The organism is Pseudomonas sp. I2 (genome assembly GCF_040984075.1).
Classification (GTDB): Bacteria; Pseudomonadota; Gammaproteobacteria; order Pseudomonadales; family Pseudomonadaceae; genus Aquipseudomonas; species Aquipseudomonas guariconensis_B.
Window position 1 is genome coordinate 1 of the sequence record NZ_JBCGFQ010000021.1, and the last position, 57,671, is coordinate 57,671.

Annotated in this window: 50 protein-coding genes (1 of these 50 running past the window's edge); 16 read left to right on the plus strand and 34 right to left on the minus strand. The window is 63.6% G+C overall.

Translation table 11 applies throughout. The features are described from left to right. Positions 1-599: 599 nt before the first annotated feature. The 7 genes from fleQ to WCE05_RS12615 all read right to left on the minus strand — a co-directional run bounded on the left by fleQ (position 600) and on the right by WCE05_RS12615 (position 7,030). Entirely contained in the window at positions 600-2,075 is a 1,476-nt protein-coding gene (gene fleQ / locus WCE05_RS12585; RefSeq protein ID WP_225789309.1) for a transcriptional regulator FleQ, read from the minus strand. 165 nt (positions 2,076-2,240) lie between these two features. After that, positions 2,241-2,537 (minus strand): flagellar protein FliT, encoded by a 297-nt coding sequence (locus WCE05_RS12590; RefSeq protein WP_225789310.1) that lies wholly within the window; start codon positions 2,535-2,537, stop codon positions 2,241-2,243. Positions 2,538-2,550: 13 nt separating this feature from the next. Next, positions 2,551-2,946 (minus strand): flagellar export chaperone FliS, encoded by a 396-nt coding sequence (gene fliS, locus WCE05_RS12595; protein WP_225789311.1) that lies wholly within the window; start codon positions 2,944-2,946, stop codon positions 2,551-2,553. Between the two features lie 132 nt (positions 2,947-3,078). Beyond that, positions 3,079-4,494: a flagellar filament capping protein FliD gene (fliD, locus tag WCE05_RS12600; protein WP_368816010.1), complete on the minus strand. Its 1,416-nt coding sequence runs from the start codon at positions 4,492-4,494 to the stop codon at positions 3,079-3,081. A gap of 78 nt (positions 4,495-4,572) precedes the next feature. Next, entirely contained in the window at positions 4,573-4,932 is a 360-nt protein-coding gene (locus WCE05_RS12605; RefSeq protein ID WP_368816011.1) for a flagellar protein FlaG, read from the minus strand. A 72-nt stretch (positions 4,933-5,004) separates the two neighbouring features. Continuing rightward, positions 5,005-5,856 carry a flagellin domain-containing protein gene (locus tag WCE05_RS12610; protein WP_368816012.1) on the minus strand — a complete coding sequence of 284 codons (852 nt, stop codon included), beginning with the start codon at positions 5,854-5,856 and terminating at the stop codon, positions 5,005-5,007. A 241-nt stretch (positions 5,857-6,097) separates the two neighbouring features. Then, positions 6,098-7,030, minus strand: a complete 933-nt coding sequence (locus tag WCE05_RS12615) for a ketoacyl-ACP synthase III (RefSeq protein ID WP_368816013.1) — start codon at positions 7,028-7,030, stop codon at positions 6,098-6,100. Positions 7,031-7,344: 314 nt separating this feature from the next. Between WCE05_RS12615 and WCE05_RS12620 the strand changes: the two genes are divergently transcribed. From WCE05_RS12620 to WCE05_RS12655, 8 genes are read left to right on the plus strand one after another with little or no spacing between them, the layout of a single operon-like run. Beyond that, positions 7,345-8,112 (plus strand): class I SAM-dependent methyltransferase, encoded by a 768-nt coding sequence (locus tag WCE05_RS12620; RefSeq protein ID WP_368816014.1) that lies wholly within the window; start codon positions 7,345-7,347, stop codon positions 8,110-8,112. Then, complete coding sequence (locus WCE05_RS12625) at positions 8,109-8,711, plus strand: HAD-IB family phosphatase (RefSeq protein ID WP_368816015.1); 603 nt, start codon at positions 8,109-8,111, stop codon at positions 8,709-8,711. The genes WCE05_RS12620 and WCE05_RS12625 overlap by 4 nt, the downstream gene beginning before the upstream one ends. Beyond that, on the plus strand, positions 8,687-9,358 hold the full coding sequence (locus tag WCE05_RS12630) for an NTP transferase domain-containing protein (RefSeq protein ID WP_368816016.1): 672 nt from the start codon (positions 8,687-8,689) through the stop codon (positions 9,356-9,358). Before WCE05_RS12625 ends, WCE05_RS12630 begins: the two co-directional genes overlap by 25 nt. Beyond that, on the plus strand, positions 9,351-10,499 hold the full coding sequence (locus WCE05_RS12635) for a CDP-glycerol glycerophosphotransferase family protein (protein WP_368816017.1): 1,149 nt from the start codon (positions 9,351-9,353) through the stop codon (positions 10,497-10,499). The genes WCE05_RS12630 and WCE05_RS12635 overlap by 8 nt, the downstream gene beginning before the upstream one ends. Beyond that, positions 10,496-10,978: an acyltransferase gene (locus WCE05_RS12640; protein WP_368816018.1), complete on the plus strand. Its 483-nt coding sequence runs from the start codon at positions 10,496-10,498 to the stop codon at positions 10,976-10,978. Before WCE05_RS12635 ends, WCE05_RS12640 begins: the two co-directional genes overlap by 4 nt. Further along, a complete protein-coding gene (locus WCE05_RS12645) occupies positions 10,962-12,110 on the plus strand; it encodes a DegT/DnrJ/EryC1/StrS family aminotransferase (RefSeq protein WP_368816019.1) in 1,149 nt (382 codons plus the stop codon). The genes WCE05_RS12640 and WCE05_RS12645 overlap by 17 nt, the downstream gene beginning before the upstream one ends. Continuing rightward, positions 12,101-12,517, plus strand: a complete 417-nt coding sequence (locus WCE05_RS12650) for an FdtA/QdtA family cupin domain-containing protein (RefSeq protein WP_368816020.1) — start codon at positions 12,101-12,103, stop codon at positions 12,515-12,517. The genes WCE05_RS12645 and WCE05_RS12650 overlap by 10 nt, the downstream gene beginning before the upstream one ends. Beyond that, complete coding sequence (locus WCE05_RS12655; RefSeq protein ID WP_368816021.1) at positions 12,514-16,908, plus strand: glycosyltransferase; 4,395 nt, start codon at positions 12,514-12,516, stop codon at positions 16,906-16,908. The genes WCE05_RS12650 and WCE05_RS12655 overlap by 4 nt, the downstream gene beginning before the upstream one ends. Before the next feature lie 104 nt (positions 16,909-17,012). Here the strand turns inward: WCE05_RS12655 and WCE05_RS12660 are convergent, their stop codons facing one another. The 16 genes from WCE05_RS12660 to WCE05_RS12735 all read right to left on the minus strand — a co-directional run bounded on the left by WCE05_RS12660 (position 17,013) and on the right by WCE05_RS12735 (position 37,270). After that, positions 17,013-19,787 (minus strand): glycosyl transferase, encoded by a 2,775-nt coding sequence (locus tag WCE05_RS12660; RefSeq protein ID WP_368816022.1) that lies wholly within the window; start codon positions 19,785-19,787, stop codon positions 17,013-17,015. Between the two features lie 54 nt (positions 19,788-19,841). After that, positions 19,842-23,417: a glycosyltransferase gene (locus tag WCE05_RS12665; protein WP_368816023.1), complete on the minus strand. Its 3,576-nt coding sequence runs from the start codon at positions 23,415-23,417 to the stop codon at positions 19,842-19,844. A 77-nt stretch (positions 23,418-23,494) separates the two neighbouring features. After that, the gene (locus WCE05_RS12670) at positions 23,495-25,063 is read right to left on the minus strand and encodes a flagellar hook-associated protein 3 (RefSeq protein ID WP_368816024.1); all 1,569 of its coding nucleotides are present in this window, start codon (positions 25,061-25,063) and stop codon (positions 23,495-23,497) included. Between the two features lie 13 nt (positions 25,064-25,076). Beyond that, on the minus strand, positions 25,077-27,125 hold the full coding sequence (flgK, locus tag WCE05_RS12675; protein WP_225789317.1) for a flagellar hook-associated protein FlgK: 2,049 nt from the start codon (positions 27,123-27,125) through the stop codon (positions 25,077-25,079). Between the two features lie 12 nt (positions 27,126-27,137). Next, positions 27,138-28,298 (minus strand): flagellar assembly peptidoglycan hydrolase FlgJ, encoded by a 1,161-nt coding sequence (gene flgJ, locus WCE05_RS12680; RefSeq protein ID WP_368816025.1) that lies wholly within the window; start codon positions 28,296-28,298, stop codon positions 27,138-27,140. 11 nt (positions 28,299-28,309) lie between these two features. Further along, complete coding sequence (locus tag WCE05_RS12685; protein WP_225789319.1) at positions 28,310-29,425, minus strand: flagellar basal body P-ring protein FlgI; 1,116 nt, start codon at positions 29,423-29,425, stop codon at positions 28,310-28,312. A gap of 6 nt (positions 29,426-29,431) precedes the next feature. After that, entirely contained in the window at positions 29,432-30,127 is a 696-nt protein-coding gene (gene flgH, locus WCE05_RS12690; RefSeq protein WP_225789320.1) for a flagellar basal body L-ring protein FlgH, read from the minus strand. Positions 30,128-30,161: 34 nt separating this feature from the next. Beyond that, positions 30,162-30,947 (minus strand): flagellar basal-body rod protein FlgG, encoded by a 786-nt coding sequence (flgG, locus tag WCE05_RS12695; protein WP_225789321.1) that lies wholly within the window; start codon positions 30,945-30,947, stop codon positions 30,162-30,164. A 48-nt stretch (positions 30,948-30,995) separates the two neighbouring features. After that, the gene (gene flgF / locus WCE05_RS12700) at positions 30,996-31,736 is read right to left on the minus strand and encodes a flagellar basal-body rod protein FlgF (protein ID WP_225789322.1); all 741 of its coding nucleotides are present in this window, start codon (positions 31,734-31,736) and stop codon (positions 30,996-30,998) included. 308 nt (positions 31,737-32,044) lie between these two features. Then, positions 32,045-32,230 (minus strand): hypothetical protein, encoded by a 186-nt coding sequence (locus WCE05_RS12705; RefSeq protein ID WP_225789323.1) that lies wholly within the window; start codon positions 32,228-32,230, stop codon positions 32,045-32,047. Positions 32,231-32,299: 69 nt separating this feature from the next. Then, the gene (gene flgE / locus WCE05_RS12710) at positions 32,300-33,655 is read right to left on the minus strand and encodes a flagellar hook protein FlgE (protein ID WP_225789324.1); all 1,356 of its coding nucleotides are present in this window, start codon (positions 33,653-33,655) and stop codon (positions 32,300-32,302) included. A 32-nt stretch (positions 33,656-33,687) separates the two neighbouring features. After that, positions 33,688-34,386 (minus strand): flagellar hook assembly protein FlgD, encoded by a 699-nt coding sequence (gene flgD / locus WCE05_RS12715; RefSeq protein WP_225789325.1) that lies wholly within the window; start codon positions 34,384-34,386, stop codon positions 33,688-33,690. 15 nt (positions 34,387-34,401) lie between these two features. Beyond that, a complete protein-coding gene (flgC, locus tag WCE05_RS12720) occupies positions 34,402-34,845 on the minus strand; it encodes a flagellar basal body rod protein FlgC (RefSeq protein WP_043210925.1) in 444 nt (147 codons plus the stop codon). A gap of 2 nt (positions 34,846-34,847) precedes the next feature. Then, positions 34,848-35,255: a flagellar basal body rod protein FlgB gene (gene flgB, locus WCE05_RS12725; protein ID WP_225789326.1), complete on the minus strand. Its 408-nt coding sequence runs from the start codon at positions 35,253-35,255 to the stop codon at positions 34,848-34,850. Positions 35,256-35,463: 208 nt separating this feature from the next. Further along, a complete protein-coding gene (gene cheR, locus WCE05_RS12730) occupies positions 35,464-36,291 on the minus strand; it encodes a protein-glutamate O-methyltransferase CheR (RefSeq protein ID WP_368816026.1) in 828 nt (275 codons plus the stop codon). A gap of 49 nt (positions 36,292-36,340) precedes the next feature. Continuing rightward, positions 36,341-37,270: a chemotaxis protein CheV gene (locus tag WCE05_RS12735; protein ID WP_253081017.1), complete on the minus strand. Its 930-nt coding sequence runs from the start codon at positions 37,268-37,270 to the stop codon at positions 36,341-36,343. Positions 37,271-37,336: 66 nt separating this feature from the next. On the opposite strand from WCE05_RS12735, the gene flgA reads away from it, so the two are divergent. From flgA to WCE05_RS12755, 4 genes are all read left to right on the plus strand, one after another. After that, a complete protein-coding gene (gene flgA, locus WCE05_RS12740; protein ID WP_253081016.1) occupies positions 37,337-38,089 on the plus strand; it encodes a flagellar basal body P-ring formation chaperone FlgA in 753 nt (250 codons plus the stop codon). Positions 38,090-38,300: 211 nt separating this feature from the next. Then, complete coding sequence (flgM, locus tag WCE05_RS12745; RefSeq protein WP_225789330.1) at positions 38,301-38,615, plus strand: flagellar biosynthesis anti-sigma factor FlgM; 315 nt, start codon at positions 38,301-38,303, stop codon at positions 38,613-38,615. 47 nt (positions 38,616-38,662) lie between these two features. Next, positions 38,663-39,130: a flagella synthesis protein FlgN gene (locus WCE05_RS12750; RefSeq protein WP_225789331.1), complete on the plus strand. Its 468-nt coding sequence runs from the start codon at positions 38,663-38,665 to the stop codon at positions 39,128-39,130. Positions 39,131-39,210: 80 nt separating this feature from the next. Further along, entirely contained in the window at positions 39,211-39,954 is a 744-nt protein-coding gene (locus WCE05_RS12755) for a flagellar brake protein (RefSeq protein ID WP_225789332.1), read from the plus strand. A gap of 348 nt (positions 39,955-40,302) precedes the next feature. Here WCE05_RS12755 and WCE05_RS12760 read toward each other — a convergent pair whose 3' ends face one another. From WCE05_RS12760 to bkdR, 3 genes are all read right to left on the minus strand, one after another. After that, positions 40,303-41,637, minus strand: coding sequence for an MFS transporter (locus tag WCE05_RS12760; RefSeq protein WP_225789333.1), 1,335 nt, complete (start codon positions 41,635-41,637; stop codon positions 40,303-40,305). Between the two features lie 149 nt (positions 41,638-41,786). Then, on the minus strand, positions 41,787-43,028 hold the full coding sequence (locus WCE05_RS12765) for a glutamine synthetase family protein (protein ID WP_225789374.1): 1,242 nt from the start codon (positions 43,026-43,028) through the stop codon (positions 41,787-41,789). Positions 43,029-43,295: 267 nt separating this feature from the next. Continuing rightward, entirely contained in the window at positions 43,296-43,781 is a 486-nt protein-coding gene (gene bkdR, locus WCE05_RS12770; RefSeq protein ID WP_054891915.1) for a Bkd operon transcriptional regulator BkdR, read from the minus strand. A 198-nt stretch (positions 43,782-43,979) separates the two neighbouring features. Here bkdR and WCE05_RS12775 point away from each other — a divergent pair, with 198 nt between their 5' ends. The 4 genes from WCE05_RS12775 to lpdA are packed head-to-tail and all read left to right on the plus strand — an operon-like array spanning position 43,980 to position 48,920. After that, on the plus strand, positions 43,980-45,212 hold the full coding sequence (locus WCE05_RS12775; RefSeq protein WP_225789334.1) for a 3-methyl-2-oxobutanoate dehydrogenase (2-methylpropanoyl-transferring) subunit alpha: 1,233 nt from the start codon (positions 43,980-43,982) through the stop codon (positions 45,210-45,212). Between the two features lies 1 nt (position 45,213). Beyond that, complete coding sequence (locus WCE05_RS12780) at positions 45,214-46,272, plus strand: alpha-ketoacid dehydrogenase subunit beta (RefSeq protein ID WP_368816027.1); 1,059 nt, start codon at positions 45,214-45,216, stop codon at positions 46,270-46,272. Next, positions 46,273-47,538: a dihydrolipoamide acetyltransferase family protein gene (locus tag WCE05_RS12785; protein WP_368816028.1), complete on the plus strand. Its 1,266-nt coding sequence runs from the start codon at positions 46,273-46,275 to the stop codon at positions 47,536-47,538. It abuts the gene before it with no gap. A gap of 2 nt (positions 47,539-47,540) precedes the next feature. Continuing rightward, entirely contained in the window at positions 47,541-48,920 is a 1,380-nt protein-coding gene (gene lpdA, locus WCE05_RS12790) for a dihydrolipoyl dehydrogenase (protein ID WP_368816029.1), read from the plus strand. A gap of 86 nt (positions 48,921-49,006) precedes the next feature. On the opposite strand, the gene WCE05_RS12795 is transcribed toward lpdA, so the two are convergent. From WCE05_RS12795 to WCE05_RS12830, 8 genes are all read right to left on the minus strand, one after another. Then, a complete protein-coding gene (locus tag WCE05_RS12795) occupies positions 49,007-50,005 on the minus strand; it encodes a diguanylate cyclase (protein ID WP_225789338.1) in 999 nt (332 codons plus the stop codon). Positions 50,006-50,294: 289 nt separating this feature from the next. Beyond that, positions 50,295-51,608 carry a c-type cytochrome gene (locus tag WCE05_RS12800; RefSeq protein WP_368816030.1) on the minus strand — a complete coding sequence of 438 codons (1,314 nt, stop codon included), beginning with the start codon at positions 51,606-51,608 and terminating at the stop codon, positions 50,295-50,297. 10 nt (positions 51,609-51,618) lie between these two features. Then, positions 51,619-53,406, minus strand: a complete 1,788-nt coding sequence (locus WCE05_RS12805) for a GMC family oxidoreductase (protein WP_225789340.1) — start codon at positions 53,404-53,406, stop codon at positions 51,619-51,621. Positions 53,407-53,409: 3 nt separating this feature from the next. Continuing rightward, complete coding sequence (locus WCE05_RS12810; RefSeq protein WP_368816031.1) at positions 53,410-54,162, minus strand: gluconate 2-dehydrogenase subunit 3 family protein; 753 nt, start codon at positions 54,160-54,162, stop codon at positions 53,410-53,412. A 139-nt stretch (positions 54,163-54,301) separates the two neighbouring features. Next, positions 54,302-55,288: a 2-hydroxyacid dehydrogenase gene (locus tag WCE05_RS12815; protein ID WP_368816032.1), complete on the minus strand. Its 987-nt coding sequence runs from the start codon at positions 55,286-55,288 to the stop codon at positions 54,302-54,304. A gap of 9 nt (positions 55,289-55,297) precedes the next feature. Beyond that, positions 55,298-56,575 carry an MFS transporter gene (locus tag WCE05_RS12820; RefSeq protein WP_225789343.1) on the minus strand — a complete coding sequence of 426 codons (1,278 nt, stop codon included), beginning with the start codon at positions 56,573-56,575 and terminating at the stop codon, positions 55,298-55,300. A gap of 64 nt (positions 56,576-56,639) precedes the next feature. Further along, complete coding sequence (locus tag WCE05_RS12825) at positions 56,640-57,593, minus strand: sugar kinase (protein ID WP_225789344.1); 954 nt, start codon at positions 57,591-57,593, stop codon at positions 56,640-56,642. Then, positions 57,586-57,671 carry the final stretch of a sugar phosphate isomerase/epimerase family protein gene (locus tag WCE05_RS12830; protein WP_368816033.1) on the minus strand. Its footprint extends 685 nt past the window's final position, so 86 of the gene's 771 nt are visible here — the last part of the coding sequence; its start codon lies off the right edge, out of view; its stop codon occupies positions 57,586-57,588. The genes WCE05_RS12825 and WCE05_RS12830 overlap by 8 nt, the downstream gene beginning before the upstream one ends.

Genomic DNA, 57,671 nt, shown 5'->3' on the forward strand with positions numbered 1-57,671 from the left:
TACTTAGATCGCTATCTTGGCGTCCGCTGTCACGGGACAGGTCCAGCAAAAACCGCCTGCTCCATCATACGGCCCCTACGCTGCGCTCCGGGGTTCCCTCGCGCCGGCATTGCTCCCGTGAGGACCGCGCTGACGGGCCGTCCTGGCCCGCAGCGCTTGACGGCCATCCATGGCCGTCACCTCACTACGCAATGCCTCTGCTCGGCCTCCTGAAGTCGCGATTGGCGGCGCCTGAGCTGGCGTGCGACAAGATCAAGAGCCGGGCAGGTCGCTGCGCGCCTGCTGGGGCAAGGCGGGGCAAGGCAATGGCCTTTTGGTTGGCTGTTCCGGCCTATTCGCGGGCAAGCCCGCTCCCACAAGGGGTCGAGTCGATCACAGATGATGGGGCTTGCAGAGCCCCCTGTGGGAGCCGGTTTACCGGCGATGGGCTGCAAGGCAGCCCCAGGCCTCGAAGGCTCTCACTGCTTCTCGGGACAATACCGAACCTGTGCAGACATTGCTCTAATGTCAGTCAAGCCTTCGATAGCCGTCTTTGGGGCCGCTTCGCAGCCCTTGCAAACCCGATGGTGCAGTCAGGCGGTGTAACGCAGCGATCTGCGTCAACCTTCCGCCTGCTCTTCCCCATCCCGCCGGCTCATGCCGTACTTGCGCATCTTCTCCACCAAGGTGGTGCGGCGAATGCGCAAACGCTCCGCGGCTCGCGCGACGATGCCATTGGCGTCGTCCAGGGCCTGCTGGATCAGCCCTTGCTCCAGGCTGCCCAGGTAGTCCTTCAGGTCCAGTCCTTCAGGCGGCAACATGGCGTGGCCTGCAAAGTTCGGGGTATTGCCGTTGATCGCCACGCGCTCTTCCAGGTCGCTGCGCAGGCTGTCGACCAATTGCTCGTCTTCATCGTCGATGTAGCGGAATTTCTTCGGCAGCTCGGAAACGCCGATCACCCCGTACGGATGCATGATCGCCATGCGCTCGACCAGGTTGGCCAACTCACGCACGTTACCCGGCCAGCCATGGCGGCACAGCGACATGATCGCGGCCGAATTGAAGCGGATCGAGCCCCGCTTCTCGTGCTCCATGCGCGAGATCAGCTCGTTCATCAACAGCGGGATATCCTCGACCCTCTCGCGCAATGGCGCCATCTCGATGGGGAAGACGTTCAGGCGGTAGTACAGGTCCTCGCGGAAAGCCCCCTCCTCGATCATCGTCTCGAGGTTCTTGTGGGTCGCGGCGATGATGCGTACGTCGATGCTCTGGGTCTTGTTGCTGCCGACCCGCTCGAAGGTACGCTCCTGCAGCACGCGCAGCAGCTTGACCTGCATCGGCAACGGCATGTCGCCGATCTCGTCGAGGAACAGGGTGCCGCCATTGGCCAACTCGAAACGCCCGGCCCGGCTGGTGATCGCCCCGGTGAAGGCACCCTTCTCGTGGCCGAACAGCTCGCTCTCGAGCAACTCGGCCGGGATCGCCCCGCAGTTGACCGGCACGAACGGCGCCTCGCGGCGTTTGGAATGGTAGTGCAGGTTGCGCGCCACCACTTCCTTGCCGGTCCCGGACTCACCCAGGATCAGCACGCTGGCGTCGGTGTCGGCCACCTGCTGCATCATCTGCCGCACATGCTGGATCGCCCGGCTGGTACCGACCAGGCTGCGGAACAGGTTCGTCTCGCGCTGGCGGCCGCGCTCGCGAGCCTGGTCGTACATCTCGCGATAGACCTGGGCACGGTGCAGGGAGTCGAGCAACTGGCTGTAGCTCGGCGGCATCTCGAGGTTCGACAGCACCCGGCGTCGCAGGTCCTCGGGGAACTCCGCAGAAGAAATTTCACCTAAAAGCAGAACCGGAAGGAACTCATCCCACCCAGCCACTGTCTTAAGCAGCCCCAGGAGACTTGCCGGAGCATTCACAGTCCCGATCAGTACGCACAGCACTTCACGACTGGAAGACAACGACTCGACCACCTGCTGCCAATCCAGGCTGGAGCAGGAGAGGTTTTCCTCGCCGAGGAAATTCAGGACCACCGCCAGATCGCGGCGGCGTTCGCTGTCGTCATCGATCAAGAGGATCTTGGTTTCACGCCACATGCGTTAGGAACTTCCCTAGTCATTTCGACGCCCGAGGGCGTGCTCGACATCATTCCGACTGGATGATCAGTGCTCGGACGTCTGAATTTGCGAAAACAGTCACTAGTTAAGTTAAAAAAACGCACACTGTCAAATTAATGGCGCGTTTTTCTATACCGTCCAGCGTCAGCTGAACAAATGGTATACCTTTGCGGCATTTTTCGCCTGACGAATCTGCGTCATCTCGTCGACTATCGATTGACGTTCACCACTTGCAATTTCAATGAGTTGCCGATAAACGCCGAGCAGCTGCTCTAGACTGCCCCTTACCGCTTCCTCATTGAGCGAGGCTTCGACCAGCACCTCATCGACACACAGCCGGCACTCGAGATCGAGCTCGCCAATCGTATCCCAATCCCGACTATCCAGTGCCGCCAGCAGCGCCTCACGGGTCTGCTCTATACGCTCGATCACCTCGCTCATGGCAATCTCCCAATCAGATGGATGGCGACGGGTCGCCAATCGCGTCCCAGCCTTCCTTGACCGTGATCAGCAGGCGCGCCACTTCATCGATGATCGCCGGATCGTTTTGCACGTTGGCCTCGACCAGGCGCCGGCTCATGTAGGTATATAGGCTGTCCAGGTCGGCCAGGCTGTCGGCATGGTTTTCCAGATCCAACCCTTCGCGCAGGCCGCCGATGATGTCGATGGCCTTGCCGATCAGGATGCCGCGCTGGGCGATATCGTTGCGCGCCATGGCGCCCTTGGCCTGGGCCAGGCGATCGAGGCCGCCTTGCATGAGCATCTGCACCAGACGGTGCGGGCTGGCCTCGGAGGTCTGCGCCACACCATTGACTTTCTGGTACTGCCGAAGGGCCAACATCGGGTTCATGGATCTACCTCGTTGCAGCGAAAAGGTTGCGTATACCTGTGTATCGTCGGTACGTCAAAAAACTTTAGCGGGGAAGCAAAAAGCCCGGCGCGTCGAACGTGACGCTGCCGGGCTTTTGGCACCAGGTGTCGATCAGGACTTCTTGGCTTGGGCGTTGATCGCTTCGAAGATCGAGGTGATCTGGTCGGCCTGGGCTTTCATCTTGCCCAGGGCGGTGTCCAGGGCGACGTACTTCTTGGTCAGGGACTCGGTCAACGATTCGGTACGGCGGTCCAGGGCAGCCTGTTGATCGGACAGGTTCTTGGCGGCCTTGTCCAGGTTGGACTTGCGCGTCGCCAGGCTGCCATCGGTCTTGTTGTACGGATCGATGGCCTTGTTCATCCGCTCGAAGACACCGTTGCTGCCAGTGAACAACTCCTGGATCTCGGGGCCGAGCTTCTTGTCGTTCAGCGCCGCCGTGAACTTGGTACTGTTGAACTCAAGAGTTCCGTCCTTCTGGGTATTGATGCCCAGCTGGCTCAGGGAAGTGAGTTTATCGCCAGAGCCGACTTCGCTCAGCACCTTGCGAATGTCACCTACCAGGGAACGAGTGGTCGGATCGTTGCTCAGCGGACCGAGCACCAGGTTGTCGTTTTCGTCGCGACTGCTGGTGGTCAGCGAGGTGATCGCCTTCTGCAGCGTGTTGTAGGCATCGACGAAACTCTGCACCGACTTCTTCAGGCCTTCGTTGTCCGCGGCGATGGTAAGCGCCGTCGGCGAACGGCTACCGTCAGCGGCCTTGGCACTGACGCCCGTGACCTCGAGCGTCATGCCGCTGATGGCGTCGCTGATGGTATTGCTCGCGCTCTTGACCTTCAGGCCATCGATGGTCAGCTCGGCATCCTGGGCCAGGGCGGTGATATAGCCCGCCCCCGTACCGGACATCTGTGCAGTGCCGTCGATTTCCAGCCCAGCAATGCCGCTTACGGAAATATCGGTGCCGGCGCCGGTAGTGGTGGAGCTGAGCACGAGCCGTGCGCCACCTTCCTCGTTGACGATGTTGGCGGAGATGCCGCTGGCACCCAGCTCCTTGTTGATCTGGTCACGCACGCTCTGCAGCGTGGCGCCGCTGGCCACATCGACCTTGTAGGTCTTGCCACCCTGACTGATGGTCATCTCGCCCGCGGTGATCGCGGAAGTGGCTCCCCCGGCGAACTGCTGGCTGGCGACCTTGGAACCCGTGGCCACCTGGCTGACGGCGATGTCGTACTTGCCCGCTACCGCACTATTGCTCGACTTGACCTTGATGACCGACTCATTGGCGGAAGTCGCCACATAGGCATTGAAGGCAGGCGCACTCTTGTCGTTGAGCTTCTTCATGGCGTCCTGGAACGCCGTGAGGGCACTGCGCAGCGCACCGATACCCGAGATCATCGCACTGTTGTTGCTGCTCTGGCGCTTGATCTGCGCCTGTTTCGCCGCAGTGTCGGACTCGACCAAGGCCTTGACGATCCCCGAGATATCGAGACCGGAACCCAGGCCAGTGGAGGAAGTAATCGGGCTTGCCATGCTGTTGTCCCTCTCGTTAACGCGTCAGCCTCGCTCCTGCAAGACTGACATGAATCACGTCATTTCGCTCGCCGCCGGTCAGACCTTGGCGTCGAACAGAACACTCTTGACATCGCTCAGGCTGTGGGCGATCCGCAGTGCCTCTTCCGAGGGAATCTGGCGAATCAGCTCACCCGTGTCGCTGGCGATGACCTTGACCACGATCTTGCCGGAATCCTCATCGGTGGAGAACTCCAAGTTACGCCGGGTCTCTTTCAGGAATTTTTCGATCTCCGAGACAGCATCCTTGACCTTGTCGGCAGCGTGCACGGCGACAGGGCCTTTCTTTTCGCCATCGCCGGAAGCATCAGCGGCCAGCCGGGCAACCGGGTTCTCGGCAACCTGCTCGGCTGAACGCGCAGCCGGGTAAGACAGGTTCAGCTTGACGCTCATGTCCATGTCCAGCACCTCACAATGAAAAGGCGGGGAAGCGCCGCGCGTGCACTTCCCCGCCGACAACTGTCAGGCAAATTAGCCCAGCAGCTTCAGGACTGCCGACGGCAGCTGGTTGGCCTGGGCCAGAACCGAGGTCGAAGCTTGCTGCAGGGTCTGCTGCTTGGTCAGCTGGGCAGTTTCAGCAGCGAAGTCAGTGTCCTGTACGCGACCACGAGCGGCTTCGGCGTTCTCGTTGATGTTTTGCAGGTTGTTGATGGTGCTGGTCAGACGGTTCTGGGCGGCACCCAGGTCGGCACGGGTGGTGTTGATCTTCTGCAGAGCGTCGTCGATCGCAGCGACGGCAGCGGAGAAGTTGGTTTCCGCATCGGCGCTGTCGGTACCCAGGATGTTGATGGTGCCCGAACCAACGCCCAGGGCATCGGCATCCATGCTGTCGGTCAGGGTGATGGTGATCTGGTTCTCGGAACCACCGTTGGAACCGACCTGGAAGGTCATCGCGCTGGCAGTACCGTCGAGCAGGTTCTTGCCGTTGAGCTGGGTGCTATTGGCAATACGGCTCAGCTCGTCAGACATCTGGGCGAATTCTTTGTTCAGAGCTTCGCGGTCTTGGGCGCTGTTGGAGTCGTTACGGGACTGGACGGCCAGCTCACGCATACGCTGCAGGATGTTGGTCTGCTCTTGCATCGCACCTTCAGCGGTCTGGGCGATGGAGATACCGTCGTTAGCGTTTTTGATCGCCATGGTCTGACCACGGATCTGCGAGGTCATGCGAGTAGCGATCTGCAGGCCAGCGGCATCGTCCTTGGCGCTGTTGATCTTCAGGCCGGAAGACAGGCGAGTCATAGAAACGGCCAGAGCGTCGGAAGCGCGGTTCAGGTTCTTCTGAACGCCCAGCGAAGTGGTGTTGGTGTTTACAGTCAAAGCCATGACGAATTCCTCGTTGGTGGGTACTACGGCTTCCGGCCTTGGCAATTCGCCGGGTGCGGCCTAGAGAACCTTCGTAATTGTTATCGTCGTCAGGGCGGGTTGCTTTAGTGCTTTTTCGAAAAAAATTACTGGCATCCTGCCAGCCCAGTGAAATCAAGGACTTGACGCCAAGATACCGACAGGGACACAAACAAAAACGCCGCCCGAAAAACGGCGGCGCCCATGCCAGTATGCAACGGGGTCAGTCGCCACGCTCAATGATCGCCGACCCCCAGGACAGGCCTACGCCGAAACCACTGAGGGCGACGCGCCTGTGCTGCGACCCGAGCACATGCTTTTCCAACAGCAAGGGAATACTGGACGAAACGGTATTGCCGGTCTCGACCATGTCCTTAATGAATTTCTCCGGCCTACCTTCCTCGAAACGCCGCGCCACCGCATCGACGATCGCAGCACTCCCTTGGTGGATACAGAACAGATCGATGTCATCGGCCTGTAGCCCACTGGCCTCGAGCAATTGATGCAGATGCGCCGGGACCTTGAGCAGAGCGAAATTGAACACCTGCCGACCATTCATGAAGAACTTGCCATCATTGGTCTTGAGAAACTCCGCACCGCCGCCATCGGTGCCAAACATCGATTTACCCAATTGCCACGGAGCCCCGTCAGCCATCCAGGTGGCGGTTGCCGCATCTCCGAACAGCATGGTGGTGTTGCGGTCCTCAGGATCGACGATCTTCGAATAGGGGTCGGCCGTGATCAGCAGGCCATTCTTCAGGCCAGCCGCCTCCATGAAGCCTTTCATGGCATAGATGCCATAGACATAGCCAGAGCACCCCAGGGAGATATCGAAGGCTGCGACATGGGTCGCCAGCCCGAGCTTGTCCTGGACGATCGCGGCAGTATGGGGCAAGCCTTCTGCATCGCCGTTCTGCGTAACGACGATAACGGCATCGATGGACGCCGGATCCAAAGCCGGATTGGCAGCGAACAATGCTCTGGCAGCCTCGACGCAGAGGTCGGAGGTTTCCTGGGTGTCTTCCTTGCGTGGCAGAAAGGTGGAGCCGATCTTGCCAAAGATGAAATCCTGATCCTTACCGAATTTCGCACCCTGGACATAGTTGTCCACGCCGTCCACAGGCACGTAACTCGCGATGCTTTTGATGCCAATCATTGTGGCTTTCCCAATCAATATGGCGAATTTTCTCGGGGACTGGAGCTCTGGCGCTAGGTATCACGCCACCCCAGACGGGTTTCCCGCTGACTGAATAGCTTAGAGATGCGCGTTTCGACTGCCAAGTCACGTGTACAGATAGATGGTCATCATTCGACGCCTACGTACCGACGACCAGCAGTACGAATACGACCCGCCGCCCCTCCCCGCTGATTGGCAGGTCTTTTGCTTGAACCGCCCGCAACGTCGGAAGCCTGACACAGTCCGGCCTTCTGGGCCTGTTTTGCCGACCGCCTTTACCAACGAGAACGAATATGAGCACCCGAGGCCGATTGAAAGGGGAGCGGATCGATATCGACTACCGCACGACCCAAGCCTTCTTCGACGCACGTGGGAAACGCGATTACGCCAATGTCCTGAGCACGACCATGTATCAGGATCACAGCCCTGAGCTGGTCGAGCAGCGTGATCAAGCCGAAAAGAGGGCGCTGGCGCCACAACTCCAATTGCACGCTGGCAGCCGCATCCTCGATATCGGCTGCGGCATCGGTCGCTGGGGCTGGTTCATCGACGAGCAGGTCGCCGATGCGCAGTATCTAGGCATTGATTTCTCCCCCGCATTGATCGACAAGGCCAGCACCGAAGCCCAACGTCGCAGCAAGCTCGGGTTGCGCTTCCAGGTGATGTCGGCCACGGCCATCGATCCTGCCTCGCTCGTGCTCGGCGCCCCTTTCGACCTGGTGATCATCTCGGGGCTGCTGATCTACCTGAACGATGAAGACTGCGTGAATGTGCTACGCCACGCAGGCCAGCTTTGCGCTCCGGGCGGGCTGATCTACGTGCGCGAGCCGGTCGGCGTGGCCGAGCGTTTCACCCTGGATCGTTTCTATTCCAATGAACTCGAACACGAATACTCGGCCATCTACCGCACCATCGTTGAACTTGGCCAACTGATGGCTCACGCTCTAGAGCCGGGAGCCTTCACTGCACAGGCTGCCGAGTTCCTGTTTCCCGCCGACCTGGAAAAACGCGCCGAAACTCGCCAGTACTACACCATCTTGAGAAAGGCGGGATCACAATGAGAACAGCCTACTGCTTCGATCTCGACGGCACGCTGACCCGCCAGGAACTACTGCCACTGATCGCTTCCTCGGTTGGCCTGGAGGACGAGATATCCGTGCTGACCGAAGCGACCATCAATGGGGTGCTGCCATTCGACAAGTCCTTCAAGCTGCGGGTTCGCCTGCTACGGGACGCGCCGCTGGACTGGATCCACGCCGCCCTCGCCGAACACGTAGACTTCGACCGGCACATGCTCGACTTCATTGCCCAACGTCCCGAACAGTGCTTTGTGGTGACCGGCAACCTGGATGTCTGGGTCAAACCCGTGCTCGAGCGTCTCGGCATCCAGAGTTTCACCTCCACGGCGAGCCTGGAAGATGGCCAGCTAATGGGCATCAAGCACGTTCTGCACAAAGGCGACGCTGTCAACAGCCTGCGCAACCGTTTCGACCGGATCATCGCCGTTGGCGATGGCATGAACGATGTGCCCATGTTCGAATCCGCCGACTGGCGTATCGCCTTCGGCGGCACTCATTCACCCAATCACCTGCTGGTCAAACTCAGTGATTTCGTGATCAACGACGGGAAAGCCTTATGTCGCCTATTAAGCATGCTGTGATCTGCGCTGCCGGCATCGGCTCCCGGCTTGGGCTGAACAAACCCAAATGCCTGGTGGAGGTGAACGGCCGCACCCTGCTCGACTATCACCTCGAGCGCCTTGCCTGGGCCGAGACGGTATGGCTGGTCGTAGGCTTCGAGGAGCAGGACGTCATCAACCACGCCATGGCTCTGCGTCATGACCTGATTGTCGTGCGCAACCCCGACTATGCCAGGACCAACACCCTTCAGAGCCTGCACCGAGTGTCCCGCCACCTCCAGGAACGCTTTCTGGTCATCGACGCCGACACCGTGGTCGAGGACGTGTCGTTCCGGACGTTCATGGAAATGGCCGAGGAGCACCGGCAACTCATCGGCATTTCCGACTACACCACCAGCGATGGGGTCCGCGTCCTGCTGGACAGCGACGGGGAATCGGTCACCGGCTTCACCCGCGACCCCCAGCATCCCTGGGAGTGGACCGGCATTGCCGTCATCGAGCCACAACTGGTACTGGACAAGCCGATCTTCGTCTACCAAGCGATCGAGCCCTACCTGCCAATTCGTGCGGCGAGGCTCAAGGCATTCGACATCGACACCACCGACGATCTGGACATGGCGCGCCAGGTTCTCGCCGCGGGCTGGAAGCAAAGGGTAGAACATGCGTGAAGACAAGATGGCGGCCCGCAGGCTGCGCCTGGCGATCCTGTACCAACTTCCCGAGTCCTGGGGCAATGTGCGCAGCGTCTGGGAGGCCGCGCAAGACGATGCGCAAATCGAAGTGATCGTGGTGATGCTGCCATTCATCCACAAGGATTACCGCTGGCAACGCGAACAGTCGCAAGCACACCTGGACGCGCTGGGTGTGCCCTTCCTTGCCTGGGACACCTTCGCTCTCGAAGACGCCGGATTCGACGCCGTGCTCTACACCTCCCCCTACGACGAAACACGCCCCGAAGCCTATCGCTTCGCCAACCTGCGCCAGCACGTACGCTGCATCACCTACGTCCCCTACGGCCTGGAGGTCGGTGGCGGGGAGCACAACTACGTCTATCAGTATGGGCAACCCGTCACCGCGCAGGCCACCGCCGTGTTCGTTCGATCGGAGGGTGTCAGACAAATGTTCGCTCGCCATTGCCCCACCGGCTCCAGCCACGTCCAGGTCACAGGGCATCCGCGTATGGACGGCTTGGTCGACCTGTTGCGGTTCGATGTCGATCCGACGCTGCGAGAAGCGATTGGCGACCGGCGTGCGGTGCTGTGGAATGCCCATTTCTCCATCGATGGCGACCTCTGGTCGACGTTCGACCTATTGGCAGGCGACATCCTGGCAGCCTTTGCCACTCGCCCGGATCTGGCGTTGGTGTTGCGCCCTCATCCGCTGCTCTGGAAGAAGCTGGCCAACCTGAACATTCTCGACGAGGCAGGCATCTGTGCACTGAAGCGCGAACTGGCGGCGCGAGGGGTCATCGTCGACGAGCGCACCGATCACCGCCACGCCTTCGCCGTCAGCGAAGCGATGATGAGCGATGTCGGCTCCTTCCTGATGGAATACCTCGCCACCGGCAAGCCGGTGCTCTATCTGCGCAACCCGCATGGCCTGGGCCTGAACGAAGAAGGCTCGGCCGTCGTCCGCCATTACCAGGTCGCCGACGATGCCGCCGGGGTCGAACGCTTCATCGATCAGCTCCGTCAGGGTCACGATACGCTCGCCGAGAGCCGCCGCGCGGCAATCGGCCAGTTCTTCCATGCATTCGATGGCCGTGCCGGCCAGCGTGTGGTAACCGCCATCAAGGAGCTGCTGGCATGACCCAGGCCCATCCTCTGGCCGACGTGCAAAGCGTCATCATCGGCGAAGGAACGCGTATCTGGCAGTTCGTGGTGGTCCTCGCAGGCGCCCGTATCGGGCGGGACTGCAATATCGCCGCCCATTGCTTCATCGAGAACGACGTGGTGATCGGCGACCGTGTCACCCTCAAGTGCGGTGTCCACCTGTGGGACGGCCTGCGAATTGCCGACGATGTCTTCATCGGCCCCAACGCCACCTTCACCAACGATCGCTTTCCTCGATCCCGGCAGTGGCCTGACCACTTCCCGCAGACCCGGGTCGAACGCGGCGCATCGATTGGCGCCGCGGCTGTGATCCTGCCCGGGCTGGTCATCGGCGAACACGCCATGGTCGGTGCCGGCGCCGTGGTCACCTGTGACGTGCCGCCACGGGCACTGGTGGTCGGCAACCCAGCACGAATCGTGCGTTATCTGGAAAACGACAATGCACCGGTTTCTTGATCTCCAGGCACTCAATGCACGCGACGAAGCGCAACTGACCGAGGCTTTCCTGCGCGTGCTTCGCTCGGGCTGGTACGTGCTCGGCCCGGAGGTACAGGCCCTCGAGCAGACGTTCGCCAAGGCTTGCCAGGTCGACCATGGGATCGGCGTGGGTAATGGGCTGGATGCACTGACCCTGATCCTTAAGGCTTATATCCAACAGGGGCGACTGGCCAAGGGCGCGCATGTCATCGTGCCCGACAACAGTTTCATCGCTACGGCCCTGGCGGTGAGCGAGGCTGGCTGCCAGCCGATACCGGTGGAGCCGCTTGAGGGCAGCTTCCTGATCGATCCACAACAGGTGGAGGCGGCCATCAGCCCACAGACAGGGGCGATCATTGCCGTCCACCTGTATGGCCGTCTGGCCGACATGGCCAGCCTGCGTGAAATCGCTGACAGGAATGGGTTGCTGCTCATCGAGGATGCCGCGCAGGCCCATGGTGCGCTCGATGCCCGGGGGCGCTCGGTCGGCTCACTGGGGGATGCCGCCGGCTTCAGCTTCTTCCCTGTCAAGAATGTCGGCGCCCTTGGCGATGCCGGCATGGTGACCACCAACGACGCCCAACTAGCCGACAGGATACGCAGCCTGCGCAACTATGGCTCCAGCGAGAAGTACGTGCACGACGCCAAAGGCGTCAACTCGCGCTTGGATGAGCTACAGGCGGCGCTGCTGCGAGTCAAGTTGCCGCGCATGATGGAGGACGCCATACAGCGTCGGCGCCTGGCGCAACGGTACCTGGCCGGCATCCGCAACCCACTGGTCACTCTGCCCGACGCGGATGAGATCGACACGGCCCACGTCTGGCACCTGTTCGTGGTGCGTTGCGCCCAGCGCGACGCCCTGCAAGCACACCTGGACGCCAACGGCATACCGACGCTGATCCACTATCCGATCCCGATCCACCTCCAGGCCGCCTATGCGGAACTGTCGGCCCGCCAACTTCCGATCACCGAGCGGTTGTCTGCCGAGATCCTCAGCTTGCCCCTGTATCCGGGCATGCCCGAAGCGCTGGTCGAGGCCGTGATCGAAGCCTGCAATCGTTTTACCGGCGATGCCAAGCATGCAACGCCCGAGGAGCCGCCATGTCACTGAAGGACTGCAAGATCATCGACCTGCCCAAGATCGAGGATCCACGGGGAAACCTGACCTTCATCGAATCCGATAACCACATCCCATTCGATATCGCCCGGGTCTACTACCTGTATGACGTGCCTGGCGGCTCCCACCGTGGCGGTCATGCCCACAAAGGGCTGCATCAATTGCTGATCGCCATGTCCGGCAGCTTCGACATTCTACTGGACGACGGCCGCACCCGTTTCAAGTACCACCTGAACCGCTCGTACTACGGGCTGTACATACCGCCGATGATCTGGAGGGAAATCGATAACTTCTCCAGTGGTTCGGTGTGCATGGTGCTGGCTTCTGAGCGCTATGACGAAAGCGATTACTACCGGGACTACGATACGTTCCGCAATGTGGTACTCGGAGAACAGGCATGAGCGCATCGAATACCCCCGGCAACGCGATTGATCGCCTGCTCCACGGGCTTGGCCAGTTGCGCGAAATCAAGGCACGGCAGCGTAAGCCCAAGGCCCCTGCCGTAGATGTCACGGTTGCCGTGATGTCCTACAACAACGCCGCCTTCCTGGGGGAGACCATCGAGTCAGTGCTGGCCCAGGAAGGCGTGCGCCTGGAACTCGTGGTCTTCGATGACTGCTCCCCCGACCACAGCGTGCAGGTATTGGAAGGCTATCGCCACGATGCCCGCTTCCGTTACCAGATCAACCCCCGCAACCTGGGCATGATTGGCAACTACAACCAGTGCCTGCGTGCCGGCTCCGGGCGCTATGTAGTGGTGCTGGGTTCCGATGACATCCTGTATCCAGACCACTTGCGCAGCCTGGTACAGGCCATGGACCGACACCCTCATGCTTCCCTGGGATACACCCAGTGCATGTGGATCGACGAACACGGGAAGGTACTGCGGCACGCGGTGCATCCGGGTCATCGCGCCGAAAGCTACGTCGGCGGCCGCGATGAGCTGGTCGATCTGCTGACCCATGACAGCTATATCACCCCGTCGGCCGCCATCTTCCGCCGTAGCATCCTGCCCAGCCTGACCCTGCCCGACGGCGGTGTCCACCGGGACGGCATGCTGGCAGGCGACTGGGAGCTGTGGACCCGCATGGCTCAGGTTGCCCCCGACTTCCTGTTCCTGCATCAAGCCACGGTGGGCTACCGCATCCACGGCGGACAAATCTCTCAGAACTTCTATGCCTCGGACAAACCGCTGGCCGAGCACACCCGGATCCTCGAACTGAATCTCGCCGAGCCGGCGGCACGCAAGCGCATGCAACGCTCGGCCGATGGCATCTGGAAGCTGTACCTGCGTCGCATGGCCAGCTACCCGACCGAGCTCCAGGCACACTATGCGCAGCGCCAGGAACAGATTCGCCGGATGCTGTTCGACTTCACCCCAGGGCAGGCACTGGCATGCGAATACCTGTTCTCGGTGATCGTCACGACATTCAACCGCCCGAAGTTCCTGATGGATGCGCTGGCCAGTCTGGCATCGCAGTCCTGCAAGGACTTCGAGGTGATACTGGTGAACGACAACGGCTCGCCCGTGGAAAACATGCTGGACGGTTTCGAGTTTCCCATCACCTACATGCGCCAAAGCCGCAATCGAGGCCCCGCTGCCGCACGCAACGCCGCTCATCGCCTAGCTCGCGGCCGCTTCGTGACCTACCTGGACGACGACGATCGCTACCTACCGGAGCATCTGCAAACTCTGGCACAGGCCATTGAGGTCCATCCCAACCAGGTGCCATACGCGGATGCGATCTACATCATCGAATCCCTGGAAGGCGAGGCTCGGGTCGAGCAGGCCCGCGAACAGCGCTATCGGCATGGGGAATACTCCAAGGAACGTCTGTTCGTCGATAACTACATCCCCATCAACACCTTCGCTTGTCCGCGTGAACTGCTCGAACTCATCGGAGGCTTCGACGAATCCATGCACGGGCTGGAGGACTGGGATTTCCTAATGCGCCTCGCCTCACGCGCGACCTTGCGTCATGTGCCGGGCGATACGGTGGAGGTCCGGCTGCGCGAAGCCAAGTTCGACCCGACCCGCCGCTCGCAGCAGGCGTTCAAGGATTACTCGCGGCTCTACCTCGATCTCTATGCTCGCCATGGCGATCTGGGCAGCGAAACGGTACGCCAAGGCCGACGCAAGATGCTCCAGCGCCTGGGTGTCGCCGAATCGGGTCAGCGACATGGGATAGCCATGCGCCAGTGGCTGGATCAGCGCCAGCTCACCCCCATCCAGCAGCGACTGGTAGAAGAGCGCCTGCAACAGCATGCCTGCGCGCCCCTGTTCGCCATCGCGGTGATCGACCTACAAGGCGATGCGGCGAAAGTCAGTGCCACGCTGGCATCGCTGCATGCCGCCAAGGCACTGTACCCTCGTATCCAATCCACGCTACTGAGCGTAGCGCCGGACACCGCAGCCGACTTCAGAGGCCCGGTCTTGCCGGTCACGCCTGACAACTGGTTGGAAACGCTCAATCGGCTGATAGCTGAATCCAACTGCGACTGGATGGGCCTGATCCACGCCGGTGATGAACTCACTGCCCACGGCCTGCTGATCGTGGCCCTTGAATTGCTCACAGCACCAGATACCCGTGCACTGTACTGCGACGGTATGTATCGCCACACCGATGGTAGCCTGGGTGCGGCCTTGCGCCCAGACTTCAACTTGGACTACCTGTTGAGCCTGCCGACCGGTATGGGACGGCATTGGTTGTTCCGGCGCACCGAGGTATTGGCGACAGGGGGCTTCGACAAAGCGTATGCCCATGCGCCGGAGTTCGAACTGATCCTGCGCCTGATCAACTCAGGCGGCCTGGAAGGGTTGGGACATGTCGCCGAGCCCTTGCTGGTGACCGACTCTCCCAGCCTGCAGGACGTGGACGATGAGAAGCGCGCCATCCTCTGCCATCTGCGCGAACGGGGTTACGTGAATGCACAAGTGCGTTCCGACCGGCCCGGCCAATACCGGCTGAACTACGGCCATGCGCAACAGCCCCCTGTGTCGGTGCTGATCATGGCAGGCAGCAGCCTGGCCCATGTGCAGCGCTGTGTCGAAAGCCTACTCGAGACCACGCGCTACCCCAACTACGAGTTGCTGCTGATCGACAGCGCCGCAACGGCTGACGATGTCAGTCAATGGCTTCAGGCGATCGGCAGTCTTGGCGAACCTCGCCTACGTACCATCGACCCGGGTCTTTCCGGCAACAGTGTGACAGCCATGCTCCAGTTCGCCACGGAGCAGGCCCTTGGCGATTACTTGCTGTTGCTCTCTCCTGAGTCGGCAATCATCGATGGCGACTGGCTAGATGAGTTGCTCAACCACGCCCAGCGCCCTGAAGTCGGGGTCGTCGGCGGCAAGCTGCTGACCCCGGAAGGCAAAATCCGCCATGCTGGCCTGTTACTGGGTCTCGAGGGTCCAGCTGGCGAGGCCTTCGCCGGAGAGGCGATGGACAGTGCCGGCTACATGGAGCGATTGCAGGTCGACCAGAGCTACAGCGCGGTCAGCCAGCACTGCCTGATGATTGCCCGCGAGCTGTACCAGGCCCTCGGCGGCCTGTCTCCAGACGTGCCCGAGCGCTACCTGGACATCGATCTGTGCCTACGGGTCAGGCAAGCCGGCTATCTGATCGTCTGGGCGGCGAATGCGCGGGTCATGCTCGGCGCGCAGGATCCCGCGCCAGTACCGCATGAAGAGCAAGACGCGCTATACCGCAAGTGGTTGCCGCTCATCGTCCGAGATCCGGCCTACAACCGTAACCTGTCACTGAGCCAGCCTGGCGGCTTCAAGCTGGCAGACAGCGAATTGTCGTGGCGTCCACTGTCTTCCTGGAGACCGTTGCCGACGGTCCTGGCCCACCCGGCAACTGCGTCCTCGTCGGGTCATGCCCGCATCATCCAACCGTTCTGCGCCTTGCAGCATGCCGGCCTGGTCGAAGGTGCACTGTCCCTGGGGTTGCTGCAGTTGACTGAACTGGCGCGCTATGCGCCAGACAGCCTCATCCTGCACCAGCGCATGGATAGCGAGCGTCTCGAAGCCATGCGCCGCATGAAAAGCCTGTCCACCTCCTTCAAGGTCTTTGACATGGACAGCCTCTGCGACTCGCTGGCGGCCCCCTCGACGCAGGGTGACGCCCTGAAAGTCCTGCGCAATGGTCTGGGCTTCGTCGACCGTTTCGTGGTTGCCACACCGGCCCTGGCAGAACTGTTTTCAAACCTGCACCATGATGTGCAGATCCTCGAGAATCGTCTGCCGGTACTGTGGAAAGCCCAGCAAGGGCTGCGCAGGGCTGGACGAAAGCCGCGCGTTGGCTGGAACGCTGCGGATGCTGACCCACAGATGATGGCCGAAGTGTTCCAGGCACTGGCCGGAGAGGTCGAATGGGTGTTCATCGGCGACTGCCCTGCTGGGCTGCGGACCTTTGCGCACGAGCTGCATCCTCAGGTCGCCGTCGAGCAATATCCGACGATGCTGGCAAGCCTGAACCTCGACCTGGCGCTGGCGCCTCTGCGGCAGAACCTGGCCAATGACTGCCAGGGCAATCTGGTACTGCTGGAGTTCGGTGCCTGCGGTATTCCAGTCATCTGTAGCAACGTACGCGCCTACCAAGACGATACCCTTCCGGTGACACGGGTCGACAACGAGGCCAGGACCTGGGTGGACGCCATCCACATGCATACCGGCGACTTGGACGCCAGCGCACGGCTGGGCGATGAGCTACAAACGGTGGTGCACCGGGACTGGATGCTCGAGGGGCATCACCTGGATGCTTGGCAGAAGGCATGGCTCCCGGGCTGAGTCGATGTACCGGCCGCCATGGAACGGGCCCTTCACCTGATCTACTGGCGAGGGGATAAAAAATCCGATGCCGTCTCCGGCATCGGATTTTTTCTAGCACCTGGTCAGTCCAGGTGGGCGAGCCATTCCAATTCAGCGCCCGCCCCCGAGCGTGAAACGTCCACCCCGCTACGCGCGTCGACTACCACACGCCCTGCGAATGACGCTGGCCAGAGAGCCTGCAATGCTTGAGCCTGCTGCACGTCGGGTATGGCCACGGCATTGTTCATCACTTGCATATCGGCGGTCCAAACCACCAGCAGCCCCGCCTCTGTGGCCCGCAGGCAAAGGTCGATATCGGTCCCTGCCACCGTACGTAGCCCACCACAGTGGTCGAGCAGCTCCTTGCGCACCATCAGGCAATCGGAGGAGATCGCTGCACAGCCACGCACCATCGCCGGCCAACAGGCTTGGACAGACGCCTGCAGCGGCAGTCCCCGCCAAGGGGCATTCACCCATGGCCCACGCATCAGGTCGAAGCCGGCATGACTGATAGCTCCGTCGCTAGACAGCAGGCAACCTCCGACCACGCCCACTTCGGGACGCAGCGCCTGGTTCAGGAGGGATTCGATCCATGCCGGGGTCAGCACCTGGCAGCGCTCCGAGAACAGCACCACGTATTCACCACGAGCTTGAGCCGCCAGGGCATTGAGCAACTCACTACGCGATGCGCCTGCCGCACCGACCACCAGACGCGCCCTTGTGCCAAAGATGGAGACCACATCGGCGCACGACTGTGCATCACCTTCAGCACAGGCCACCAGGACCTCGTAACGCGAATAGCGGGTCCGCTGGAACACGCTGGCCAGGCAGTCACGCAATTGCCCTGGAGCTTCCACGCCAATCAGGAGGCTCACCAACGGTGTCACCCCATGACGGTAGTCGATCAGAAAACCGCCTTCGCGCCGCTCCTCGACCTGAGCGCGATACCCCAACTGGGTCAGGTGCCGGTTGAGGGCCGCCTGCGCGTCCGCGCTCATCTGCAGCGCAGGCTGCTGGCCGATGACTAGGTATTCGTCCATATGGGCCAGGCTGCCCACGCCGTTCTGTTCGACCAGACGCAGCAGTAGGTCGAATTCCAGAGCATGGCGATTCGCCTCACTGTAACCGCCGAGGTCGACCACCGCCTGGCGGCGTACCAGCCAGTGGTGAGACATCAGGTCTGGACGGCCACGCAACAGATCGAGGTCGGCCCCTGGCCGCACGACGCTGACCAGGCGCCCTTCGCTGTCGCGTTGCACCTCATTGGCACAGATGGCCTGGCAGCCAGGCTCTTCAGCCAGCTCAACCTGCAAGCGCAACAGGGCACCGCAAAGCAGCACGTCGCCGGCCTGCATCAGCAACATCCACTCACTGGACAGTTGGCGCACCACCTGGTTGAGATGAGAGACCCAATTGCCCTGGGTTACCTGGATAAAGTGCAGTGTATCCCGAGCAGTGGTGAGCGCTGGCGGCTCTCCAGCCTTGAGCACGACCAGCTTGAAATTGCGCAAGCCGCTGGCCAACAGGCTGTCGAACGTGGACTGCAAGGCTTGGTCATCGCTCTCCAGGTCCAGCACCACGAAGGCGATCTGCGCGCCACCACGCTTGGCCAGGTGATCGAGGACACGCTGCCGGCCGGTGGCGTCCGGCGTGGCAGCAGCGATGGCCTGGAGCACTTGACCCGAAGCAGTCTGCTGCAACAAGGAGGCCTGGTCGATGGCTGGCAACTGCCCGAGCCGCTCCAGCCAGTCGCCCATTTCTCGCCGGTACTCCCCATCGGACTCGCCATTGAGGGTGGACAGCAGGCGTTGGCATACCTCACGGTTGAACAAGCCAAGTGCCTGGGCCTGCCAGTAACGTTCCTTGAGACTCTCGACGGTGTCATTGGGATGTTCGACGAGCAGATCACGCTGGCGTACCCAGGTACCTTCCAGGGCATGGCGCTGGGCATGGCCTGTCGGCCAGGCATGCCAAAGAAACTCAAGAGACGACAGCTGGCTGAACAACTCGCCATTGTAGTAAGGCAGCTCGACGTACTGGCGCGGTTCGAAACGCCGCTCCGGCTCGGCTACAACGCTGTGCCACTTGGATGTGAACAGCAAAGGTTCCCTACCCTGATCGCAGGTTTTGCGCACGAACTCACTGAGCAAGGCGAAGTCCGTATCATCCGAGCAGGCACGCAGATGATCGCCATCCCATTGACGCAGCACCCGCATGGCATGCGCCAATCGCTCGTCCCGTGCCGCTGGGCTCTCGCAGGTCGGTGCATAGGCGCGGATCACGCCAGCCTGGGCAACTTGGGCGAACTCGCCCTGGCAAAGCAGGGAAAACGACAGCGCCGTTCGCCAGGCAGGGAAATCCAAGCCTTCAGGCAGATCGGCCAGCGCGGTGCGCAACACTGGCACTCGCAACACAGCGCGCCACGCTTGCTGGCCAGCCGAGGCGTACTGCCACAGACGCCCCTGGACACCCACTTGCGGCACAGGAGCGAAGGCCGCGCCGGTCTTGTGGTAGGTCACCTCTGCATTGCCCACCTGGTAAGCCAAGGCATAGCCCTGCACCGCCACCACCTGTGGCTGTGCCTGCAGAAGCCCCACGGCCTGCTCCAGGGCCGCAGCCAGGACGAAATCGGCATCCAGGGCCAGCACTACGAAAGGTGTCCGCACCTGCTCCAGCATCTGCTCCAGCAGACCCCCCCAGCCTAGGCCATGCTCAGTCTCCGAGCGCTCGGCAAGCGCCAGACAAGGCACGCCCAAGGTGCTGTAGTAATGCAGGGAGCGTTCCCGGTGATCCGGTTCGTCATGCCCTATCAGGACGACTGTCACGTCCTTGTGCAATTGGCTTGCGTTTACGCTCATAGTTCACCCGTTCAATTGGTGGTTCTCCACATGGCGACCGCCGATGGGAGGAAATCAGTCGGTAAGCCAGGCGTTGGCCCATTGCTGCAAGTTGCCCGGCATCAACACGTAGTCCCGTAGGACCACCTCGCGCAAGGCATCACCCTGGCGGTAGCTGGCTCCAGGATCGGCCAAGTGCATGCGGATGGCATCCAGCCACTGATCGGTGGTGTTTTCACGCACGCGCGTACACGGCAGGTAACCGGCATATGCCCTGGTATCGGTACAGATCACTGGAAAGCCACAAGCGCCGTATTCGAGCAACCGCAGATTGCTCTTGCAGTCGTTGAAAAGGTTCTGCTCGAGGGGCGCGAGGGCGAGATCCAGGTTGAGGCTGGCCAGCTTCTGCGGGTAGCGAGCCAACGGCACACTACGGTGGAACTCTTTCACATAGGGCCGCAGCATATCCGGACACATACCGAAGAATACCCAGTCGACTTCGTCGGCCAACATCCTGACGACGTCGAACAGCAACTCCAGATCGCCCCGATGGCTGGTGCCTCCTGCCCAACCCACGCGAGGCCGCGGCGAGGTCTGGCGTTGGCTCGCCAACCCCGTCCATAGTTGAGCACTGAGCATGTTGGGTACGATACGAATGTCATGGTGCATGCTCGACAAGGCATCGGCCAGGGTCTCGGTAGTCACTACCACACGATCGCACTGGGCAATGCATTGAGCCACCATCTCGCGCATATTGCCCGGAATATTGCGGCCATGGTCGTTCTTGCTGGGCACATCAATCACATAGTCGTCGATCTCGTAGATGCGCCGCGCATTGGAGTAGCGCCGCGTACGAGCCATGTCGTTCAATGAAGACTCAGAATAGCGGCACTGGAAGACGATGAATTCCGGCTGCATGCGCTCCAGCTCGACCAGACCTGGCGTGCTGTAGGAGAGCCGCCCCTGGATCCAGCCGGCCTTCTCCAGTTCGTTGAACGGTTGGATGACACGGTAATGGCCGATCGCCGTGGTGTTGACCGGCAATGCCAGGACTGAGGGCAACGCCCGGCTGATGAACGGATCCCAGCCTGATCGCAGCCCCGGCTCAAGCTTGAAACCAGCCTGTTTCAGACTGAGATTGCGGTTGTACGCCGGGTCGCGTGCGATCGACGCCAACCAACGATCGTAGAAAATCCCCTTGGAGCGCGCCCACCGCTCGGCAGGAATGGCCTGCTCGCCTGTATCGCCACTATGTGCCAGCAACGCATGGGGGGTCCACACAACCAGATAGCCCTGCTCCCGCACCCGTAAGCAGAAGTCCGCGCCGTGGAAGTCGTTCTCCAGCGCCTGGCTGTCCAGCCCTCCCAGCCTGCTGAAGATTTCACGGCGCACCAACATGCCGTCCAGGGAGACCGCGCTCCAGTTCTGCACGGCCTTCAGGCGCTGCATATAGCCAGCGGACTCCAGCGGGAAACCAGCGAAAGGCGTACCGACCGTACCGCCAAACCCTAGCACGATGCCGGCGGCCTGGATGCTGCCATCGGGATTGCAAAGCTTCGGACCGACTACTCCGACCTCAGGGCGCTGGGCCAGCGACAGCAGCTCTCCCAGCCATTGGCCATCGATGACTACGCAAGCGGCCTGCAACAACAACAGAAAATCGCCACGAGCCTGCTGGCTGGCCTGGTTCAACTGCGCGGCACGGGAGCCCACCTCAACTTCCACCACGCGCAGTTGATCGCTGCCCAAAGCATGCATCGCGCCAAGCCATTGGCGAATCGCCTCGGGCGCTTCGGCCGTGGCGAGCAGGAGCAGTTCGAAATTGCTATGCAAGGTATGTTCGAAGAGCGACTCGACGCATCGCGTCAGTGCCGCCAGGTCGTTGCCCACCGGCAACATAACCGAGACGCCCGCGGTACAGTCATAACCGTAACGAACCCGGCACAGCGCAGCCTCGCCCTCAGCGTTGACCTGGGCCTGCACACCAAGGCGCTGCAAGTGAGCATCCACCACCCGCGGGGCCTGGAATACACAGCGCGGGTCAGCGAGCCACTGGGCATGGCTCAATTGGCACTGCACCAGCAATTCGTCGATATGCTCGACCACCTGCAGGCCATGCCGCTCCACCAGGCGCCAGAGCAGATCATGAGGAGCGAGCACGTCGAAAGCCAGGTCGAAGCCATCGGCTTCGCGCAATGCGTTGCATTCGAAGGCAAGCAGCCTCCCGACGTAAGGGATGCTGCGCATCAAATCGAGGTTGAAATCCGGCTTGAAGACCGGCGCCGAAGCTTCGAGGCCGTCATGAGTCCCCTCGTCGACATATAGGCACAGGCGATCGGCACGCAGCGCCATGCGCTCACCCATGATGGCAAGCGCCTGCGGATGCAGCCGATCACCGGCACGCAGCAGGAAGATCCAGTCGGCCTCGTCGCTCAAGGCCAGGCGCTCGTTCAACTGCGCCAGCCCGTTGGCCTGCAAGGGAATATGCCGTATCCCCCTCTCGTTCGGCACCATCAGTGGGGTCGGGGCCAATACCCAACAATCGCTCGCCCCATAGGACTGCTCCGCCAGGCTTTCAAGAGTGACCCGCAACGCGGCCTCCTCCCCCGCCTCGGCCCAGATGACTGGAACGATCCGAGGCTGGCGCGGCCAGTGCCCGAAGCGCTTGGGCAGTTGGCTCAACTGCGATGGCGATAGTCTGCGGCAAGCCAACCATTCGGCATAGACCTGCCCAGACGTCAAGCTCTCAGTCCCAACCTGCTGTGCCAGACGCGCCTGCTGGTTGGAGTGAAGGCGGTTGAGTTCGAACTCCTGCCAGGCGATGTCCTGGCCACCGCGATACTGTTCCAACGGCAGGTAGCGGACCCAGCCATTGACCGGCATCGGTTCGCTGACCCGCGCGGCCAGCATTTCCCTCAACCATTCGGTTTCCTTGGGGAACGCAATGGTCATGCTGGCATGATTGCTCAGTCGCCCGGCATACAGACGCTCGATACTGAGAATGCGCGTCAGGCTGCACAAGTGCCCCCGACGCAGCAGGCAGATGCACAACGCCAGGTCCAGACGTGCATTGAAACCCTGACCCTGCTGTACCAATGCGGGTAGGAATTCAGCGACCCATTCGCGACGCAGCAAGGCATGGGTAAGGCCGCCGAACAGGTTGGGGACATTGGTTTCCAGCGTCTCGAGCAGGTCACTGCCCTTGATCACAGCGTTTTCGGCACAGAGCACGGCATTGAGCATACGGGCTGGCAGCAATGCGTCATCGGCGGCACAGAGCAGGCGCTGGCAAATGGTGATACTGATATCTGGATGTTCATTCATCGCTCGAGCCTGGTGCGAGATACACTCAGGCAACAAGCGATCGTCGTCGCAAAGGAATTTGATCAGGCTACCCCTGGCATGCTCCAGGCACACCTGCAGGTTCCGGGCGAAGCCCAGGGTCTGGGAGTTGCGCACGTAGCGTATGGTCCTGCCGGACTCAGCCTGCAGCTTCTGGACGATGTCCCGGATAAGGCCGTCCCGGCTGTCATCGCAGACCAGGATGTCCAGATGCGGATAATCCTGGGCGATAGCGCTCTGCAAGGCGCTGCGGAAAAACTCGGGGTTGAATGCCGGGATGGCAATGCTGACGAGGGCCAGTTCGTTCACGATAGACGACCTTGACGGTGGCGCATGCGTCGCATCCAGGGAGTGACGACGCACGGCCAATGACGCAGAAGGGAGGATCAGATGTAGTTAACCAACGACAACCCAGCAATCTTCGCAAACGACTGCATCGAAGCCTGCAGCATGTTCTTCTGCATCTCCAAGCGCAGCATCACTTCCGCCGGATCACTGTCACGAATCGAGCTCTGGGTCTTCAGGTTCTCGGTACTCAACGCCTCGTTGGTCTCGGCCTGCACATCCAGGGCCTGCCCTCGCCCACCAATGGAGGAGACCGACGAAGACACCTGGTCGATCGCACTGGCGACATTCCCGATCGCCGAATCCAGCGAAGCCAGGAAATTCTGCCGGGCCACTGGGTCGTTGTCCTGGGGCGTCATCAGCGCCGCGCGCAACTGTGCAATGGTGTCGAGCGGATTCTGCGTCTGGTGGGTATCGACCTTGACCCCAAACGAATCCCCGGCATTCGGCGCCCCCGACAGCTCGAAGCTGACCCCCGCCGCCGTGGCGGTGGTGCCGCTCAGGGTACCGGTGGAAACTGGCCGGCTGTCGGCAGTCACTGGCGATGCATAGAGCTCGAACTCCGTGGCACTGGTGAACTTGAGCACCGCGCCGCCACCGGGGAACGCTGCCTTGTAGAGCGCCGGGTCGGTGATGTTGGCGCCAGTGATCTGGGTCGACGAGCTATTGCCCGGGCTACGGGTACCGGCGATCGAATCGGCCTTGGAGCTCAGGCTGAAGGTGTGGCCGGCAATGGCCGCGTCCGGATTGGCCTCGTCGCCAGCCTTGAACGAGATATTCAGGCGCAGGTCGACGCCACGGAAGCTGATGGTGGTGTTGTCGCCGTTCGGATCGAACTTGCCGCCCTGGCTGGCTTCGAGGGTCACATCGTTGCCATTGGCATCGAGGATCTTGTACTCGGTGCTACTGGTGAACTCGATGCTGTACGGCTCGCCGCTGCGGAAGCGATCGTTGTAGGTCGCGCTGCCGGAAACCTGACCATTGGACAGGCTGACACGGCCGTCATCGGTAGCCGGAGCAGTCAAGCGTGTCTCGCTGCGGCTGGTGTTCAGGGCCTGCTCGAAGGCGCTGTAGCCGGTCTCGTTGGCGGCCAGGCTGAGCATGTCGCCGACCTGCAGCATCAGGCTGCTCTGGTCGCCCTGGTAGGTGTAGGTGCCGTCGGCGTTGCGCACGTAAGGGGGAGTGTCGCCCTTGGAGCCAGAGAACAGGTACTTGCCGTTCTCATCCTTGCTGTTCATCAAGGTGAACAGTTGGTCCTCCAGGGAAGCCAGTTCGTCGGCATTGGCTTTGCGGTCGGAATCGGTAAAGGCGCCGTTACCCGAGCTGAGCGCCAGTTCGTTGACGCGCTGCAGAAGGGTGCCGATGGCATTGAGCGTACTCTCGGCAGTCCCCAGCGCGTTGCGCACGTTGACGATGTTGCCGCTGTACTGCTTGAGCATGTCCTGCTGCTGCTCGAGCTGCAGCAGGCGCGCGGCGCCCACCGGGTCGTCGGCGGCGGTGCGGATGCGCAGGAAGTCGCTGGCCTCCTGGGTCGTCTTGTTGACGTTGGAGAAGGTGCGCTGGTAGTTGGCGCTGCTGGTGTTGTAGAACTGCGAAGTGGAGATGCGCACGGTCTACGGCTCCTTAAAGACTGTTGATCAAGGTGGCGAAGGTTTCCTGGGCCGCCTTGATGATCTGCGACGACGCGGTGTAGTACTGCTGGAACTTGACCAGGTTGCCGACCTCTTCGTCGATCGATACGCCCGACACCGAGTTGCGGCTGTCGAGCGCCGAGCTGTGCAGTGCCTCGGTGGCGCTGCTGTCCATCTGCGCCTGGCCGGTCTTGCCACCGACATTGGAAACCAGCTTGGCGTAGGCGTCGGTGAAGCTGATGCCTTTGCCGTCGGCCCCTACGTCGACGGTGGACTTGGTCTGCAGGTCAATCACCGACTGGGCGTTGCGGTTGTCGGCCGAGCCTGCGCCGGTCAGCGACACGGTGAAGTTGTCGCCGTTCTTCGGCGCACCGGAGACGTTCATCTCGAAGGTGAAAGCCTTCTGCGTGCCGCTACCGTCAAGGATCGGGTTGCCGCTACCGTCGACCATCGGTACCGAGATCTGCAGCTTGTTTTCCTGGCCGGGAACGATGGTGCCGCTGCCGATGGCATTGCCCTTGGCGTCGTACACGGTGTAGGCCTGGGGCGAGCTGCTGTCGTCGCCGAACACCAGCTTGACCGGCGTGGAGTACTTGAGGCCCGTCTGCAGGTCGGCACGCTGCAGGGCATCGTAGATATCCAGCTCGGAAGTCAGGTTCGGCTGGGTAATCAGCCCGGTACCCTGGTTGCCCGAACCGCTGGTACCCGTCAGCGGCGAGGCCAGCGCCAGTCGCTTGGGATCGGTGAGCACCGACTCGATGTTGGCCGCGGCATTGCGGGTTGGGGTGATCTTGAAGCTGTCACCGGCGCTCAAGCCACCGCCATTGAGCGACAGGGTGAAGCCGTCGATCACCGGGGGTGGGTCGTCGTTGAGGTCGAAGCTACCCATTTCGGTGTTGTCGGGCAGCCGGCGCACGGTGTACTCGGTGGCGCTGGTGAAAGTCACCTGGTAGTCGTTGGTGGTCAGCTTGCCGGTGTCCTTGATGGTCACGTCGAGGTTGCCGGAACCTGCGCTGTTGCCCAGCTTGGGCACGCTGCGCTCGCTGATGGCCTTGGCGCTGTTGATGTCGCCGAACAGGATGGCGCCGAACTCGCCATTCTTGTCGATGCCTTGGGCCAACTGACTGTTGATCGCATCGGCCACCACCAGCGCCACGCGGCCCAGCTCGTTGAGCGCCGGGTCCAGGGTTTCCTTGCGGTAGCGAATCAGGCCACCGAGTTCGCCGCCGGTGACGCTGTTGGTGATGTCCATCTTGGTGGTGCCGCGGTTGAGCACCAGGCTCATGCGGGTCGGGTCGGTCGCGTTCGGCTCCACACCCAGGGTCTGGGTGGTCTTGCCCAGCACCAGGGCCTGGCCGTTCTTCAGGTAGATGTCATAGTTGCCGTCGCGCTCCACCACGTCGGCGCCGATCAGCGCGGTCAGCTCGCGCACGGCACCGTCACGCTGGTCGAGCAGGTCGTTGGGGCTGCCCTGCACCGCCGAGATCCGCGCGATCTGCTCGTTGTACTGGGCGATCGTCGCGGTGAGCTTGTTCACCTGGTCAGCGATCGAGGCCATGTTGGCGTTGATGTTGCTGTTCTGCTGGTTGAGCTGCGCCGACAAGGTATTGAAACGCTTGGCCAGGGTCTGGGCGCTGGTCAGCAAAAGCTGGCGCGAGGCGTCCTCGGTGGGCTTGGCCGACGCATCCTGCATGGCACTGAAGAAGCTCTGCAGCGCGGCGGTGATGCCGGTGTCGCTGCTCGACAAGGCGGTATCCAGCGGCGAGATCTGGTTCAGGTAGGACGCGGCGTCGCTGGACAGCGACGTAGTGGTGCGCAGCTGGTTTTCCAGGAAGGCGTTGTACACCCGGCGCACGTCGGCCAGGGTCGTGCCGCTGCCGATGAACACCTGCCCGTACTGCTGCGAGCCCTTGGTCTTCTGGATGTTCTGCTGGCGAGAGTAACTGTCCACATCGGCGTTGGCGATGTTGTTACCCAGGGTGTACATCCCCGACTGCGCGGCGCCAAGCCCCGACATGCCAATATTGATCAAACTCGCCATGGTTTCCTGCCCTTAAAGTTTCGTGGTGGTACCGAGCATCGCGTAGCTCTCGTACGACTTCATCTGTCTTGCGATCTGCGAGATCTTGCTGGCGTAGTTCGGGTCGGTGGCGTACCCGGCCTTCTGCAGTTCCCGCACGAACTGTTCCGGTTTATCGGCGGCCTTCAGCGCATCTTGATAGCGCGAATTGTTCTGCAGCAGGCTCACCAGGTCGTGGAAGCTGTCCTGGTAGGAATCGTACGAACGGAACGCCGCCGTCTCCTTGACGAACTGCCCGCCACGGAACTCGCTGGTGATCGCCCTCGCCTGCCCGCCCTGCCAGTTGCCGCTGGCCTTGATACCGAACAGGTTGTGGCTGCTGGTGCCGTCGGCATTGCGCATGACCGACTTGCCCCAGCCGGTTTCCAGGGCGGCCTGGGCCACCAGGTAGCGTGGGTCGATACCGATGCGCTTGGCGGCCTGCTCGGCCATCGGCAGCATGGTGGCGACGAACGCATCGCTGTCGGCGAAGGCTTTCCTCGGTGCCAGCGGCGGTTGGGCCACGGCGCGGCCGAGGATGCGCAGGCCGCTATCGGGTGCGGCGAAAGCCTGGGCGACGCCCGAGGCCGGCTGGCCTTCACGGGCCGGCACGGCGGCGGTAGGGGCGCTCGCCGACGGCACGATCCCGGCCAGCAGGCGATCGGTGAGCTTGCCCGGCAACGCCAGGCGCCGGGAGTTGAGCGCGGCGACGTCGTTGCGGGTGGCGGTCGACTCAATGGCATGCACCGGCTCGGCCACCTTGCTGCCCCACAACGCCGGGGCATGGCCCTCGATACGCGGGAACGGGCTGGTGTTGACCGATGCGCTCTTGTTCTTCGAGAGCTGGCGCACCAGCACGTCCTGCAGGCCGATGCCGCCGCCCTCGCGGGACATGCTCACGGCCAGTTGCTGGTCGTACATGTCGCGGTACTGCTTGACCGTCTCGGTGTTCATCGGGTTGTCGGCGGCCAGCACGTCGCTGGCCTTGCGCGAGGCCTTGAGCATCTCGCTGATGAACAGCGACTCGAACTCCTGGGCCACCTTGCGTATGTTGGCGTCGCTGTCGCGATCGCCATGCTTGAGCGAGCTCAGGCGGTTGAGGTCGGTGTAGGCGCCGCTGTCGACGGGGCTGGAAACCAGGCTCTTGGGGTTCATGCGTGGCGTCCTCAGATCACGATCAGGTCGGCCTGCAAGGCGCCGGCCTGCTTCAGGGCTTCGAGGATCGCCATCAGGTCGCTGGGCGCCGCGCCCACCTGGTTCACCGCGCGGACGATCTCATCCAGCGTGGTGCCCGGGCCGAACTTGAACATCGGCTTGGCTTCCTGCTCGGCATTGACCCGCGAACGCGGCACCACGGCGGTCTGGCCATTGGAGAACGGCCCCGGCTGGCTGACGATCGGGTCTTCGGTGATGGTCACGGTCAGGCTGCCGTGGGTCACCGCCGCCGGCGAGACCTTGACGTTCTGGCCGATGACGATGGTGCCGGTACGCGAGTTGATGATGACCTTGGCCACGGCCTGGCCTGGGTCGATCTCCAGGTTCTCGAGGATCGACAGGTAGTCCACCCGCTGGCTCGGGTCCATGGGTGCGGTGACCCGCACCGAGCCGCCGTCCACGGCCTGGGCCACGCCCGGGCCGAGCAGCTCGTTGACCTTGTCGACGATGCGCTTGGCGGTGGTGAAGTCCGGGCGGTTGAGGTTCAGGGTCAGGCTGTTGCCCTGGTTGAAGCCGCTCGGCACCGCGCGCTCGACCGTCGCTCCGCCAGGGATGCGCCCGGCCGACGGGACATTGACCGTGATCCGCGAGCCGTCGCGCCCCTCGGCGTCGAAGCCGCCGACCACCAGGTTGCCCTGGGCGATGGCGTAGACGTTGCCGTCGATCCCCTTGAGCGGGGTCATCAGCAGGCTGCCGCCGCGCAGGCTCTTGGAGTTGCCGATCGACGACACGGTGATGTCCACCACCTGGCCCGGCTTGGCGAAGGCCGGCAGGTCGGCGTGCACCGACACCGCGGCGACGTTCTTCAGCTGCACGTTGCCGGAGCCGGCCGGCACCTTGATGCCGAACTGCGAGAGCATGTTGTTGAAGGTCTGCAGGGTGAAGGGGGTCTGGGTGGTCTGGTCACCCGTGCCGTTCAACCCCACCACCAGGCCATAGCCGATCAGCTGGTTGGTGCGCACGCCAGAAATGCTGGCGATGTCCTTCAGGCGCTCGGCGTGGGCGCCGAACGCACAGGACAAGAGAAGGGTTGCGGCAATCAGCTGCCTTACGTTGAACATGGTCATCCGGACTCAGAAAGGCCAAAGCGGGCTGAGGAAGAAGCGGTCCAGCCAACCGGGCTGGCTGGCATCGGCGAACGAGCCGGTGCCCGAGTAGGTGATGCGCGCATCGGCCACGCGGGTCGAGGGCACGGTGTTGTCAGTGGCGATGTCGTCGGCACGGACCAGCCCGGCGATGCGCACCAGCTCCTCGCCGGTGTTCAGGGTCATCCATTTTTCCCCGCGCACGGCGATGATGCCGTTGGGCAGCACCTCGGCCACGGTGACGGTGATCGAGCCGGTCAGGGTGTTGCCCTGGGTGGCCTTGCTGTCGCCCTTGGTGGCGCGCTCGCCACTGTAGCCGGCGTTGAGCGACAGGTCGCCACCGCCGAACGGGTTGTTGGTGTTCGGCGTGGCGCCGAACAGCGAGGTCAGGCCGATGTTGGCGTTGCTGTCCTTCTGGATCTGCGAGCCGGCGTTCTTGCTCGCCGAGGTGCGCTCGTTGAGGGTGATGGTGATGATGTCACCCACCCGGAACGCCTTGCGATCGGAGTACAGGTTCTGCTCGAAACCGGCCTGGTAGATCGAACCGTTGTTGGCCGCCGCCGGCAACGGGGTACGCGGCAGGACCGGCGCATAGTACGGGTCGTTGGGCTTGGGCGTCGGTGCGACGCAACCGGCCAGCAACACCGCGCCCCCCAGGGCGAAGACGGACAACAGACGATTCATGACGCTTACCTCACGGGTGTAACAGGCTTAGGGCTTACAGCTGCTGGGTGACGAACGAGAGCATCTGGTCGGCGGTGGAGATGACCTTGGAGTTCATCTCGTAGGCGCGCTGGGTGGTGATCATGTTCACCAGCTCTTCCACGGTGCTGACGTTGGAGTTCTCCAGGGTCTGCTGCTGGGTGGTGCCGAAGCCGTTCAGGCCCGGGGTGCCGATCTGCGGGGCGCCGCTGGCGGCGGTCTCGAGGAACAGGTTGTTGCCGATCGCCTGCAGGCCAGCCGGGTTGATGAAGTCGGCGGTCTGGATGTTGCCGATGATCTGCGCGGCCGGGTTGCCGGCGGTGGTGATCGACACGGTGCCGTCCTGGCCGACGGTGAAGGTCTGGGCATCCGGCGGCACGACGATCGCAGGCTCCAGGGCGAAACCGTTGGCGGTGACGATCTGGCCGTCGGAGTTCAGGTGGAAGGTGCCGTCACGGGTGTACGACACGGTGCCGTCCGGTTGCAGCACCTGGAAGAAGCCACGGCCGTTGACCGCCATGTCCAGCGGGTTCTCGGTGGTCTGCAGGCTGCCGGTCTGGAAGTTCTTCTGGGTGCCGACGATGCGCACGCCGGTACCGACCTGCAGGCCCGACGGCAGTTCGCTGTCCTGGGTGGACTGCGCGCCCGGCTGGCGCTTGACCTGGTACAACAGGTCCTGGAACTCGGCGCGATCGCGCTTGAAGCCGGTGGTCGAGACGTTGGCCAGGTTGTTGGAAATGACCGTCAGGTTGGTGTCCTGGGCGGACAGGCCGGTTTTAGCGACCCAAAGAGCCGGAAGCATTCAGTGTTCTCCTCGTGCGCCTGTTTTACGGCACCCGTTCAAATGTGATTAGCCGATTTGCAAAACCCGAGCCATGGCTTCGTCGCCTTCCTTGGCCGTGTTCATCATCTTGACGTGCAGCTCGAACTGGCGGGACAGCGCCAGCACCGAGGTCATTTCCTCGACGGCATTGACATTGCTCCCCTCCAGGAAGCCCGACACCACCTTGACGTTCACATCGGCGTCGGCCGGCTGGCCGCTCTTGGTGTGGATGAGCCCGTCCGGGCCCTTGACCAGGCCACGGGTGTCGGGGTTGACCAGCTTGATCCGGTCGACCTCGGCCATCACCCGCGGGTCCTCGCCCATGGCGCGGATGCTGATGGTGCCGTCTTCGCCGACCTCCACCTTCTGCTCCGGCGGAATGGCGATGGGGCCGCCGTTGCCGATCACCGGCATGCCGTTGCCGGCACGCAGCACGCCCAGGGCGTCGATGTTCAGGCTGCCGGTGCGCACGTAGGCTTCGCTGCCGTCCGGTGCCTGCACGGCGATGAAACCGTCGCCGCTGACGGCCACGTCCAGCTCACGCCCGGTCTCGACCATGGGGCCGGCGCTGAAGTCGGTGGCCGGACGCTCGGTCATGGCGAAGGCCCGCGCCGGAAAGCTGTCGCCGAACACCGGCATCGAGCGCGCCTGCTCCAGGTCACGCTGGAAACCGTTGGTGGAAATGTTCGCCAGGTTGTTGGCGTGGGCCTTCTGCGCCAGCGCGTTCTGGCTGGCGCCGGTCATGGCCACGTAAAGCATCTTGTCCACAGTCATCCTCCGCTGCACTGGCGACCGGTTGCCGCTCGCCGCTGCTGTGCAGGCACTAAAGCAAGTTCCGAACCAACTTTACTGAAACGCGAAAAAGCCCGTGGATACGGGCTTTTTTCGAGTGCTTGGCAAGGGCTGCCGCCGGATATCCGGCGCCTCATTGCCGCAGGTGGCAACGAGGCGGCAGACCAGGGTATTGCCTTTGCGCAGGCTGTGCCGGCCTATTCGCGGGCAAGCCCGCTCCCACAGGGTCCGCGGCGCTCACAAATCCTGCGCCATGCAAAGCAGCCCCAGACACAGCATCAGCATCAGCGCTCACGGCAACCGGCGTTGTTGTACGGCCCGGCAAAACGCTTCCAGCCCTCCCCCGGCGACCACTGGGAGCACACCAGGCGACCATCGGCCTGGCTTTCCCAGCGCCACCAGGGCGCCATGGCAGCCTGGGCCTGAAGCAGGCAGAACAGCGCGGCGAGCGCAACGATCAGTCTTTTCATGACACCCTCGAAAACGACGAACCCCTTCTCGGGAAAGGGGTTCGTGCAGGTTCGACCAACCAGCGACCGTCAGGTCATCTGGATAATGGTCTGCATGACGGTACTTTCAGTGGAAATGGTCTTGGCGTTGGCCTGGTAGTAGCTCTGTGCCTTGATCAGCTCGACCAGTTCCTGGGTCAGGTTGACGTTGGACGCCTCCAGCGAGTTGGACTCGACGCTCCCCAGGGTACCGGTCTTCGGCGCGTCGATGCCCGGGATGCCCGAAGCGAAGGTTTCCGTCCAACGGGTACCGCCGATCTGCTGCAAGCCCTGTTCGTTGGCGAAGCTGGCGACGGCAACCTGGCCGATGGCACGGGACTGCTGGTTGCTGAAGCTGGCGAACAGCACACCGGTGGAGTCGATCGACAAGCTCGACAAGATACCAGTGGCATAGCCGTCCTGGGACTGCGACATGCGTGCGGTCTCGGTGTTGTACGAGGTGGTGCTGTTCATCGACAGACGCATGCCGTCGGCATTGCCCTCGGCACCGTTGGAGATCCAGTTACCGGACGCATCCTGTACCGCCGGGATCCAGCCACTCATGGTGAAGGTGTTGTTGGCCACGGTGAAGGAGGAGCCTGGCGGCAGGCCGGTGCTGTCAGCCGTCATGCTCTTGACCGAACCGTCGCTGTTGAAGCTGATGGTGCCGGTCAGCGGTGCGGTGCTCGCAGGGTCGAAGGGGTTGCGCCCATCGACCAGGGTGTACATGGTCCACTCGTTGGTGCCGGTCTTGCGATAGAACTGCTCCATCGTGTGCTCGTTGCCCTGGCTGTCGTACACCTTGGTCGGGAACGACTTGGTGTAGGTGGTCTCGTCAGCCGGGTCGAACGGTTTGTTCGGGATCATGGTGCCGGTGCCGTCATCCACTTCCAGCGGGATGTCGGTGGCCGAGGAGTTCAGGTTGATCCCCTGGTCGATCAGGGTGGTGGCCTTGGGTGCCAGTGCCGAGGTATCGATCTTCAGGTCGGTCAGCACGCCCTTCTGGATCTTGCCGGTCGAGTCGGCGGCGTAGCCCTGCAGGCGCAGGCCGTCCGAGGTGACCACGTAGTTGTCCTTGCTGGTCTGGAAGGCACCGGCACGGGTGTAGACCAGCGAGCCGTTGTCGGACAGGACGAAGAAGCCCTGGCCCTGGATGCCCATGTCCAGCACGTTGCCGGTGTTGTTGATGTCACCCTGGCCGAACTGCTGGGAGACAGCCCCCAGGCGCACACCGTTGCCGACCTGGTTCTTGCCCACGCCCAGGCGGTTGGCGCCGGCGTAGACATCGGCGAACTCGGCACGGGACGACTTGAAACCAATGGTGTTGACGTTGGCGATGTTGTTGCCGGTGACGTCCAACTGCTTGTTGGCTGCGTACAGACCGCTAAGGCCGATATTGAAAGACATGAATTCGCTCCTTGTGCCGCGTTAAACCGGCCTTAGATACCGATGGTTTGCACACTGGACAGGGGAACCTTCCCGAGCCCTGCAAGGTTGAGCATCATCTCGCCGCTCGGGTTGATGCTGACGCTGGTGACCTTGGCCGGCAGCAGCGTGTACATCTCCACCGCCTTGCCATCCACGGTGGTGGTGGCGGAGAAGCTGTAGGTGCCCGGATCAACCTTTTCGCCCTTCTCGTTGGTGCCATCCCAGATGAAGTCGGCGTAGCCAGCCTTCTGCTCGCCCAGCTCGATGGTCTTGACCACGTTGCCGTCCTTGTCCTTGATGGTGATCTTCGCTTCGCCGATCGCTTGCGGAACGACGATCTGGCCGTTGAAGCTCTCGGCGGTATCGACCACCGCCTTGTCGTTCTGCACCACCACCGAACGCCCGACCAGCGACGACGCCTGCAGAGCCTGGGACGAGCCCAGGGCACCGGCGATCGAGTTGACCGTGTCGTTGAGCGTGGTGATGCCTTCCAGGCTGCTGAACTGCGCCAGCTGGGCGATGAACTCGCCGTTGTCCTGCGGGTCCAGCGGGTTCTGGTGCTGCATCTGGGTCACGAGCAACTGCAGGAACGCATCCTTGCCCAGCGCATTCTTGTCGGTGTTCTCGGGCGTGGTCTTCTTGGTGCCGGTGCTCACGCCCGACGCCGAGAGAACATCGTTGAGGTTCACACCTGTGCTATCGACTGCCATGGTCGGGATTCCTTATCACTGACCCAGGGTCAGCACTTTCTGCATCATGGTCTTGGCGGTGTTCATCAGCTCGGCGTTGGTCTGGAACGCGCGGCTGGCGGAGATCATGTCGGCCATCTCCTCGACCACGTTGACGTTCGGGTAGTAGACGTAGCCGTCCTTGTTCGCCGCCGGGTGATTGGGCTCGTAGCGTGCCTCGAGGTTGCTCTGGTCCTCGACGATACCCATCACCTGCACGCCCTGGCCGGCCTCGCCCTGGTCCTGGAACAGCGACTGGCCAGCGCCGTTCTGCGCTTGCTGGAAGGTGGTGGCGAACACCGGGTGGCGTGCGCGGTAGGTCTGGTCGATGCTCGAGGACACGGTCTCGGCGTTGGCGATGTTCGAGGCGACGGTGTTCAGGCGCGTGTTCTGCGCGCTCATGCCGCTACCGGCAATGTTGAAGACACTGGCAAGGGACATGGTCACTCTCCACGCAGGGCCGAAACCAGCCCTTTGAATTTACTGTTGAGCAGGGTGAAGCTGGCCTGGAAGCCGATGGCGTTTTCCGCGTAGTTCGACTGCTCGATCTGCGCGTCCACGGTGTTCTGGTCGATCGAAGGCTGCATCGGCGTGCGGTACTTGAGGGTATCGTCGCCCATGGCCAGGCCTTGGGCCTCGATGTGCCGGGTGTTGGTACGGTCCAGGGCGATGCGGCCGCCCTGCTGCTTCTCGGCCTCGGCGGCGAGCACCGAAGAGAAATCCATGTCGCGCGCCTTGTAGTTGGGCGTGTCGGCGTTGGCGATGTTGTTGGCCAGGACTTCGGCGCGCTGGGCGCGAAAGCCCAGGGCCTTTTCATGGATGCCGAGCGCCTTGTCGAAACTGATGCTCATGTCGGGGAAACCTTCGAAGGTGACCGGAAGAATCGTGAGCAAGCTTGAGCAAGGTCTGTGCCAACATGCGCGACCCAATGAATCCGGCACTCCGGGCCGTTTGCCGGGGGCGGCAATGCCAGAAAAGCGGCAATGCCTTACCGCTTGGCGTCAGCAAAGCGGCAATGGGGGATGAAATGAAGCCGGGGCTGCACAGCGACCCCGCCCTTTACTTGGCCTGATAGATGATCCCCGGGCTGCACTGGACCATCTGGTAATGGTCCGGCAACCCGTTGAGCGCCTCGGACGCCCCCAGGAACAGGTAGCCCCCCGGCTTGAGCGTGCCGTGAATACGCATGAGGATGTCCTTCTTGACCTGGGCCGAGAAGTAGATCAGCACGTTGCGGCAGAACACGACGTCGAACTTGCCCAGGCTGGCATAGCTGTCGAGCAGGTTGAAGGAGCGGAACTCGACCCGGCTGCGGATCGCCGGCTTGACCGCCCAGCGCCCAGGCCCCCTGGGGTCGAAATAGCGCTGCAGGCGCTCCTGGGACAGGCCGCGGGCGATAGCCAGGCTGTCGTACTCGCCGGTCTTGCAGTTGTTCAGCATGGCCCCGGACAAGTCGGTGGCGACGATCTGCGCGCCCATCTTCAGTTGGCCGAGGTTGCTGCGCTCGAACTCGTCGATGGCCATAGACAGCGAGTACGGCTCTTGCCCCGACGAACACGCCGCCGACCAGATACGCAGGCGCTGGCCCGGGTTGCCGCGCACGAACTCCGGGATGACCTTGCTCTTGAGCACCTCGAACGGGTAGGTATCGCGGAACCAGAGGGTCTCGTTGGTCGTCATGGCATCGACCACCTGCTCGCGCAGGCCGCCGCGCGGCTGGGTCTGGATGCGCTGCACCAGCTCGCCGAGCGTCTTGATGCCCTGCTGCTCCATCAGCTTGTTGAGACGGCTGGAGACCAGGTACTGCTTATTCTCGCCCAGCAGGATGCCACAGGCTTTCTCCAGGAAGACCCGGAACTGTTCGAAATCCAAATTACCCGTAGACACGGCTACCGCCTCTTTTCAATCGCTGAGGCCGGGGCACGCCCCGGCCGTTTCAATGCGTCGCCTTGATCCGGTCGACCACTCGCTGGGCCAGGTCGTCCGGCTTGAACTTGGCCAGGAAGTCATCGGCGCCGACCTTCTTGACCATGGCCTGGTTGAATACCCCCGACAGGGAAGTATGCAGGAGGATGTGCAGGTTTTGCATGCGCGGATCGCTGCGAATCTCCGCAGTGAGGGTATAACCATCCATCTCGGGCATTTCGATGTCGGAGATCATCATCAGGAACTCTTCCTCCGGACGCTTGCCCTCGTCCACCAGCTTGCGCAGGTAGTCCAGCGCCTGGCGCCCGTCGTTGAGCGCCACCACCTCGACACCGACGGTCTGCAGGCAGCGGCTGACCTGCTTGCGCGCCACGGACGAGTCATCGACCGTGAGCACCCGCAGCAGCACCGCCTTGTCCTGCACCTCGGCGTCGATCACCCCAGCCGACACCGCCTCGGAGGAAGGCGCGACCTCGGCGAGGATTTTCTCCACGTCGATGATCTCCACCATACGGTCATCCACCCGGGTGACGGCGGTCAGGTAGTGGTCGCGGCCAGTGCCCTTGGGTGGCGGGTGGATCTCCTCCCAGTTCATGTTGACGATGCGCTCCACCGAATGCACCAGAAAGCCCTGGGTCTTGGTGTTGTACTCGGTGATGATCACGAAGCTGTTGCGCGCCTCCTCCTGCAGGGCCGGCAGGCCGGTCGCCATCGACAAGTCGAGGATCGGGATGGTCGCCCCGCGAATGTTGGCCACGCCGCGCACCACCGGGTGGGACTTGGGCAACAGCGTCAGCTCCGGGCACTGCAGCACCTCCCGGACCTTGAACACATTGATGCCGTAGAGCTGATCGCCATTGAGGCGGAACAGCAACAGCTCCAGGCGGTTCTGCCCCACCAGTTGCGTGCGCTGGTTGACCGAATCCATAACACCAGCCATGCCAGACTCCTTCATACGTATCAGCCTATGTACCAGATCGGCACGGGCTTTGCTTTTTTGAGCGTCATGTACACGAAAACGACATTTTCCCGACGATTGACGCACCTGCTGACCGGCTCGCTGGCCGCGCTGTGCCTGCTGGCACCCGGCGCCCGCACGCTGGCGGATGCGTTTACCTTGCCTGAACAACTTATCGGCGTCACCCAAGGGTTTCTTGAATTCGCCGTGGAGGACTACTTGGCCACCAGCCAGACACCAGGCCGCTACGAGATCCAGGTCAACTCGCTCGACCCGCGCCTGCGCATGCCGCTGTGCAGCCAGCAACTTGACGCTTCGCTGGAGAGCCCGGCGCAGCCGCTGGGTCGGGTCACGGTGCGGCTGCGCTGCAACGGCAGCGGGCCGTGGACGGTGTTCGTGCCAGCTCAGGTGCGGCTGTTTCGCGACGTGGTGGTGATGACCCGTCCGCTCAAGCGCGAAAGCGTCATCGGCGAGGACGACGTGGCCCTGCGCGAGCGCGACGTGGGTACGCTCAACCAGGGTTTCCTCAGCGACCTGGAGCAGGCCGTGGGCATGAAGCTGCTGCGCCCGGCCGTGCTCGACCAGGTGCTCACGCCGCAGCATCTGGAGCAGGCCGAGGTGGTGCGCAAGGGCGACCATGTCGTGATCGTCGCCCGCAGCGGCAGCCTGAGCGTGCGCATGCCGGGCGAAGCATTGGCCAAGGGCGGCCTGTCCGAACAGATCCGGGTGCGCAACCTGAACTCCAAGCGCGTGGTGAAGGCACGGGTGACCGGGCCGGGGCAGGTCGAGGTGGCCATGTAGCGGTTTCAACTGTCATTGGGGGGCGATGGGCTGCAAGGCAGCCCCGACCGCCGGGGATATAAGGCTGGCGGCGCGGAACCGCTTTTCCTAAACTGTGTCAGAAAACGGGTCGTGCGAGCTTGCCGACGGGCAGCGATGCATTCGCGGCTAAAGTTTCTTTCGGGTTGGCCGAAAACATGGCAAGCGTCCAAATCCCCAGAGGTTTCTGATCATGGTCATCGACTTCAGTCGTTTGAATAACTCTCCGTCCGTCACGGGCGGCGTTCGCGGCAACACCGCGGCCGGCAACGCCGAGAAAGCCGGCGAAACCAGCGAAGCGCCCAAGCGCTCCAGCGTCAGCGGAGAAGCGGTACACCTCAGCCAAGAGGCCCAGCAGTTGCAGAAGATCAGCGACAAGCTGCGCGACCAGCCCGAGGTCAACAGTGCCCGCGTGGCCCAGTTGAAACAGGCGATCGCAGACGGCAGCTACCAGGTCGATGCCGGCCGGGTCGCCAGCAAACTGCTTGAATTCGAAGCCCAGCGCTGACCTTCCGGCGCGCTGACTTCAAGGACGCCACACGCCAAGAGCCAGCCATGCACGACATCACCCTGCTGCAACTGATCGAAAACGACATCGCGCCAACCCAGCAACTGCTCGAACTGCTCCAGAACGAAGCGGTCGCCCTGCACGGCCGGGACATGGCGATGCTGGAGCACATCCTGGCACGCAAGCAGTCGTTGATCGCCTTGCTCGAACAGCAAGGGCAGCGGCGCAACCACCTGCTCACCAGCCTCGGCCTGAGCGCCGATCGTGCCGGCGTGCAGGCACTGGCCGCGCAATCGCCCAACGGCGCGGTGTTGCTGCAGCAGCTCGACGTGCTCAGCCAACTGATGGATGCCTGCCAGAAGGTCAACGAGACCAACGGGCGGATCATCCAGGTGCAGCAGCACGCCACGGCCAACCAGATCAGGATCCTCATGGGCGGCGATTCTCCGTCGCTCTACGACAGCCGTGGCGCCACCTCGCCACTGGCCAAGCCCCGGGCGCTCAGCCAAGTGTGATTATTTCTATCAAGGCACGGAACATACTGGCAAAATGCCGTTACTTGCGTGTGTCGTTTTTGCCTGGAGATTGATAACCCGTGTTCAATGAGTCCGATGCTCCCCAGCCGCCAAAGGTGCTCACCACTCCTTTGGAGATCGCAGCCAACCTGCGCCAGCTGCTGGATAGCCACGATCCGCTGATCATCACCTTCCATGAACGTAGCCAACGCTTCCAGAGCTACGTGGTTCAGGTGGACCGTGACGGCAATACCCTGGCGCTGGACGAAATGATCCCGCGTGATGGCGAGAAATACATAGAGAACGGCGAACCGTTCCGCGTCGAAGGCTTCCATGAGGGTGTACGCATCGCCTGGGAATGCGACACCCCGCTGCGCATCGGCGAAATCGACGGCCACCGCTGCTACCGTGGCCCCCTGCCCACCGAGGTGACCTACCACCAGCGGCGCAACGCCTTCCGGGCCGCGCTCAAGCTGTCGCAATTGGTCGACGTGGTGCTCGACGGTGACAAGCTCAAGGGCAACGGCGCCCTGCGCGGCAAGCTGCTGGACATCTCCGCCACCGGCTGCAAGTTGCGTTTCGACGGTAACGTTGGCGAACGCCTGCAGTTGGGCCAGGTCTATGAGCGCTTCGGCGCCAGTGGCCCACTGGGCATGTCGCAGGTCATGGTGGAGCTGCGCCACCTGCATTTCGAGGAGCGTTTCAACACCACCTTCGCCGGGGTGCGCTTCCACAACCTCAACGGGCAGATGCAGCGTAAGGTCGAGAGCTTCGTGTACCAGTTGCAGCGCGAAGCGCGGCGGTTCGACAAGGACGATTATTGAGGCTTGTACGCTGAGCAAAACGCCACCTGCCCGGGTTAATGCTGTTCACTTAAGTCTGATGTGACATCGATTGGGGCTGCTTTGCAGCCCTTCGCGGGCAAGCCCGCTCCCACAGGATCGTGCACTCCTTGAGGTTTGCAGCGTACTTGTGGGAGCGGGCTTGCCCGCGAAGGGCCGCAAAGCGGCCCCAATTGCTTAAGTGAACAGCATTAACCTGCCCGGGTGGCGTTTTTGTTTGGGTGTGCTGTAGCTGAGGCCGCTTCACGCCCCATCGCCGGCAAGCCCACAAGGTCCGAGTCGACCGCGAATGATACGGTTTGCAGGGAGCATGTGGGGCCTTGTGGCACCTCAAACCGTCCTGTTGACCTCCGTCTGCGCCATATCCTCCCCAGGCTCCTCCTCTTCCTCGGTGTCCTCCGCCGCCACCGGCGCCTGCATCACCTCCTGCACCGTCTGCTCATCGACCCGCGGGTCGAGCGCCGCCGACAATGGCGAACCCGCCGCCGGCATGGCCACGTGCCCCAGCGGCGCATCCTGCACCTGGTGCAACCCGGTGACCGCCTTCGGCCGGATACGCCAGACCAGCACCAGGGCGAAGAACAGAAAAAAGGCATAGAGCATCTGCGCCCCCAGCAGCTTCATCAACACCCCCGCCGCCAGAGGGCCGATACAGGCGCCCACGCCATAGGTGACCAGCAGCATCGCCGTCAGGGAAACCCGCCGCTCGCCCTCGACGTGGTCGTTGGAAAACGCCACCGCCAGCGGATAAAGGCAGAACTGCAGCAACGAGATCAGGAAGCCCACGGCGAACAGCAGCTCCAGCGGCACACTGGGCAGCACCGCCAGCGGCAACGCGGCCAGCGCCAGGCCCACTGCCACGCTGCGGATCAGCACCGCGCGGTCGTAGCGGTCCGACAGCCAGCCCAGCGGCCACTGCACCACCAGACCAGCGAAGATGCAGCTACCCATGAACAGGCCGACCTGCTCGGTGGAGAGCCCCTGGTTGGCCGCGTACAGCGGCGCCAGGCCATAGAACGAGCCGACGATCAGGCCCGCGCCGAGCACCGTGGAAAGCGACTGGGGCACGCGCTTGATGAAAAACTTCGGTTCCATCGGCGCCGGGCGCAGCGGCGCCGGGTGGATCCGCCGGGTCATGGCCACCGGCACCAGGCACAGGGCGAAGCACATGGCGACCAGCATCAACAGCTCGGGGCCGAGCTGCGGGTGTACCACCAATATCAGTTGCCCGAGCACCAGCCCCAGGTAGGACGCGATCATGTAGCCGCCGAACACCGCGCCACGCTGCTTGGCATCGGCCTGCTCGTTGAGCCAGCTCTCGATGACCATGTACTGGCACATCATCCCCAGGCCGACGACCATCCGCAGGCCCACCCAGGCCGGCAGCCAGCTCGTCAGGCCATGGCCCAGCACGGCGGCGCCGACGATGCCGGCACAGGTGGCGTAGGCCCGGATATGCCCGACCCGGCCAATCAGGCGGTGGCCGATCTTGCCCCCCACCGCCAGACCGAAATAGTTGGCCGCCATCAAGGCACCGACCCAGAGGCTGTCCACGTTGTCGGCAGCCAGGCGCAAGGCCAGGTAGGTACTGAGCAGGCCCGAACCGATCAGCATCATCAGGGCGGCGAAATACAGCGAACGAAAAGACTTCCAGATCTGGCGCATGCGTCCCGGTGGGCTCCCTGGTCAGGTGGAGAAGACGGGTGGCCTGCATGGCCACTGCAGGGCAAGCATAAGGGGAAATCCAGGGTGGTGCAGGCCCCCGGCGCGGAAAAAAATCGCCGGGCGCGCGTCCAGTGCCGGTTGTGTCACGATCAGGCCTGTGCCGCCAGCACGCGTCGCTCCCAGGGCGTGATCTCATCGAGGAAGTCGGTCAGCTCCAGGGACTTGGTGGCGACGTAGCCATCGATGAACTCCTCGCCGAACAGCTCCCGGGCCAGGGCGCTGCGCTTGAGGCGCTCCAGGGCCGCATGCAAGGTGCAGGGCAGGCTGAGGTGGTCAGGCACTGCGAACTCGCCCTGGATGGCCGGTTCCGGCTGCAAGCGCTGTTCGATGCCGTGCAGGCCGGCGGCAAGGCTGGCGGCAATGGCCAGGTAAGGATTGGCGTCGGCGCCTGGCAGGCGGTTCTCGACCCGTCGCGCCGCCGCCGAACTGGCCGGGATGCGCAAGCCCGCGGCACGGTTGTCGTGCGACCAGCAGGCATTGTTCGGCGAGGCGTACGGGTGGCACAGGCGCTGGTAGGCGTTGACGTTGGGCGCGAACAGCGCGGTGAAGTCGGCCATGCAGGCCTGCAGGCCGCCGATGAAGTGATGGAACGTCTCGGTCGGCTGGCCCTGCGCGTCGCTGAACACATTGCGCCCCGTGTCGAGCTGCACCAGGCTCTGGTGCAGGTGCATCGAACTGCCCGGCGTGTGGGCCAGCGGCTTGGCCATGCATACCACGGTCAGGCCATGCTTGAGCGCCACCTCCTTGAGCAGGTGCTTGAACAGGAACGTCTGGTCGGCCAGCAACAGCGGGTCGCCGTGCAGCAGGTTGATCTCGAACTGGCTGACGCCCATCTCGTGCATGAAGGTATCGCGCGGCAAACCAAGGGCCGCCATGCACCGGTACACCTCGTTGAAGAAGGGGCGCAGGCCGTTGTTGGAGCTGACGCTGAAGGCCGAGTGCCCCAGTTCGCGGCGGCCGTCCAGGCCCTGCGGCGGCAGGAAGGGCTGGGTGGGGTCCGGGTTGGGCGCGAAGACGAAGAACTCAAGCTCGGTGGCGACCACCGGCGCCAGCCCCTTGGCCGCGTAGCGGGCGATCACCGCCTTGAGCTGACCACGGCTGGACAGCCGCGATGGCGCGCCGTCCAACTCGACCGCGTCGCAGATGGCCAGCGCCCGCGGCTCGTCGCTCCAGGGCAGGCGGTGGACCTGCGCAGGGTCGGCCACCAGGGCCAGGTCGCCGTCGTCGCTGCCATAGAACCTGGCCGGCGGGTAGCCGCCCATGATGCACTGCAGCAATACCCCTCGCGCCATCTGCAGGCGCCGGCCCTCGAGGAAACCCTCGGCGGTCATTACCTTGCCGCGAGGGATGCCATTGAGGTCGGGGGTTATGCACTCGATCTCGTCAATGCCCGTCAAGCGCTCGGCGAACGAGCGCTGGTCATTGGTCGTCATGACACTGTCCTTATTGTTTTCGTATGCCGTGAACGGCGACAGGCACAACCATAGGCGCTGGGCGTTGAAAATATCAAGCAGCCCGGAAGGTTTCCGTAGCAATTTATGAACAGCGGGGGATTGATCTCGCGAGAAACTTGTGGGAAGGGGCTGACACTGCCCCGCTCACTCGCGCAAGGTCATGCCATTGGCCGGCAACGGCAAGGCGGTCTTGTAACGCACCTGCTTGAGGGCAAAGCTGGAGCGGATGTTGGCCACCCCAGGCAGGCGCGTCAGGTAGTCGAGAAAACGCTCCAGCGCCTGGATGCTGGGCAGCAACACGCGCAACAGGTAGTCCGGGTCACCGGTCATCAGGTAACACTCCATCACCTCCGGCCGCTCGGCAATCTCTTCCTCGAAGCGATGCAGCGACTGCTCCACCTGCTTCTCCAGGCTCACGTGGATGAACACGTTGACGTCCAGCCCCAGCACCTCGGGCGACAGCAGGGTCACCTGCTGGCGGATCACCCCCAGCTCCTCCATGGCCTTGACCCGGTTGAAACAGGGCGTGGGCGACAGGTTCACCGAACGGGCCAGCTCGGCGTTGGTGATCCGGGCGTTTTCCTGAAGGCTGTTGAGAATGCCGATATCCGTGCGATCCAGTTTGCGCATGAGACAAATTCACCTGTTTCTTGTGTTTGTACAGAATATTTATCTGCGCCTGGCGGCGAAGGCAATCAACTTGAGAGAAAAATTCTCCTGCCATGCCCCTATGATTGTATTTAACGCTGACCTACCGGTCACAAGCCGGTATCCAGCGGCGGCCGCTTCAAAGCTCACAAAAACAACATCCGAGCGAGCGTAAAAAGCATGAACGAGTACGCCCCCCTGCGTTTGCATGTGCCCGAGCCTACCGGCCGGCCAGGCTGCCAGACCGATTTCTCCTACCTGCGCCTGAACGACGCAGGGCAAGTCCGTAAACCGCCCATCGATGTCGAACCCGCCGACACCGCAGACCTCTCCTCCAGCCTGGTCCGCGTGCTCGACGAGCAGGGCAATGCCCTGGGCCCATGGGCCGAAGGCATCGACCCGCAAATCCTGCGCCAAGGCATGCGTGCCATGCTCAAGACGCGGATCTTCGACAACCGCATGGTCGTCGCCCAGCGCCAGAAGAAGATGTCCTTCTACATGCAGAGCCTGGGCGAGGAGGCCATCGGCAGCGCCCAGGCCCTGGCGCTGAACCGCACCGACATGTGCTTCCCCACCTACCGCCAGCAGAGCATCCTGATGGCCCGCGACGTGTCGCTGGTGGAGATGATCTGCCAGTTGCTGTCCAACGAGCGCGATCCGCTCAAGGGCCGCCAGCTGCCGATCATGTATTCGGTGCGCGAAGCCGGCTTCTTCACCATCAGCGGCAACCTGGCGACCCAGTTCGTCCAGGCGGTCGGCTGGGCCATGGCCTCGGCGATCAAGGGCGATACCAAGATCGCCTCGGCCTGGATCGGCGATGGCGCCACCGCCGAGTCCGACTTCCACACCGCCCTGACCTTCGCCCACGTCTACCGCGCCCCGGTGATTCTCAACGTGGTCAACAACCAGTGGGCCATCTCCACCTTCCAGGCCATCGCCGGTGGCGAAGCGACCACCTTCGCCGGCCGTGGTGTCGGCTGCGGCATCGCCTCGCTGCGGGTCGATGGCAACGACTTCCTCGCGGTGTACGCCGCCTCGCGCTGGGCTGCCGAGCGCGCCCGCCGCGGCCTGGGCCCGAGCCTGATCGAATGGGTCACCTACCGCGCCGGCCCGCACTCGACGTCGGACGACCCGTCCAAGTACCGCCCGGCCGACGACTGGAGCCACTTCCCGCTGGGTGACCCGATCGCTCGCCTGAAACAGCACCTGATCGCCATCGGCCACTGGTCCGAGCAAGAACACCAGGCGGTCACCGCCGAGCTCGAGGCCGAGGTCCTCAAGGCCCAGAAGGAAGCCGAGCAGTACGGCACCCTGAGCAATGGCCATATCCCCAGTGCCGCCTCGATGTTCGAGGACGTGTACAAGGAGATGCCCGAACACCTGCGCCGCCAGCGCCAGGAACTGGGGGTCTGAGATGAACGACCACAACAACAGCATCCATCTGGAAACCGCCATGTCCACCACCACCATGACCATGATCCAGGCCCTGCGCTCGGCCATGGATGTCATGCTCGAGCGCGACGACAATGTGGTGATCTACGGCCAGGACGTCGGTTACTTCGGCGGCGTGTTCCGTTGCACCGAAGGCTTGCAAAACAAGTACGGCAAGTCGCGGGTGTTCGACGCGCCGATCTCCGAGAGCGGCATCGTCGGGACCGCCGTGGGCATGGGCGCCTACGGCCTGCGCCCGGTGGTGGAGATCCAGTTCGCCGACTACTTCTACCCGGCCTCCGACCAGATCGTCTCGGAGCTGGCGCGCCTGCGCTACCGGTCGGCCGGCGAGTTCATCGCCCCGCTGACCCTGCGCATGCCCTGCGGCGGCGGCATCTACGGCGGCCAGACCCACAGCCAGAGCCCGGAGGCGATGTTCACCCAGGTCTGCGGCCTGCGCACGGTGATGCCGTCCAACCCCTATGACGCCAAGGGCCTGCTGATCGCCTCGATCGAATGCGACGACCCGGTGATCTTCCTCGAGCCCAAGCGCCTGTACAACGGCCCCTTCGACGGCCACCACGAGCGCCCGGTGACGCCTTGGGCCAAGCACCCGCACAGCGCCGTGCCGGATGGCTACTACAGCGTGCCCCTGGACAAGGCGGCGATCGCCCGCCCGGGCAACGACGTCACCGTGCTGACCTACGGCACCACGGTCTACGTGGCCCAGGCGGCTGCCGAGGAGACCGGCGTCGACGCCGAGGTCATCGACCTGCGCAGCCTCTGGCCGCTGGACCTGGAGACCATCGTCGAGTCGGTGAAGAAGACCGGCCGCTGCGTGGTGGTCCACGAGGCCACCCGTACCTGCGGCTTCGGCGCCGAACTGGTGGCGCTGGTCCAGGAGCATTGCTTCCATCACCTCGAGGCGCCGATCGAGCGCGTCACCGGCTGGGACACCCCCTACCCCCACGCACAGGAATGGGCCTACTTCCCCGGCCCTTCGCGGGTAGGCGTGGCATTGAAACGGGTCATGGAGGTCTGAATGGGCACGCACGTCATCAAGATGCCGGACATTGGCGAAGGCATCGCGCAGGTCGAGTTGGTGGAGTGGTTCGTCAAGGTCGGCGACATGATCGCCGAGGACCAGGTGGTGGCCGATGTCATGACCGACAAGGCCACCGTGGAAATCCCCTCGCCAGTCAGCGGCAAGGTGCTGTCCCTGGGCGGCCAGCCGGGTGAAGTCATGGCGGTGGGCAGCGAGCTGATCCGCATCGAGGTCGAAGGCAGCGGCAACCATGTCGACGAGCCTCAGGCCAGACCGCTGGCAGCCGAGGCCGCGCCGCCCCCGGCCGAGCCCGCGCCGCATGTCGAGGCCCAGGCGCCCGTCGCACACGCCAGCGCGCCCGCCGCGCCCATCGTGCCACGCCAGGCCCACGAGAAACCGCTGGCCTCCCCTGCCGTGCGCAAGCGCGCGCTGGATGCCGGTATCGAGCTGCGCTACGTGCATGGCAGCGGCCCCGCCGGGCGCATCCTGCACGAAGACCTCGATGCCTTCATGCGCAAGCCGCAGACCAGCGCCGGCCAGGCGCCGGGCGGCTACGCCAAGCGCACCGACAGTGAACAGGTGCCGGTGATCGGCCTGCGCCGCAAGATCGCCCAGCGCATGCAGGATGCCAAGCGCCGTGTCGCTCATTTCAGCTATGTCGAGGAAATCGACGTCACCGCCCTCGAGGCCCTGCGCCAGCAGCTCAACCAGAAGCATGGCGACAGCCGTGGCAAGCTGACCCTGCTGCCGTTCCTGGTGCGTGCGATGGTCGTGGCACTGCGTGACTTCCCGCAGATCAACGCCACCTACGACGACGAGGCCCAGGTCATCACCCGCCATGGCGCGGTGCACGTGGGGATCGCCACCCAGGGCGACAACGGCCTGATGGTGCCGGTACTGCGCCATGCCGAGGCGGGCAGCCTGTGGAGCAATGCCAGCGAGATCGCCCGCCTGGCCCATGCCGCCCGTAGCAACAAGGCCAGCCGCGAGGAACTGTCCGGCTCGACCATCACCCTGACCAGCCTCGGGGCCCTTGGCGGTATCGCCAGCACGCCGGTGGTCAACACCCCGGAAGTGGCCATCGTCGGCGTCAACCGCATCGTCGAGCGGCCCATGGTGATCGACGGCCAGATCGTCGTGCGCAAGATGATGAACCTGTCCAGTTCCTTCGACCACCGCGTGGTCGATGGCATGGATGCAGCCCTGTTCATTCAGGCCGTGCGCGGCCTGCTGGAACAGCCCGCCTGCCTGTTCGTGGAGTGAGCATGCAACAGATCCTCAATACCACCCTGCTGATCATCGGCGGCGGCCCCGGCGGCTACGTGGCCGCCATCCGCGCCGGACAACTGGGCATCCCCACCGTGCTGGTCGAAGGCCAGGCCCTGGGCGGCACCTGCCTGAAGATCGGCTGTATCCCGTCCAAGGCATTGATCCATGTCGCCGAGCAGTTCCACCAGGCCTGCCAGCACAATGAGCAGTCCGCCCTGGGCATCAGCGTGTCTTCGCCACGCCTGGACATCAGCCGCAGCGTCGAATGGAAGGACGGCATCGTCGACCGCCTGACCAGTGGCGTCGCCGCCCTGCTGAAGAAGCATGGGGTCAAGGTGATCCATGGTTGGGCGAAGATCATCGATGGCAAGCGCGTGGAAGTCGATGGCCAGCACATCCAGTGCGAGCACCTGCTGCTGGCCACAGGCTCCAATAGCGTGGAGCTGCCCATGCTGCCCCTGGGCGGCCCGGTGATCTCCTCGACCGAGGCGCTGGCGCCGAAGGCCCTGCCCCGGCACCTGGTGGTAGTCGGTGGCGGCTACATCGGCCTGGAGCTGGGCATCGCCTACCGCAAGCTGGGGGCCCAGGTCAGCGTGGTGGAGGCGCGCGAGCGCATCCTGCCGACCTATGACGCCGAACTCACCCAACCGGTGGCCGAGTCGCTGAAGAAGCTAGGCATCGCCCTGCACCTGGGGCACAGCGTCGAAGGCTACGAAGAGGGTTGCCTGCTGGCCAGCGATGGCCAGGGCGGGCAACTGCGCCTGGAGGCCGACCAGGTGCTGGTGGCGGTCGGCCGCCGGCCGCGTACCCAGGGCTTCAACCTGGAGTGCCTGGACCTGAAGATGAACGGCCCGGCCGTGGCCGTGGATGCGCGCTGCCAGACCAGCATGCGCAATGTCTGGGCCATCGGCGACCTGACCGGCGAACCGATGCTGGCCCACCGGGCCATGGCCCAGGGCGAGATGGTCGCCGAGCTGATCGCCGGCAAGGCGCGGCGCTTCGAACCCACCGCGATCGCTGCGGTGTGCTTCACCGACCCGGAGCTGGTGGTGGTCGGCAAGAGCCCGGAACAGGCGGGCCAGGAGGGGCTGGACTGCATCGTCGCGCAGTTCCCCTTCGCCGCCAACGGGCGGGCCATGACGCTGGAGTCCAAGAGTGGCTTCGTGCGGGTGGTGGCGCGCCGTGACAACCATTTGATCCTCGGCTGGCAGGCTGTGGGGGTGGGTGTCTCGGAGCTGTCCTGCGCCTTCGCCCAGTCCCTGGAGATGGGTGCGCGCCTGGAAGACGTCGCCGGCACCATCCATGCCCATCCCACCCTCGGCGAGACCGTCCAGGAAGCGGCCTTGCGCGCCCTGGGCCACGCCCTGCACATCTGATACTGAAGCGGCGACAGCCGACTTGACCCGCTGCGTCCCAGGCGCCGCGGGTCTTTTTTCATGTGCGGGTGGCCACCCCGGCTCCCCTACTCACCCACGGTATCCTTGCCAGCCGCCTTGGCCCGGTACAGGGCCTTGTCGGCACGGGCCAGCAGGCAGTACTGGTCTTCGTCCTCCCGCCACTGCACCACCCCGTAGCTCATGGTCAGGCGGTAATCCCCCACCGGCTCGACCGCCTCCATGGCCTGGCGAATCGCCCTCGCCACCTGCAGCGCCTCCTCCAGACCTGTCTGCGGCAGCACCACGACGAACTCATCCCCACCCCAGCGCGCCAGCAGGTCCTGGTCGCGCAGGCACTGGCGGATGCGCTCCACCACCTCGAGCAGCGCCGCATCGCCACGGGCATGGCCGTAGTGGTCGTTGATCGGCTTGAAGTCGTCCACGTCCATGACGATCAACGCCAGCGACTGGCGGAAGCGCCGGGCCCTTTCGCATTCCTGCTGCAGGGTCTTTTCCAGGCGATAGCGATTGGCCGTCCGGGTCAGCGCATCGCGCTCGGCCAGTTCGCGGTTCTCGTCCAGTTGCCGTTGCAACTGCTGGTTCACCCAGGACAGTTCGCGCGTCCGTTCGGCCACCTGGCTCTCCAGGGACTGGTTCTTCTGCTGGAGCTCGATCACCAGGCGCTTGCCCGCGTCGATGTTGCGGTGGGCGCCGAGCATGCGCGCCACCGAACCATCCTCGTTGCGAGCGATGATGTGGCCGCTGTCCTCGATCCAGATATAGCTGCCATCCTGGCAACGGCAGCGGTATTCGATACGGTAGCGTTCGTTGCGCTGGTTGATGTACGCCTCGAAGTGGGCCATCACCCGTGGATAGTCCTCCGGGTGGATCACGCTCTCCCAGGTGAGCACGTTGTTGGCCATGGAATGGCTCTCATAGCCGAGCATGGCGTACCAGCCGGGGTTGCGGTAGACATAACCGGTATTGGCGTTCCAATCCCAGATGCCGTCGCTGATCAGGTCGAACAAGGTGTGCAGTTGCTGCTCGCTGAAGCCGGCGGGTACCGGCCTGGACTCCTCGCTCATGGACGCTCTCCCTCGTGTCCAGCAACGGCACCCTGTTCAAGGTGCTGCCGGCAGTTGTCGTATTTGCCGCAGGTGGCAAGCTCGTTCCTCTCGCTGGCAAGCATAGTCCGGGCTGCTGGCTTGTCAGAATAGCCTGCACGGCCTGTTTCGTGGCTTTGCGAACACAGCTACAGGCCTTGCCCCTGGTGACGGGCCGGGAGGGCGATGAGCAGAACGATGGGAGTGCAAGCGTATCGGCGTGGTGTTTCGCGGTGCTTGAGCGGGGGCTGCCTTGCAGCCCCCTGGCAGGTCAGGGCTCCTTCACCCCTGTCGTATCGCCGATCAGCGAGTCGACCGTCAGCGCAGGCCGTGGCCCTTTGCGCAAACCGGCCACCTGGCGCGCCGTCACGGTCGCGCCCTGGTTGCCCCAGCTGCCGCGGATGAAGTTGACCACATCGGCCACCTCCTGGTCCGTCATCCGCCAGGCGAAGCCCGGCATCGTGAAGGTAGAAGGCGCTGTCGCCGTAGCCGGCAGGGTCCCGCCTTCGAGCACGATATGGATCAGCGAGGTGGCATCCTCGCCCTGCAAGACCGGGTTGCCGGCCAGGGCCGGGAACACCCGCGCGTACCCCTTGCCATCCGTACGGTGGCAGGCGGCGCAGTTGTCCACGTAGAGCGCCGCGCCAGTCTTGCCGTCATCGCCCTTCCACAAGGCTTCGGCGACCTGGCGGTCCTCCCGGAACGGCGTGTCGTTCGGGTTCACCGGCGGCAACGACTTCAGGTAGCGGGCAATGGCGGTGAGGTCGGCATCGCTCATGTACTGCATGCTGTGCTCGACCACGTCGCTCATACCGCCGAACACCGCGGTGCGCTCGTTGCGCCCAGTCTTGAGGAAGTCGACGATCTGCGCCTCGCTCCAACTGCCCAGGCCGTCCTTGTGGTCTCCACGCAGGTTCTTGGCGATCCAGCCTTCCAGCGGAGCACTGCCAGACAGGTAAGCATCGCCCTCAGAGGCGTCCAGGGCTTTTTCCTGCATGGTCAGCGCCCGGGGCGTGTGGCAGGCACCACAATGCCCCAGGCCCTCGACCAGGTATGCGCCACGGGCCAGCACCGGGTCGCGGCCAGCGGCCTCGAACGGCTTGACCTCGGGGGCGAACAACCCGCGCCAGAACGCCAGCGGCCAGCGCATGCTCAACGGCCAGGGGATGTCGCTGTCCTGGTTGGCCTGCTCCACCGGCGGCACGCCGTGCATGAAGTAGGCGTAGAGGGCACGCATGTCGTCGTCGCTGACCCGGGCGTAGGAAGGATACGGCATGGCCGGGTACAGGGTACTGCCGTTCTTGCCGATGCCCTGGCGCACGGCGCGCTCGAAGTCCTCGTAGCGGTAGTCGCCGATGCCGGTCGGGTGGGGGGTGATGTTGGTCGAATACAGCGTACCGATGGGCGTCTCCATGGGCAGGCCACCGGCGAACGGCTTGCCGCCCTTGGCCGTGTGGCAGGCCACGCAGTCGCCGGCGCGAGCCAGGTACTCGCCCTGCTTCACCAGCGCTGGGTCGACGGCGTCTGCCGCGTACGACAGGGTACTGACGCCCAGGCTCAGGGCGGCGATCAGAAATCGTTTCATGCTCGACCTCCTATGCCTGCACCAGTGGACCTGGGTTCTTCAGGTACACCTGGCGAATGGCCCGTGCCGACCAGTAGGTCAGCGCCGCCACCAGCCCGGTGGGGTTGTAGCCCAGCCCTTGGGGGAAGGCCGAGGCGCCCGGTACGAACACGTTGTGCACGTCCCAGCTCTGCAAGTAGCGATTGATGGCGCTGGTCTTGGGATCGGTGCCCATGATCGCGCCGCCGTTGAGGTGGGTGGTCTGGTAGGTGGTGGCATCGAAATGCTCGCCGAAGTCCTTCATCGATGCGGTGAGCGCCTTGGGCCCCATGGCCTCGGCGATCTTGCGCATCTTCTCGACCATGAAGCGGTTCATCTTCACGTCGTTGTCCTTCCAGTCGAAGGTCATGCGCAGCAGCGGCAAGCCGTAGGCGTCCTTGTACACCGGGTCCAGGTCCAGGTAGTTGTCGCGGTAGGACTGGTGCGCACCGTGGGCGTCCATCGACAGCATGTGCCTGTAGCTGTCGGCCACCGCGGCCTTCCAGGCACTGCCCCACTTGGGCGTACCCGGCGGGGTCTTGGTACCGGCGATAGGCTTGGTGCCGGCCTGGTTGACCCAGAATGGCGAGCCGCCGACGAAGCCGTGAGGACCGTGGTCGAAGTTGTCGGCATTGAAGTCGTCCACCGCCACGCCATTGCCGCCGGCACCGATGAAGGGGTTGGTGTGGTGGCTGTCCTTATCGAAGAATGCCGTCACCGTGGAGAGGTTCTGGAAGGCGAAGTTGCGCCCCACCACCCCTTCGTTGCGGACCGGGTCGTAGGGTTTGCCGATACCCGAGAGCAGCATCAGGCGCACGTTGTTGAACTGGAACGCGCCGAGGATCACCAGGTCCGCCGGCTGCTCCACTTCGCGCCCCTGGGCATCGACGTAGGTCACGCCGGTGGCCAGGTTCTTCTCGACGTTGAGGTTCACCCGCAGCACATGGGCGTTGTTGCGCAGCTCGAAGTTCTCCGCCTGGCGCAGGGCCGGCAGGATATTCACGTTGGGCGAGGCCTTGGAATACATGTAGCAGGCATAGCCACTGCAGTAGCCACAGAAGTTGCACGGCCCCATCTGGGCCCCGTAGGGGTTGGTGTAAGGGCCGGAGGTGTTGGCTGAGGGCAGGTTGTAGGGGTGGTAGCCGACCTCGCGGGCGGCCTTTTCGAACAACTGGGCCGAAACGGTGTTCTTCTGCGCCGGCAGCGGGAAGTCATCGGAGCGGTCCGGGGAGAACGGGTTGCCGCCTGTGTCGCGACCGACCACCTGGCCCTTGATCGACCAGGCGGTGCCGGAGGTACCGAAGACCTTCTCGGCGAAATCGAAGTACGGCTCCAGTTCTTCATAGCTGACGCCGAAGTCCTGGATGGTCATGCCTTCGGGGATGAAGGCCTTGCCGTAGCGTTCCTCGTAATGGCTGCGCATGCGCAGCTCCATCGGGTCGACCCGAAAGTGCACGCCGGACCAGTGCAGCCCTGCCCCGCCGGTCCCCGTGCCGGGGAGGAAGGCGCCGAACTGGCGATAGGGTACGGCGATATCGTTCAGGCTGTGGCGCAAGGTCACGGTCTCGCGGGAGATGTCCATGAACAGCTTCTTGCGCGAGTTGTAGGTCAGCTCGTCCATGGTCTGCGGATAGACCCCGTCCGGGTAGGTGTCACGGGCAGGCCCGCGCTCCAGGGCCACCACCTGCAGGCCAGCCTCGGTCAGCTCCTTGGCCATGATGGCGCCGGTCCAGCCGAACCCGACGATGACCGCATCGACTTTTTTCATCACCTGGGCCATTGCTCAGCCTCGCTCGCCACTGATGGATACCGGCGGGAAGGGATAGCGCTCGTCGCGCTCCACCCAATCCATGAAATCGGCGCGGGCACCGGGGAACCCCACCAGTTTCCAGCCGGCCATGCCTTGGTTGCCGCCGTGCAGAGGGTCGCTGAAGAAGCCTTCGCGGGTGTTGAGCCAGAGCATGGCGAAGAAGGTCGCGGCGGGCACCGACTGGAACTGCGCCTTGCCACTGTCCAGGGCTTCCAGGGCCTGCTCCTGTTGCGCAAGGGGCATCTCGGCGAAGGGCTTTTGCCACTGCGCCTTGCACCAGGCATCGGTCTCCTGGATACCCAGGCGATAGATTTCCTGGGGGCTGAGCTTGAGCTGGTAGCCCAGTTCGGCCGGGGCATCCGGGTGGAACGGCCCCTGCATGTACCACAGGCCACCGCTGCCATAGCGGGTATTGAGCTGGCGGTCGATGAACTCCGGCACACCGGCCTGCGCAGCACCAGGGCCCAGTGCATCGGCCGGAATCAGCACCGACACGGCAGCGACGATGAACGCCCATTCTTCAGCGCTGAAGAAAGTCGGCTGGTAGGCGCGAGCCTGAACCTGGGCTTTTTCTCGGGCCGCAGGGGATGCGGGTTTGGCAGTTTCGGCAAGCACGACCCCGCCCATGCCGGTACTGGCGAGGGTCGCCACCGGAATGAGGGTCAGTGATTTGCGCAGGAACTCGCGTCGCGCCGGTTGCGCGAAGGCAGGTTCGTCGTTAGGCATGGCTTGAGCCTCTCCTTTAACAAGTCAATCAGGTCATACAAGGCATACGCTCCGTTCGTGCGGGGCTGTTGTTGTTTTCGGGGGTAGCCTCGGCAAGCCTGCAACGAGCCACGCTGGGGCCCGTGCAGGCTCCGTCTGGTCAGCCTGCCCGGCGCTCCCAGGCCTGGGGGTTCACCAGGTTCGCCGGCCGCTCGCCGGCCAGCGCGGCGAGCATGTTGTCCACCGCGCAACGGGCCATGGCTTCGCGGGTTTCCTGGGTGGCCGAGCCGATGTGCGGGGTCACCACCAGGTTGTCCAGTTGCAGCAGCGGCGAGTCCGCAGGCAACGGCTCGCGAACGAAGACGTCCAGGCCGGCGCCACGGATGCGCCGCTCGCGCAGGGCCTGCAGCAGCGCCGGCTCGTCCAGCACCCGGCCACGGGAGATGTTCACCAGGATCGCCGAGGGCTTCATCAGCGCCAGTTCCCGCTCGCCGATGAGGTTTTCCGTCTCTGGGCCAAGGGGCACGCACAGGCAGACGAAATCGGACTCTGCCAGCAAGGCGTCGAGGCTGCGGTGACGAGCCCCATGCCGCGCCTGCACCTCGGGGCGCGGCCGCCGGGTGTGATACAGCACCTGCATACCAAAGCCGGCCTGGGCCCGGCGCGCCAGGGCTTCGCCGATGCGCCCCATGCCGACGATGCCGAGGGTCTTGCCGTGCACGTCGCAGCCGAACTGCGCCGGGCCGATGCCAGCACGCCAGTGGCCATCGCGGATCCAGCCGTCCAGCTCGACCACCCGCCGGGCGCAGGCCAGCAGCAGGGCGAAGCCGGTGTCGGCGGTGGTTTCGGTGAGCACGTCGGGGGTGTTGGTCAGCAGCACGCCGCGGCGGTCCAGTTCGCCGATGTCGTAGTTGTCCACCCCCACCGACACACTGGAGACCACTTCAAGCTGCGGCGCCAGGCCCAGCAGCGCGCTGTCCAGGCGCAGGCTCGCGCCGAGCAGCCCATGGGCCCCAGGCAGTGCCGCACGCAGGCGGGCCAGGCCATCGGCAGACGGGGCCTCGACCAAGGTCACCTCGGCGTGAGCCTGCAGACGCTGCATGAGCTCATCGGACAGGCGTTTGTAGAGGACGATGCGTTTTTTCATGATCGGTACCTATTGGCTGGGCGCCAGGCGGGAGCGACGCGCCTGGTGCGACGGATTGAGGATGGCGGTCAGGGCCACGGCCAGCAGCAGCGAGCCGCACATGAACAGGTAGGAAGCCCCGGGGCCACCGGTGACGCCGTTGAGGTAGCCGACCAGCCAGGAGCCGGAGAACGAGCCCAGCGCGCCCATGCTGTTGATCAGCGCCATGGCGCCGCCGGCGACGTTGCTCGGCAACACCTCGGGCACGATGGCGAAGAACGGGCCATAGGGGGCGTACATGCAGGCGCCGGCGATCACCAGCAGCGCGTAGGACCACCAGAAATGCTCGGTGCCCAGGCTGTAGGAGCCGTAAAAGGCCAAGGCGGCGATCAGCAGCGGTGGCCAGACGAAGCGCTTGCGCTTCTGCATCCGGTCGGACGCCCAGGACACGCCGAGCATCGCCAGCACCGCCACCAGGTACGGCACCGCCGACAGCCAGCCGGCGGTGACGATGTCCACGGAGGCCGCGTGCTTGAGGATCGACGGCAGCCAGAGGACGAAACCGTAGACCCCGATGCTCCAGCAGAAGTACTGCAGCGACAGCACGATCACCTTGGGCGAGCGGAAGGCCTCGCGGTAGTTCTTCACCGGCGCGATACCTTGTTGCTCGGCGTCCAGAGCCTCCTGCAGCGCTGTCTTCTCGCCTTCGCTGAGCCACTTGGCCTGGGCCGGGCGGTCATCCACCAGGCGCCACCAGATGAAGGCCCAGAACACCGCCGGCAGGCCCTCGATGATGAACATCCAGCGCCAGTCGAAGTGCTTGACCAGATAGCCGGAGACCACCGACATCCAGAGGATGGTCACGGGATTGCCGAGGATCAGGAAGGTATTGGCCCGCGAACGCTCGGCACGGGTGAACCAGTGGCACAGGTAGATGAGCATGGCTGGCATCACGGCAGCCTCCACCACGCCGAGCAAGAAGCGGATGCCGATCAGCAGGTACACGTCCTGGACCATGCCGGTGAGGGTCGCAAGGCCGCCCCAGAGGATCAGGCTGACGAAGATCAGTTTCTTCACGCTGCGCTTTTGCGCATAGATCGCGCCAGGCACCTGGAAGAAGAAATACCCCAGGAAGAACAGCGCCCCCAGCAACGAGGACAACGCCGGGGTGATGTGCAGGTCGTCGGCCATGCCGGAGGCTGCGGCGAAGCCGTAGTTGGCACGGTCGAGGTAGGCCAGGCTGTAGGTGATGAAGACAATGGGCATGATGTACCACCAACGGCGTGGCGCGAGTCGTTCGATCGGCATGATGTTTCTCCTGAGCTTTTTGTTTTTGTTGCAACAGGTACCGGCCGGGCCGGTGGTTCAGGGTTCAGCCGCCACAGCGGCCTTCGTAATCGTCCAGTTCATGGCGCTGCGGCAGGCCTTCCATGTCGCCGCGCGACTGCACCGCGCGGCTGCCGCACCAGTTGCCTCGCGTCACGGCGCGGCGCAGGTCGTGGCCCTCGAGCAAGGCGCTGATCACGCCGACGGCGAAAGCATCGCCCGCCCCGACCGTGTCCACCACCTGGGCCACCGGTCGAGGGGCGACCACACCTTCGCCACCGCGGGCATCGCGAAAATACGCGCCCTCGGCACCCAGCTTGATGGCCACGCATTGCACGCCGTGCTCCAGGTAGAAGCCGGCGATGGCCTCCGGGGTCTGCCGGCCGGTGAGCAGGCGGCCCTCCTCCAGCCCCGGCAGTACCCAGTGGGCCTTGACCGCCAGGGCATTGATCTCGCGCACCATGGTCTGGCGGTCCGGCCATAGCGAGGGCCGCAGGTTGGGGTCGAAGGAAATACTGCGGCCGTTGGCGCGCATGGTATCCAGCAGCCGGTGGGACAGCTCGCGGCAGGTCGCCGACAAGGCCGGCGGGATGCCCGTGGCGTGCAGGTGGCGCGCCTGCAACAGTTCAGGACGCAGCGCTGCCGGCGACAGGCGACTGGCCGCCGAGCCACGGCGGAAATACTCCACCTGCGGGTCGCTGCCATCGTCGCAGCGCGCCTTGAGCTGAAAGCCAGTGGGATGCTCGGGGTCGACCTCGACAGCGTCGCAGCCCAGGCCTTCGCGGCGCAGGCTGGCCAGCACGAACGCCCCCAGGGAGTCGTCGCCGACACGGCTCAGCCAGTTCACCCGCAGGCCCAGACGTGCCAAGCCGATGGCCACGTTGCTGTCGGCACCGGCGATGCGCTTGCCGAAGCCTTGCACCTGGGCCAGGTCACCGCAGTGTTCGGCGACGAACATGGCCATGGTCTCGCCGAAGCACAACACATCATGTTCAGCCATGGCGCACCTGCGAACCCAACTGGGCCAGGTGCGCGACCTGCCGCCGGGTCAAGGCTGGCAGGTCGTCGCCAGCCAGAG

Bases quoted from the DNA above. Each gene is read 5' to 3' on its own strand.
- fleQ (WP_225789309.1), bottom strand. From the start codon at position 2,075: ATGTGGCGTGAAACCAAGATCCTCTTGATCGATGACGACAGCGAACGC.
- WCE05_RS12590 (WP_225789310.1), bottom strand. From the start codon at position 2,537: ATGAGCGAGGTGATCGAGCGTATAGAGCAGACCCGTGAGGCGCTGCTG.
- fliS (WP_225789311.1), bottom strand. From the start codon at position 2,946: ATGAACCCGATGTTGGCCCTTCGGCAGTACCAGAAAGTCAATGGTGTG.
- fliD (WP_368816010.1), bottom strand. From the start codon at position 4,494: ATGGCAAGCCCGATTACTTCCTCCACTGGCCTGGGTTCCGGTCTCGAT.
- WCE05_RS12605 (WP_368816011.1), bottom strand. From the start codon at position 4,932: ATGGACATGAGCGTCAAGCTGAACCTGTCTTACCCGGCTGCGCGTTCA.
- WCE05_RS12610 (WP_368816012.1), bottom strand. From the start codon at position 5,856: ATGGCTTTGACTGTAAACACCAACACCACTTCGCTGGGCGTTCAGAAG.
- WCE05_RS12615 (WP_368816013.1), bottom strand. From the start codon at position 7,030: ATGATTGGCATCAAAAGCATCGCGAGTTACGTGCCTGTGGACGGCGTG.
- WCE05_RS12620 (WP_368816014.1), top strand. From the start codon at position 7,345: ATGAGCACCCGAGGCCGATTGAAAGGGGAGCGGATCGATATCGACTAC.
- WCE05_RS12625 (WP_368816015.1), top strand. From the start codon at position 8,109: ATGAGAACAGCCTACTGCTTCGATCTCGACGGCACGCTGACCCGCCAG.
- WCE05_RS12630 (WP_368816016.1), top strand. From the start codon at position 8,687: ATGTCGCCTATTAAGCATGCTGTGATCTGCGCTGCCGGCATCGGCTCC.
- WCE05_RS12635 (WP_368816017.1), top strand. From the start codon at position 9,351: ATGCGTGAAGACAAGATGGCGGCCCGCAGGCTGCGCCTGGCGATCCTG.
- WCE05_RS12640 (WP_368816018.1), top strand. From the start codon at position 10,496: ATGACCCAGGCCCATCCTCTGGCCGACGTGCAAAGCGTCATCATCGGC.
- WCE05_RS12645 (WP_368816019.1), top strand. From the start codon at position 10,962: ATGCACCGGTTTCTTGATCTCCAGGCACTCAATGCACGCGACGAAGCG.
- WCE05_RS12650 (WP_368816020.1), top strand. From the start codon at position 12,101: ATGTCACTGAAGGACTGCAAGATCATCGACCTGCCCAAGATCGAGGAT.
- WCE05_RS12655 (WP_368816021.1), top strand. From the start codon at position 12,514: ATGAGCGCATCGAATACCCCCGGCAACGCGATTGATCGCCTGCTCCAC.
- WCE05_RS12660 (WP_368816022.1), bottom strand. From the start codon at position 19,787: ATGAGCGTAAACGCAAGCCAATTGCACAAGGACGTGACAGTCGTCCTG.
- flgK (WP_225789317.1), bottom strand. From the start codon at position 27,125: ATGGCGAGTTTGATCAATATTGGCATGTCGGGGCTTGGCGCCGCGCAG.
- flgJ (WP_368816025.1), bottom strand. From the start codon at position 28,298: ATGAACCCCAAGAGCCTGGTTTCCAGCCCCGTCGACAGCGGCGCCTAC.
- WCE05_RS12685 (WP_225789319.1), bottom strand. From the start codon at position 29,425: ATGACCATGTTCAACGTAAGGCAGCTGATTGCCGCAACCCTTCTCTTG.
- flgH (WP_225789320.1), bottom strand. From the start codon at position 30,127: ATGAATCGTCTGTTGTCCGTCTTCGCCCTGGGGGGCGCGGTGTTGCTG.
- flgG (WP_225789321.1), bottom strand. From the start codon at position 30,947: ATGCTTCCGGCTCTTTGGGTCGCTAAAACCGGCCTGTCCGCCCAGGAC.
- WCE05_RS12705 (WP_225789323.1), bottom strand. From the start codon at position 32,230: ATGAAAAGACTGATCGTTGCGCTCGCCGCGCTGTTCTGCCTGCTTCAG.
- flgE (WP_225789324.1), bottom strand. From the start codon at position 33,655: ATGTCTTTCAATATCGGCCTTAGCGGTCTGTACGCAGCCAACAAGCAG.
- flgD (WP_225789325.1), bottom strand. From the start codon at position 34,386: ATGGCAGTCGATAGCACAGGTGTGAACCTCAACGATGTTCTCTCGGCG.
- flgC (WP_043210925.1), bottom strand. From the start codon at position 34,845: ATGTCCCTTGCCAGTGTCTTCAACATTGCCGGTAGCGGCATGAGCGCG.
- flgB (WP_225789326.1), bottom strand. From the start codon at position 35,255: ATGAGCATCAGTTTCGACAAGGCGCTCGGCATCCATGAAAAGGCCCTG.
- WCE05_RS12735 (WP_253081017.1), bottom strand. From the start codon at position 37,270: ATGGCTGGTGTTATGGATTCGGTCAACCAGCGCACGCAACTGGTGGGG.
- flgA (WP_253081016.1), top strand. From the start codon at position 37,337: ATGTACACGAAAACGACATTTTCCCGACGATTGACGCACCTGCTGACC.
- flgM (WP_225789330.1), top strand. From the start codon at position 38,301: ATGGTCATCGACTTCAGTCGTTTGAATAACTCTCCGTCCGTCACGGGC.
- WCE05_RS12750 (WP_225789331.1), top strand. From the start codon at position 38,663: ATGCACGACATCACCCTGCTGCAACTGATCGAAAACGACATCGCGCCA.
- WCE05_RS12760 (WP_225789333.1), bottom strand. From the start codon at position 41,637: ATGCGCCAGATCTGGAAGTCTTTTCGTTCGCTGTATTTCGCCGCCCTG.
- WCE05_RS12765 (WP_225789374.1), bottom strand. From the start codon at position 43,028: ATGACCGCCGAGGGTTTCCTCGAGGGCCGGCGCCTGCAGATGGCGCGA.
- bkdR (WP_054891915.1), bottom strand. From the start codon at position 43,781: ATGCGCAAACTGGATCGCACGGATATCGGCATTCTCAACAGCCTTCAG.
- WCE05_RS12775 (WP_225789334.1), top strand. From the start codon at position 43,980: ATGAACGAGTACGCCCCCCTGCGTTTGCATGTGCCCGAGCCTACCGGC.
- WCE05_RS12780 (WP_368816027.1), top strand. From the start codon at position 45,214: ATGAACGACCACAACAACAGCATCCATCTGGAAACCGCCATGTCCACC.
- WCE05_RS12785 (WP_368816028.1), top strand. From the start codon at position 46,273: ATGGGCACGCACGTCATCAAGATGCCGGACATTGGCGAAGGCATCGCG.
- lpdA (WP_368816029.1), top strand. From the start codon at position 47,541: ATGCAACAGATCCTCAATACCACCCTGCTGATCATCGGCGGCGGCCCC.
- WCE05_RS12795 (WP_225789338.1), bottom strand. From the start codon at position 50,005: ATGAGCGAGGAGTCCAGGCCGGTACCCGCCGGCTTCAGCGAGCAGCAA.
- WCE05_RS12800 (WP_368816030.1), bottom strand. From the start codon at position 51,608: ATGAAACGATTTCTGATCGCCGCCCTGAGCCTGGGCGTCAGTACCCTG.
- WCE05_RS12805 (WP_225789340.1), bottom strand. From the start codon at position 53,406: ATGGCCCAGGTGATGAAAAAAGTCGATGCGGTCATCGTCGGGTTCGGC.
- WCE05_RS12810 (WP_368816031.1), bottom strand. From the start codon at position 54,162: ATGCCTAACGACGAACCTGCCTTCGCGCAACCGGCGCGACGCGAGTTC.
- WCE05_RS12815 (WP_368816032.1), bottom strand. From the start codon at position 55,288: ATGAAAAAACGCATCGTCCTCTACAAACGCCTGTCCGATGAGCTCATG.
- WCE05_RS12820 (WP_225789343.1), bottom strand. From the start codon at position 56,575: ATGCCGATCGAACGACTCGCGCCACGCCGTTGGTGGTACATCATGCCC.
- WCE05_RS12825 (WP_225789344.1), bottom strand. From the start codon at position 57,593: ATGGCTGAACATGATGTGTTGTGCTTCGGCGAGACCATGGCCATGTTC.